Annotated in this window: 51 protein-coding genes (2 of these 51 only partly in view); 17 read left to right on the top strand and 34 right to left on the bottom strand. The window is 58.9% G+C overall.

What is annotated here, in order from left to right:
* The 7 genes from hpt to DW937_RS03480 form a co-directional block, all read right to left on the bottom strand.
* On the bottom strand, positions 1–491 hold the 5' portion of the coding sequence (hpt, locus tag DW937_RS03450) for a hypoxanthine phosphoribosyltransferase (protein WP_118528027.1). Its footprint begins 58 nt before the window's first position; 491 of the gene's 549 nt are visible here — the first part of the coding sequence; its start codon is at positions 489–491; the stop codon falls past the left edge of the window.
* Positions 488–1,945 carry a tRNA lysidine(34) synthetase TilS gene (gene tilS / locus DW937_RS03455; protein WP_120120134.1) on the bottom strand — a complete coding sequence of 486 codons (1,458 nt, stop codon included), beginning with the start codon at positions 1,943–1,945 and terminating at the stop codon, positions 488–490. The genes hpt and tilS overlap by 4 nt, the downstream gene beginning before the upstream one ends.
* Complete coding sequence (dnaB, locus tag DW937_RS03460) at positions 1,945–3,345, bottom strand: replicative DNA helicase (protein ID WP_005939997.1); 1,401 nt, start codon at positions 3,343–3,345, stop codon at positions 1,945–1,947. Before dnaB ends, tilS begins: the two co-directional genes overlap by 1 nt.
* Before the next feature lie 80 nt (positions 3,346–3,425).
* Positions 3,426–3,881 carry a 50S ribosomal protein L9 gene (rplI, locus tag DW937_RS03465; RefSeq protein WP_005939994.1) on the bottom strand — a complete coding sequence of 152 codons (456 nt, stop codon included), beginning with the start codon at positions 3,879–3,881 and terminating at the stop codon, positions 3,426–3,428.
* Between the two features lie 502 nt (positions 3,882–4,383).
* Complete coding sequence (glf, locus tag DW937_RS03470) at positions 4,384–5,487, bottom strand: UDP-galactopyranose mutase (RefSeq protein ID WP_120120135.1); 1,104 nt, start codon at positions 5,485–5,487, stop codon at positions 4,384–4,386.
* A 23-nt stretch (positions 5,488–5,510) separates the two neighbouring features.
* Positions 5,511–7,490 carry a DHH family phosphoesterase gene (locus tag DW937_RS03475; RefSeq protein WP_120120136.1) on the bottom strand — a complete coding sequence of 660 codons (1,980 nt, stop codon included), beginning with the start codon at positions 7,488–7,490 and terminating at the stop codon, positions 5,511–5,513.
* A 46-nt stretch (positions 7,491–7,536) separates the two neighbouring features.
* Positions 7,537–9,363 carry a ribonuclease J gene (locus DW937_RS03480; protein ID WP_120120137.1) on the bottom strand — a complete coding sequence of 609 codons (1,827 nt, stop codon included), beginning with the start codon at positions 9,361–9,363 and terminating at the stop codon, positions 7,537–7,539.
* Positions 9,364–9,762: 399 nt separating this feature from the next.
* Between DW937_RS03480 and rnhA the strand changes: the two genes are divergently transcribed.
* Complete coding sequence (gene rnhA, locus DW937_RS03485) at positions 9,763–10,227, top strand: ribonuclease HI (protein ID WP_120120138.1); 465 nt, start codon at positions 9,763–9,765, stop codon at positions 10,225–10,227.
* The gene (locus DW937_RS03490; protein WP_118528037.1) at positions 10,224–10,754 is read left to right on the top strand and encodes a hypothetical protein; all 531 of its coding nucleotides are present in this window, start codon (positions 10,224–10,226) and stop codon (positions 10,752–10,754) included. The genes rnhA and DW937_RS03490 overlap by 4 nt, the downstream gene beginning before the upstream one ends.
* A 275-nt stretch (positions 10,755–11,029) precedes the next feature.
* On the opposite strand, the gene mgsA is transcribed toward DW937_RS03490, so the two are convergent.
* The 9 genes from mgsA to DW937_RS03540 all read right to left on the bottom strand — a co-directional run bounded on the left by mgsA (position 11,030) and on the right by DW937_RS03540 (position 20,284).
* A complete protein-coding gene (gene mgsA / locus DW937_RS03500; RefSeq protein ID WP_005939970.1) occupies positions 11,030–11,434 on the bottom strand; it encodes a methylglyoxal synthase in 405 nt (134 codons plus the stop codon).
* A gap of 195 nt (positions 11,435–11,629) precedes the next feature.
* Entirely contained in the window at positions 11,630–13,933 is a 2,304-nt protein-coding gene (locus tag DW937_RS03505; protein ID WP_120120140.1) for a penicillin-binding transpeptidase domain-containing protein, read from the bottom strand.
* 19 nt (positions 13,934–13,952) lie between these two features.
* Complete coding sequence (gene mreD / locus DW937_RS03510; protein WP_120120141.1) at positions 13,953–14,486, bottom strand: rod shape-determining protein MreD; 534 nt, start codon at positions 14,484–14,486, stop codon at positions 13,953–13,955.
* Between the two features lie 14 nt (positions 14,487–14,500).
* Positions 14,501–15,331 (bottom strand): rod shape-determining protein MreC, encoded by an 831-nt coding sequence (mreC, locus tag DW937_RS03515; RefSeq protein ID WP_243111413.1) that lies wholly within the window; start codon positions 15,329–15,331, stop codon positions 14,501–14,503.
* A 149-nt stretch (positions 15,332–15,480) separates the two neighbouring features.
* On the bottom strand, positions 15,481–16,503 hold the full coding sequence (locus DW937_RS03520) for a rod shape-determining protein (protein WP_005939954.1): 1,023 nt from the start codon (positions 16,501–16,503) through the stop codon (positions 15,481–15,483).
* Between the two features lie 160 nt (positions 16,504–16,663).
* Positions 16,664–17,221, bottom strand: a complete 558-nt coding sequence (locus DW937_RS03525) for a Maf family protein (protein ID WP_120120143.1) — start codon at positions 17,219–17,221, stop codon at positions 16,664–16,666.
* Between the two features lie 6 nt (positions 17,222–17,227).
* Positions 17,228–17,674: a dUTP diphosphatase gene (dut, locus tag DW937_RS03530; RefSeq protein WP_005939948.1), complete on the bottom strand. Its 447-nt coding sequence runs from the start codon at positions 17,672–17,674 to the stop codon at positions 17,228–17,230.
* 77 nt (positions 17,675–17,751) lie between these two features.
* Entirely contained in the window at positions 17,752–19,827 is a 2,076-nt protein-coding gene (locus tag DW937_RS03535; protein WP_120120144.1) for a U32 family peptidase, read from the bottom strand.
* Between the two features lie 25 nt (positions 19,828–19,852).
* The gene (locus DW937_RS03540) at positions 19,853–20,284 is read right to left on the bottom strand and encodes a cell division protein ZapA (protein ID WP_120019669.1); all 432 of its coding nucleotides are present in this window, start codon (positions 20,282–20,284) and stop codon (positions 19,853–19,855) included.
* 426 nt (positions 20,285–20,710) lie between these two features.
* On the opposite strand from DW937_RS03540, the gene DW937_RS03545 reads away from it, so the two are divergent.
* The 6 genes from DW937_RS03545 (at position 20,711) to DW937_RS03570 (ending at position 27,559) form a co-directional block, all read left to right on the top strand.
* Positions 20,711–23,116, top strand: coding sequence for a glycogen/starch/alpha-glucan phosphorylase (locus DW937_RS03545; protein ID WP_120120145.1), 2,406 nt, complete (start codon positions 20,711–20,713; stop codon positions 23,114–23,116).
* A 75-nt stretch (positions 23,117–23,191) separates the two neighbouring features.
* Complete coding sequence (locus tag DW937_RS03550; RefSeq protein ID WP_120120146.1) at positions 23,192–25,048, top strand: glycoside hydrolase family 13 protein; 1,857 nt, start codon at positions 23,192–23,194, stop codon at positions 25,046–25,048.
* A gap of 190 nt (positions 25,049–25,238) precedes the next feature.
* On the top strand, positions 25,239–25,688 hold the full coding sequence (locus DW937_RS03555; protein ID WP_097778189.1) for an NfeD family protein: 450 nt from the start codon (positions 25,239–25,241) through the stop codon (positions 25,686–25,688).
* Positions 25,689–25,738: 50 nt separating this feature from the next.
* Positions 25,739–26,644: an SPFH domain-containing protein gene (locus DW937_RS03560; protein WP_005939926.1), complete on the top strand. Its 906-nt coding sequence runs from the start codon at positions 25,739–25,741 to the stop codon at positions 26,642–26,644.
* Between the two features lie 179 nt (positions 26,645–26,823).
* Positions 26,824–27,300 carry a YhcH/YjgK/YiaL family protein gene (locus tag DW937_RS03565; protein ID WP_120120147.1) on the top strand — a complete coding sequence of 159 codons (477 nt, stop codon included), beginning with the start codon at positions 26,824–26,826 and terminating at the stop codon, positions 27,298–27,300.
* Between the two features lie 19 nt (positions 27,301–27,319).
* Entirely contained in the window at positions 27,320–27,559 is a 240-nt protein-coding gene (locus DW937_RS03570) for a hypothetical protein (protein ID WP_120120148.1), read from the top strand.
* Between the two features lie 59 nt (positions 27,560–27,618).
* Here the strand turns inward: DW937_RS03570 and DW937_RS14835 are convergent, their stop codons facing one another.
* The 6 genes from DW937_RS14835 to dapF all read right to left on the bottom strand — a co-directional run bounded on the left by DW937_RS14835 (position 27,619) and on the right by dapF (position 31,863).
* Entirely contained in the window at positions 27,619–27,777 is a 159-nt protein-coding gene (locus DW937_RS14835) for a hypothetical protein (protein ID WP_165852870.1), read from the bottom strand.
* Between the two features lies 1 nt (position 27,778).
* Positions 27,779–28,420 (bottom strand): ABC-2 transporter permease, encoded by a 642-nt coding sequence (locus tag DW937_RS03575; RefSeq protein WP_120019662.1) that lies wholly within the window; start codon positions 28,418–28,420, stop codon positions 27,779–27,781.
* Positions 28,417–29,262: an ABC transporter ATP-binding protein gene (locus DW937_RS03580; protein WP_120120149.1), complete on the bottom strand. Its 846-nt coding sequence runs from the start codon at positions 29,260–29,262 to the stop codon at positions 28,417–28,419. Before DW937_RS03580 ends, DW937_RS03575 begins: the two co-directional genes overlap by 4 nt.
* A gap of 2 nt (positions 29,263–29,264) precedes the next feature.
* A complete protein-coding gene (locus tag DW937_RS03585; protein ID WP_343214684.1) occupies positions 29,265–29,684 on the bottom strand; it encodes a GntR family transcriptional regulator in 420 nt (139 codons plus the stop codon).
* An 82-nt stretch (positions 29,685–29,766) separates the two neighbouring features.
* Positions 29,767–30,954, bottom strand: coding sequence for an LL-diaminopimelate aminotransferase (locus tag DW937_RS03590; protein WP_120120150.1), 1,188 nt, complete (start codon positions 30,952–30,954; stop codon positions 29,767–29,769).
* Positions 30,955–31,023: 69 nt separating this feature from the next.
* A complete protein-coding gene (gene dapF, locus DW937_RS03595; protein WP_097778195.1) occupies positions 31,024–31,863 on the bottom strand; it encodes a diaminopimelate epimerase in 840 nt (279 codons plus the stop codon).
* 299 nt (positions 31,864–32,162) lie between these two features.
* On the opposite strand from dapF, the gene acpP reads away from it, so the two are divergent.
* Both acpP and proS read left to right on the top strand, forming a co-directional pair.
* Positions 32,163–32,399 carry an acyl carrier protein gene (gene acpP, locus DW937_RS03600; protein WP_044953468.1) on the top strand — a complete coding sequence of 79 codons (237 nt, stop codon included), beginning with the start codon at positions 32,163–32,165 and terminating at the stop codon, positions 32,397–32,399.
* A 122-nt stretch (positions 32,400–32,521) separates the two neighbouring features.
* On the top strand, positions 32,522–33,961 hold the full coding sequence (gene proS / locus DW937_RS03605) for a proline--tRNA ligase (protein ID WP_005939895.1): 1,440 nt from the start codon (positions 32,522–32,524) through the stop codon (positions 33,959–33,961).
* 186 nt (positions 33,962–34,147) lie between these two features.
* On the opposite strand, the gene DW937_RS03610 is transcribed toward proS, so the two are convergent.
* On the bottom strand, positions 34,148–35,029 hold the full coding sequence (locus DW937_RS03610) for an aldose 1-epimerase family protein (protein ID WP_120120151.1): 882 nt from the start codon (positions 35,027–35,029) through the stop codon (positions 34,148–34,150).
* Positions 35,030–35,346: 317 nt separating this feature from the next.
* On the opposite strand from DW937_RS03610, the gene DW937_RS03615 reads away from it, so the two are divergent.
* The 3 genes from DW937_RS03615 (at position 35,347) to DW937_RS03625 (ending at position 40,102) form a co-directional block, all read left to right on the top strand.
* Positions 35,347–37,950 (top strand): peptidoglycan-binding protein, encoded by a 2,604-nt coding sequence (locus tag DW937_RS03615; RefSeq protein WP_120120152.1) that lies wholly within the window; start codon positions 35,347–35,349, stop codon positions 37,948–37,950.
* A gap of 3 nt (positions 37,951–37,953) precedes the next feature.
* Positions 37,954–38,646, top strand: coding sequence for a peptidoglycan-binding domain-containing protein (locus tag DW937_RS03620; protein WP_118528088.1), 693 nt, complete (start codon positions 37,954–37,956; stop codon positions 38,644–38,646).
* A gap of 292 nt (positions 38,647–38,938) precedes the next feature.
* Entirely contained in the window at positions 38,939–40,102 is a 1,164-nt protein-coding gene (locus tag DW937_RS03625) for an aminotransferase class I/II-fold pyridoxal phosphate-dependent enzyme (RefSeq protein WP_044953423.1), read from the top strand.
* A 35-nt stretch (positions 40,103–40,137) separates the two neighbouring features.
* Here DW937_RS03625 and DW937_RS03630 read toward each other — a convergent pair whose 3' ends face one another.
* From DW937_RS03630 to DW937_RS03640, 3 genes are all read right to left on the bottom strand, one after another.
* Entirely contained in the window at positions 40,138–41,100 is a 963-nt protein-coding gene (locus DW937_RS03630) for a D-2-hydroxyacid dehydrogenase (RefSeq protein WP_120120153.1), read from the bottom strand.
* Between the two features lie 21 nt (positions 41,101–41,121).
* Complete coding sequence (locus DW937_RS03635) at positions 41,122–41,760, bottom strand: hypothetical protein (RefSeq protein ID WP_120120154.1); 639 nt, start codon at positions 41,758–41,760, stop codon at positions 41,122–41,124.
* A gap of 87 nt (positions 41,761–41,847) precedes the next feature.
* Positions 41,848–42,573 (bottom strand): NAD-dependent protein deacylase, encoded by a 726-nt coding sequence (locus tag DW937_RS03640; RefSeq protein ID WP_097778209.1) that lies wholly within the window; start codon positions 42,571–42,573, stop codon positions 41,848–41,850.
* An 87-nt stretch (positions 42,574–42,660) separates the two neighbouring features.
* On the opposite strand from DW937_RS03640, the gene DW937_RS03645 reads away from it, so the two are divergent.
* A complete protein-coding gene (locus DW937_RS03645) occupies positions 42,661–43,128 on the top strand; it encodes a methylated-DNA--[protein]-cysteine S-methyltransferase (RefSeq protein ID WP_097778210.1) in 468 nt (155 codons plus the stop codon).
* A gap of 60 nt (positions 43,129–43,188) precedes the next feature.
* On the opposite strand, the gene DW937_RS03650 is transcribed toward DW937_RS03645, so the two are convergent.
* Positions 43,189–44,196, bottom strand: a complete 1,008-nt coding sequence (locus tag DW937_RS03650; protein ID WP_120120155.1) for a GDSL-type esterase/lipase family protein — start codon at positions 44,194–44,196, stop codon at positions 43,189–43,191.
* A gap of 345 nt (positions 44,197–44,541) precedes the next feature.
* Here DW937_RS03650 and DW937_RS03655 point away from each other — a divergent pair, with 345 nt between their 5' ends.
* Together DW937_RS03655 and DW937_RS03660 are read left to right on the top strand one after the other, a co-directional pair.
* Positions 44,542–45,765: a 6-phosphofructokinase gene (locus DW937_RS03655; RefSeq protein WP_005939849.1), complete on the top strand. Its 1,224-nt coding sequence runs from the start codon at positions 44,542–44,544 to the stop codon at positions 45,763–45,765.
* A gap of 83 nt (positions 45,766–45,848) precedes the next feature.
* The gene (locus DW937_RS03660; protein ID WP_044953421.1) at positions 45,849–47,081 is read left to right on the top strand and encodes a 6-phosphofructokinase; all 1,233 of its coding nucleotides are present in this window, start codon (positions 45,849–45,851) and stop codon (positions 47,079–47,081) included.
* A 99-nt stretch (positions 47,082–47,180) separates the two neighbouring features.
* Here DW937_RS03660 and DW937_RS15390 read toward each other — a convergent pair whose 3' ends face one another.
* The 6 genes from DW937_RS15390 to DW937_RS14700 all read right to left on the bottom strand — a co-directional run bounded on the left by DW937_RS15390 (position 47,181) and on the right by DW937_RS14700 (position 54,042).
* A complete protein-coding gene (locus DW937_RS15390; protein WP_120120156.1) occupies positions 47,181–48,497 on the bottom strand; it encodes a 2-hydroxyacyl-CoA dehydratase in 1,317 nt (438 codons plus the stop codon).
* Positions 48,498–48,547: 50 nt separating this feature from the next.
* A complete protein-coding gene (locus DW937_RS03670; RefSeq protein ID WP_165852871.1) occupies positions 48,548–51,487 on the bottom strand; it encodes an acyl-CoA dehydratase activase in 2,940 nt (979 codons plus the stop codon).
* A gap of 354 nt (positions 51,488–51,841) precedes the next feature.
* A complete protein-coding gene (locus tag DW937_RS03675; RefSeq protein WP_120120158.1) occupies positions 51,842–52,687 on the bottom strand; it encodes a HAMP domain-containing sensor histidine kinase in 846 nt (281 codons plus the stop codon).
* A gap of 26 nt (positions 52,688–52,713) precedes the next feature.
* Complete coding sequence (locus DW937_RS03680; RefSeq protein WP_005939839.1) at positions 52,714–53,451, bottom strand: response regulator; 738 nt, start codon at positions 53,449–53,451, stop codon at positions 52,714–52,716.
* Positions 53,441–53,746, bottom strand: a complete 306-nt coding sequence (locus DW937_RS03685) for a hypothetical protein (protein ID WP_242959366.1) — start codon at positions 53,744–53,746, stop codon at positions 53,441–53,443. The genes DW937_RS03680 and DW937_RS03685 overlap by 11 nt, the downstream gene beginning before the upstream one ends.
* Positions 53,747–53,814: 68 nt before the next feature.
* Complete coding sequence (locus DW937_RS14700) at positions 53,815–54,042, bottom strand: hypothetical protein (protein ID WP_133300960.1); 228 nt, start codon at positions 54,040–54,042, stop codon at positions 53,815–53,817.
* Positions 54,043–54,265: 223 nt separating this feature from the next.
* Between DW937_RS14700 and DW937_RS03690 the strand changes: the two genes are divergently transcribed.
* Positions 54,266–57,568, top strand: coding sequence for an ATP-binding cassette domain-containing protein (locus DW937_RS03690; protein WP_120120159.1), 3,303 nt, complete (start codon positions 54,266–54,268; stop codon positions 57,566–57,568).
* Between the two features lie 68 nt (positions 57,569–57,636).
* On the opposite strand, the gene DW937_RS03695 is transcribed toward DW937_RS03690, so the two are convergent.
* Positions 57,637–57,671, bottom strand: partial view of a YoaK family protein gene (locus tag DW937_RS03695; protein WP_120120160.1) — the end only. It continues 766 nt past the right edge of the window; 35 of the gene's 801 nt are visible here — the last part of the coding sequence; its start codon lies off the right edge, out of view; it ends in the stop codon at positions 57,637–57,639.

Genomic DNA, 57,671 nt, shown 5'->3' on the forward strand with positions numbered 1-57,671 from the left:
TCATCGTAGTCCAGACCGTAGCCCACCACGAACTCGTCCGGCACCTGGAAGCCCTCGTAGTCGGGCTGGATATCGGCCTTGCGGCGGCTGGGCTTGTCCAGAATGGTGCAGATCTTTACCGAGTTGGGGTTGCGCATCTTGAGCATGGGCACCAGATTCGAGAGGGTGACACCGGTATCCAGAATATCCTCCACGATCAGCACATCCTTGCCGGACAGATCACCGTCCAGATCCTTGATGATCTTTACAAGGCCGCTGGTAACAGTGTTGCTGCCACCGTAGCTGGACACCACCATAAAATCGATGCTGCAGGGAATGCTCACCGCACGCATCAGGTCGGCCATAAACACCACCGAGCCCTTGAGGATGGATACCAGAACAAGGTTCTTGCCCTCGTAATCCCTGCTGATCTGAGCACCCAGCTCAGCAACCTTTGCCTTTAACTCTTCTTCACTGACCAGAACGGTCTTGATATCATCATGCATGCTCATGTTATTTCCTCCCTATATTCCATTTCCATCTGCAGCACCTGCGCAGTGTCTGCATCCGGGGCAAGGCCCTCGGCAAAGCCCGCACCGCAGACCCACAGTACTTCGCTGCCCGCCGCCAGCAGCGGCAGCTGGTCACGCAGCTGCGCGGGGATGCCCGCTTCGTTCATCCACTTGCGCAGCCGGTTGTGCACACTTCGCCCCGCCGGGCGGTAGACATCTCCCGGCTGGCGGGTGCGCAGGACAAGACCAGCATACAACGTAGTTATTCTAGCATAATCCGCCTGATTTTTTAAGTCTTTTTTATGAACGACTTGTATTTTTTCTTCAAAATCAGCCGTAAAAAGCCCTGCAGTCACCTTCCAGCCGCCCGCAAGGCAGTATTCTGCCTGTTTTTCCGGCTGAAAGGGCTGGCTTTCCGACCGTTTGTCTTCCTGCTGCCGGGGCCGTTCCGGCACAATCTCCTGCCAGAAGCATCCGTCTCCGGCACAAAAGCGCACCCGGTCAGTCAACTGTACCGCACCGCTGCCGCGCCGCACAAGGCCGCACAGCAGCTGCACATATTTTTCCTCTGCGTCACGCACGGGAGCCGTCAGCGAATGCATGGCTGCTTCCAAAACAAGCGCATCCGCATCGGAAAGCGGGCCCAGCCGCCACACTGTGCAGGCTTCCGGGCTTTTGATGGCAGCCTGTGCCGCATCCAGACGTGCAGCAGAAAGCAGCTCTTCGGCCTTCCGGGCAAAATAGGCATCCGCGCGGGCTGCCTTCTCGCAGAAGCGGGCAAGGTTTTCCACCGCTGCGCCGTTGGTGCTCTGCAGTGCAGGCAGTGCCGCACGGCGCACCCGGTTGCGGGCATAGGCATCGGTCGCGTTCGTCTCATCTGTGACCCATGCCTGCCCGGCTGCACGGCAGAAGCTTTCGGTATCCTGCCGGGTAAGGGCCAGCAATGGCCGCAGGTAGCACCCGCGCTTTGGCCGGATGCCTGCCGCACCGTGCAGCCCCGTGCCCCGGGCCAGCCGCAGCAGCAGGGTCTCAGCCTGATCATTTGCAGTATGGGCCGTTGCAACGGCATCTATCCCCTCCCCGCACAAACGCGCAAAGCAGGCATAGCGCAGGCGGCGCGCCCAGTCCTCCCCGGCATGTTCCGACGGCAGGCCCACTTCGTCGGCCATCTCTGCAGCATGGAACACCCGCAGCGGCACACCCAGCCGGGCGCATTCCGCCCGCACAAAGGCTTCGTCCCGGTCGGCGGTCTCGCCGCGCAGGCCGTGGTTCACATGGCAGGCCGAAAGCACAAACCCGAATTCCGGCTGCAGGGCCAGCAGGATGCGCAGCAGTGCCATGCTGTCCGCCCCGCCGGACACTGCCGCGGCCAAGTGCAGCGGCTCGCCCGGACAAAGCAGCTTTTCTCGCAGAACAAACATGCGCACATGCGCCAGAATTTTTTCATTGTTCATCAGCGTTTAAAGTCCACATCCATAAAGCGGGTGTGGGCACCATCCCAGCCCAGCGGCACCGTGCTGGTCTCGCCGTGACGGTTCTTCGCCACGATGCACTCTGCCGTATCGGCATCCACCTCAGCGCCGTCCGGGTTCTGGCTGGCATAGTAGGAATCGCGGTACAGGAACAGAACGCAGTCGGCATCCTGCTCGATGGAGCCGGAATCGCGCAGGTCGGAAAGCTGGGGCCGGTGGCTGGAATTGTTGCCCTGCTTTTCCACTGCACGGGACAGCTGAGAAAGTGCGATGATGGGCACATTCATTTCCTTTGCCATGATCTTAAGGTTTCGGGTGATGGAGCTGATCTCCTGCACGCGGTTCTCGCTGCGCTGGCCGGTGGTCATCAGCTGCAGATAGTCGATGACGATGAGGCCCACATTCGGGCGGGTGGGGTCCTGATTCACCCGGCGGATCTTCGCCTTCATCTCGGTGATGGTGATGCCGGAGGTATCGTCCATATAGATGGGTGCATCGTGCAGCTTTTCGGTGGCAAGGGCCAGATATTCCCAGTCCTCGGCGCGCAGGGCACCGGTGCGGAATGCCTGACTGTCGATGCCGGCCTCAGCAGAAAGGATGCGGTTCGTGAGCTGTTCCTTGGTCATTTCCAAGCTGAAGATCGCCACCGGCACCTTCTGCTGCATGGCCACGCGGGTGGCGATGTTCAGCGCAAAGCTGGTCTTGCCCATACCGGGGCGGGCCGCAAGGATGATGAGGTCGCCGCGGCCAAGGCCGGTGAGCACCGTATCCAGCAGGCGGAAGCCTGTGGGGATGCCCTTGTATTTGTCCGCATCCGGGCCGCTGATCTTCTGCAGGTTGGTCAGGGTCTCCACCATGCTGGAGGAAAGCGGTGTCAGTGCGCTGGAATCGCGGCCGGAGCGGATCTCATAAATGCGCTGCTCCGCGTTTTCCAGCAGCAGGTCGGCATCCGGCTCATCTCCGGCATCCTGCAGGATGTCCTTTGCCACCCCCATCAGCTGGCGCACCAGATACTTTTCCTGCACGATCTGGGCATAGGCCTTCACGTTGGAAATGCTGGGCACCGTCTCGGCAAGGCCGGTCAGGTACACCTTTGCTTCGTCGGCACTGGGGAACACGCCGTCCGAGATAACAGCGTCCAGCAACGTCACAAAGTCGATGGTCTGGTCGGCGGTGAACAGGCGCAGCATTTCGGAGTAGATCTGCGCATTCTGCCGGGTGTAGAACATCTCCGGCCGGATGATCTCCACCAAGTCGGTGAGCGTTTCCGGTTTGAGCAGCACCGCACCCAGCACGCTCTGCTCTGCCTGCATGTTGTAGGGCAGGTTGATGCCCACGCTTTCCAGATTCAGTTCATTGGAATAATGTCGTTCATTCGGCATGGTAGTTTATCCTTTTGCATCATTTCGCTGAAAAGCCAAAAAGCGCCCCCTGCTGTGAGGGGGCGCAGATGGCAGAAAAATCAGGCCTGTTCCACTTCCACCATGATCTTGAAAGAAGCGACCACACCAACGTGCAGACGGACCTTGCCGTTGAACACACCGGCATCCTTGATGTCCTTGGTCTCCAGCTCGATCTTCTTCTTATCGATGGGTGCGCCTGCCAGCTGAGCCAAAGCATCGGCAACTTCCTTGCCGGTGACTTTGCCGTGCAGACGGCCGGATGCACCGCCCTTGGCCTTGATGGTCACGGTCTTGCCCTCGATCTTTGCGGCCAGATCCTTGGCAGCAGCTACGGTCTCAGCCTCGTGGAAATCGGCAGCAGCTTCCTTGCTGCGGGCAACGTTCACAGCGCTGGCATCTGCCACAGCGGCCAGCTTGCGCGGGAACAGATAGTTGCGGGCGTAGCCGTCGGAGACCTCGTGGATCTCGTCCTTCTTGCCAATGCCCTTGATATCCTGCTTGAGAATCACTTTCATGATAGTATCCCTCACTTCTCACCGGAAAACCGGTGCAGTTGTTGTGTTTATAGTATAGCGCATTTGTCGCTTTTGGGCAAGAGGAAGCGCCTGACCATTTAAAATGGCCGCCGCTCCGCTCTGGCCATATTCAGCGGGAATTTTATTTTTAATTTGTAAATCAGAAAAATCTGCGGATTTTTCTGATTTACTTTTTCACGGGAGGGGTCGTAACGGCAAACGGCATATGCTGCTGTCGGCCTGCGGCCGTCGCGCAGCGACTTTAAATCGGCGTAACACAAAAAATCCTTTAGCGCAGCGACTTGGATTTTTTGTATGGAGCCCAACCGCTTTGGGATTATTAAAGGCGTGCAGCCCTTAATTCGTGCCTCCCGCGCCTCGAAAGTAGCGGGTGCTTTTCTGGTTCTCTTTTGGCACACAAAAGAGAACGTACCCGGCGGCCATGCTTCTTGCAAAAGGCAAAAAGCCTGCCCCACACGACCACATTCTGCCCGGGAAGCGGTTACGCCAGTTCCTTTGCAGCCACGTCCAGAGCTACCTCAATGACCTTGTCCATGTCGTAATATTTGTACTCGCCCAGACGGCCGCCGAAGATCACGTCCGGCTCCGCATCGGCCAGCTTCTTGTACTCGGCATACAGGGCACCGTTCTTCTCGTCGTTGACGGGGTAGTACGGCTCATCGCCCTTCTTCCACTCAGCGCTGTACTCGCGGCTGATGACTGTTTTGGGCTGGGTGCCGAACTCAAAGTGCTTGTGCTCGATGATGCGGGTGTAGGGAGTTTCCGCGTCGGTATAGTTGACCACCGCGTTGCCCTGATAGTTGTCGGTGTCCAGCACCTCGGTCTCAAACCGCACACTGCGGTACTGCAGAGCACCCAGCTTGTAGCCAAAGTAGGCATCCACCGGGCCGGTGTAGACCACCTTCTCGGCCAGAGCGTTCAGATTTTCGCGGTCGGCCAGATAGTCCACATTCAGGCGCACCTCGGTGCCGTCCAGCATCTTTTCCACCATGGCGGTGTAGCCGCCATTGGGAATGCCCTGATACAGTGCGTTGAAATAGTTGTCGTCGTAGGTGAAGCGCACCGGCAGACGCTTGATAATGAAGGCCGGCAGTTCGGTGCAGGGGCGGCCCCACTGCTTGCCAGTGTAGCCCTTGATAAGCTTTTCGTAGATATCGGTGCCCACAAGGCTGATGGCCTGCTCTTCCAGATTCTGCGGGTCGGTGATGCCTGCTTCCTTCTTCTGCTCTTCGATCTTGGCCTTGGCTTCGGCAGGGGTAACAACGCCCCACATCTTATTAAAGGTGTTCATATTGAAGGGCAGGTTGTAGATCTCGCCGTGGTAGTTTGCCACCGGGCTGTTGGTGTAGCGGTTGAACTCTGCAAACTGGTTCACATACTGCCACACAGCCTTGTTGTTGGTGTGGAAGATATGTGCACCGTAGCGGTGGACGTTGATGCCCTCCACCGGCTCCGTGTAGATATTGCCTGCAATGTGGCTGCGCTTATCGATCACAAGGCACTTCTTGCCTGCCTTTTTTGCTTCCTGTGCAAAGACCGCGCCGTAAAGGCCGGCACCAACGATCAGGTAATCGTACTGTTTCATGGGTGTGATCCTCTCTGTTCCGTTTATTTTCCTTCTACATCGCCCTTTTTCTGCGATGCATAGTATTTGTCGATGGCACCTTCGATGCGGGCGCGGGCTGCTTCCGGCGTGATATGCTTGAGCTGTGCTGCTGCCATGGTCTGGTGGCCTCCGCCGCCCAAAGATTCCATGATCACCTGCACGTTCACGGCACCCAGACTGCGGGCCGAGATGTTCACGCCTGTGCCCACCTGCACTGCCACAAAGCTGGCATCCACGCCCTGAATGGTCAGCAGATCATTTGCCGCCTGTGCAATGGCCACGCGGGCTTCCGGTGCCACCTCGCCGCTGACGGAGATCGCGCAATTTTTGTACATGCGTGCTTTTTCCACCAGATCAGCCTTGGCATTGTACTCCACCATGGTCACATCGAACAGCTGGCGCACCCGCTCCGTCTCCGCGCCATAGCGGCGCAGCGCAGCGGCAGCTTCAAAGGTACGCACACCGGTGTGCAGGGTAAAATCGCGGGTATCCAGCATGATGCCAGACAAAAGGCCCTCGGCCTCCACACGGTTGGGCTTGTCGTCGCGCTCGCCCACGTACTGCAAAAGCTCCGTGACCAGCTCACTGGCCGAGGAAGAATACGGCTCATGGCAGACCAGCGCCGGGTTCTCGATGTAGCCCACGCCCTTGCGGTGGTGGTCGATCACGGCTATCTTGCCGCATTTTTCCAGAATATCCTTGCTTTCCACAAGGCCCACCTGATATGTATCCACCACGATGCACAAGGTGCGCTTGGAGATGATGGGCAGTGCGTCCTTCGGGTCGATAAAGTCGTCCTTCTGGCCTGCACGGCACAATGCATCGATCAGGCTGCCCGCAAGGGTAGCGTCACGCCGCACCGCGATCACCGCCGGGACATCGCATATTTTGCAGATGCGCAGCACGCCCTCGGCGGAGCCGATGGCATCCAGATCGCTCATGCGGTGGCCCATAATGACTACATGATCTGCTTCCTTGATCAGCTTTACCAGCTGGTCGGCCACGATGCGGCTGCGCACCTTGCTGCGCTTTTCCACGCCGTGGCTCACGCCGCCGTAGAACGTAAAGCCGTCCGGTGTCATTTCAGCGGCCTGATCGCCGCCGCGGCCCTGCGCCATATCCAGTGCCTGTACGGCCATATCCTGAGCTTCCCGCAGGGTCTTGGCCCCGCGGCCAATGCCGATGGACAGCGAAAGGTTCACGCTGGGATCCAGCGCACGGATCTTGTCCAGCACATCGTAGCCGCGGTTTGCGAACTGCTCCATCTGGCGCTCTTCCACCACAGCAATATAGCGGCCGCTTGCCACACGGCGCAAAAAGCCGCTGCCCCGGCCGATCATATCCTCCAACGTCCGGTTGATGCCTTCCAGCAGGCGGGCGCGCTCGCTGTCCAGCATGTCACCGAACACATCGTCGTAGCCGTCCACCAGAAACACCAGATAGCCCGGACGGCTGGCTTTGTATTCCGCCTCCACCTTGCGCAGGGCGGTCTCCTCGTTCAGCACCAGCAGGGTCATGCTCTCCGCATCGCCGGGCACCGTGGAGCTGTGTACGCTCCACATGCCGTCCGCGAGGGTCAGCAGCTGGCCCTCCTGCCTGCGGCACTGCTGCAGATCAAGGCCGGGCAGCACCTTCTGCACGCGGCTCACCAGCGCATCCTGCCCGTTCAACAGGCGGGTGCGGAACTGTGCATTGTACCACAGCACCGTCTCACCGGAAAGCAGCGCGGCCGGCTGAGAGAGCGGCTCCAGACTGAACTGCAGCTTGGAGCCTTCAAAGCTGCCGCCGCACATCCACCGGGCCACCCACTTGCGCAGCTGGCAGCGGAACAGCACCACCACAACGCCCCACAGCACCACCAGTGCCAGCAGCGCCGGCCATGCCGTGGGCCGCTGGACCAGCAGCACCAGCACCAGCAGGCCGCACAGCACGGCCAGACTGGCGGTGAGCATCTCCAATGTCCATCTTGGTTTTTGTTTCATCAAATCTCCTGCCTTCCGCCGCATTGTTTGCGGCAGTGTGCCCGGATCAAACCTCCATCAGGATGGGAAGGATCATCGGGCTGCGCTTGGTGCGCCGATAGATATAGCTGCTCAGTGCCTCGCGCACGCGGGTCTTGACGCTGTTCCAGTCGCGCACATGTTCATCCACGCAGCGGTCCAGCGCATTTTCCACGATGCTCTGTGCACCGTCCATCAGGCTCTCGTTCTCGCGCACATACACAAAGCCGCGGCTCACAAGGTCGGGGCCGGCCAGCACCTTGCCGGTCTTGCTGTCCACGGTGGCCACGATGATCACCAGACCGTCCTCGGACAGGTGCTTGCGGTCGCGCAGGACCACATTGCCCACGTCGCCCACGCCAAGGCCGTCCACCATCACTGCACCGGCGGTGACAGGCTCGCCCAGCTTTATCTCGTCCTGGCTGAGAATGACATTGGAGCCGTTCTCCGCGATCAGAATGTTGCTGGTAGGGATGCCAAGGCTGGCAGCGGTGAGGGCGTGCTTTTTGAGCTGCTTGTACTCGCCGTGCACCGGCAGGAAGTACTTGGGCTTCGTCAGGGTGAGCATGAGCTTCTGTTCTTCCTGACAGGCGTGGCCGGAAACATGCACATCGTACATGCTCTCGTAAATGACCTCTGCACCCAGCAGCAGCAGACCATTGACGATCTTGGTCACGCTCTTCTCGTTGCCGGGAATGGGATTTGCCGAAATGATAATGAAGTCGCCGGGGCCCACGCGCACCTGACGGTGGCTGCAGGATGCCATACGGGAAAGGGCGCTCAAGGGTTCGCCCTGACTGCCGGTGGTAATGAGCACTACCTGCTCCGGGGGATACTGGTTCAGCTCATCCACGCTGATGAGGGTGCCCTCCGGGATGTGCATATAGCCCAGCTCCTGCGCCATGGCGGTGTTGTTCACCATGCTGCGGCCGCTGAATGCCACCTTGCGGCCATCCTCCACGGCCAGATCGATGATCTGCTGCACGCGGTAGATGTTGGAAGCAAAGGTGGCAATGATGATCCGCTTGTTGCGGGCACGGGCGAACAGATTGCGCACGCCTGCAGCCACCTTCTGTTCGGTGGCGGTAAAGCCCGGACGCTCGGAGTTGGTGGAATCGCTCAGCAAAGCCAGCACGCCGCGCTGACCGTACTCGGCCAGCGTGGACAGGTCGGTGACGCCGCAGGCCAGCGGAGTGTAGTCGATTTTAAAGTCGCCGGTCTGGATGATGGTGCCCGCCGGGCTGTCGATGGCAAAGGCCACCGAATCCGGGATGGAGTGGTTCACATGGATGGGCTCAATGGTAAAGCAGCCCAGCTTGATCTTCTGTCTGGGGGTGATCTCCACGAACTTGGTCTTGCCTGCCAGACCGAACTCCTCCAGCTTGTTGCGGATCAGGCCGCAGGTCAGGCGGGTGCCATAGATGGGCAGATCGAATTTCTGCAGCAGATACGGGATGCTGCCGATGTGGTCTTCGTGGCCGTGGGTGATGAGCAGACCCTTGATCTTATCCTTGTTCTGCACCACAAAGGTGAAGTCCGGGATGACCATGTCCACGCCGTACATGTCGCTGTCCGGGAATACCAGACCGCAGTCCACGATGATCATGTCGCCGTTGCACTCGTACACGGTCATGTTCTTGCCCACTTCGCCCAGACCACCCAGCGGGTAGATGTGGATGGGCACCGCGGCCTCTCTGGGCTGCTGCGGGCGGCGGGGCCGACGGTTATAATAAGGGCGGCGGGTGGTGCGGGGGCGCTTTTCGCCCGTCTGCGCGGCAGGTGCGCCCGCATTCTGATTCGCTGCTGCGGCCTTGCCGCGTGCGGAAACATTGGTATTTTCTTTCGACTGTGCCATTCTGACCTCCAAAATAATTACAGCGCAGGCCGTCCCCGTTTGTGGGAACAGCCGCGCTGTGCATGGGAAGCACCTTGAAAAATCGCATCGGCTTCCGTTGGATGCACCGTATAGAATTTATTTCTCAGCGTGTTTTTTGCAAACCGCTGCCTGTTCCGTAAGAGGTTTTGTGCCAGATAAGTCCATCTGCTCGATGCGACCGTGGCTTTTCTGTTGGAACGCCCGGGCACACGCCTGCGGTGCGCCCCTATACGCATTTTGTTAGGATAAGTATAGTATTTCCCGGCGTTTTTGTCAATTCCAAGGTTTGGCAGCTCCGGCACGGAATATACATTCGCACTTGACAGAAGCCGAAAAATAGCGCTAAATAGAAGCAACTCATTTTAGAAGGAGAACCGCATGAAGCAGGTCGAAGTGTACACCGACGGCGCATGCAGCGGCAATCCCGGCCCGGGCGGCTGGGGTGCCGTGCTGCGCTACCGTTTTAACGGCAAAGTTTACGAAAAAGAGCTGAGCGGCGGCGACGACAGCACCACCAACAACCGCATGGAGCTGACAGCCTTTATCGAAGCACTGCGCCAGCTCAAGGAGCCGTGCGAGGTACGGCTGTGCTCCGACAGCCAGTATGTCATCAACGGGCTTCAGAAGGGCTGGGCCAAAAACTGGCAGCTCCGGGGCTGGAAAAAAGCAGATGGCTCCCCCGCCCTGAACCCGGACCTCTGGGCACAGGCACTGGAGCAGGAAGCCCGGCACAAGATCACCTACGTCTGGGTCAAGGGCCACGCAGGCCACCCGGAGAACGAACGCTGCGACCAGCTGGCCGTGGCCCAAAGCAAAGCACATGGCGGGAGGCAGGGAACATGAGCGACACATTTTTGCCCGGCAGTGGGTTCGACACCTACGAGAGTCAGGATAAGGTTCTGGTGCAGATGGACGGCAGCAGAGAATGCGCCGTAGCTGTGCGCATTTTACAGCAGCAGGGCTTTGCCGTGGCGGGCGCTGCCGTGCGGCTGGCAGCAGAACAGACCGCCGATGCGGAAAGCGCCAAAAAGGCAGCAGAGGCCCTTGGCATCGAGTGCATCGTGCTGAACGCCGAAGCACTGGCCGGGCAGGACGCAGACGTTCTGGGCGAAGGCGGCACGCCGCTGTTTGCCGCACTGCTGACGGCTGCAGACAAGCTTGGGATGCAATATGTGGCAACCGCTCACCGTGCCCGGGTGGAGACCGGTGCAGACGGCGTGTACACCGTCTGCCCGCCCGCAGGCACCGGCAGTGATGACAGCACGATTCTTGCAGCTCTGCCGCAGGAAACGCTGGCACGGCTGATCTTGCCGCTGGGCGATTTTGCCCCGGAAGATGTGGCGGAGATGGCCGAGGATTTTAAAGTTTAGCGGAAACATTATTTTTATATTAGAATTCCGGAAAATCTGCGGATTTTCCGGAATTCTTTTTTTCACAGGCAAGGCCGCTGCGGCACACGGCATCTGCTGTTTTTGCTTCCTGCGGAAACAGCCGCACGGCGGCAGAAATGCATTCTGCGGTTCGGACCCCATTCCCGTAAAAATGAAAATCGGGAACATCCGCAGATGTTCCCGATTTTAGCATTATCAATATAATTTCCGCTGAATATGGCGCAGCGCACGCGGAGCCATTCCAAATCGTTTTGTCAGTTCTGTGGATGCACAATATCACGCCAATCCAGATCTCCGCGCTCCAAGCCGTGGATCAGCACCTCAGCGGTGGCGATGTTGGTGGCCATAGGGATATTGTGCACATCGCACAGGCGCAGCAGCGTCATTTCGTTGGGCTCGCTGGGCTTAGCGTTGATGGGGTCGCGGAAGAACAGCAGCAGGTCGATCTCATTGCAGGCGATGCGGGATGCGATCTGCTGGTCGCCGCCCTGCACACCGGCCAGAAAGCGCTGCACCTGTAAGCCGGTAGCTTCTGCGATCAGTTTACCGGTGGTGCCGGTCGCTACCAGTTTATGCTGGCTCAGGATGCGGCAGTACGCCGTACAAAACTGAACCATCAGCTCCTTTTTGGAGTCATGCGCAATGAGTGCAATCGTCATCCGTTACCCTCTCCTCTTCCTAAACGATTGGAACGCTTTTTCAAAAAAGTCCTTTGCTTGAAATGATATCACAAAATCCAATCTTTTACAACTGGTTTTTATACAAAATATTCAATTTTGTTTTCTTTTCCAGTCCCATGTGGTTCAAACCGACGCTGCAGCGCCCTTCCGTCTGTCCGTTTTGTCTCTTACCGTTCAGGCTTCCGGTTCAATGGCATCGGGGTTCTGCTCGGTGGCTGCGGCGGGCTGCTGCTCGTCCTGCACGGCAGGCTGGGCTTCCCCTTCTGCTGCCGTTTCCGGCGCAGCAGTGTCTGCGGCGGGTGCCATCTGTGCAGGCTGGGCTGCGGCATTGCCGGTGGTCTGGCCTGCAGCGGCCTGAGCTGGGTCAGTGGTCTGCGCCTGATCTTCCTGCTGGGCCTGCTCGGCTTCCTTTTCCGCTTCGGCCTGCTGGGCAAGGCTGCCATCCTTCAGGGCAAAATAGGCATTTGCAATGTCCACCACCAGATCACCGGTACGGGCACCATAGCCGCCGTACTCAATGCTAATGCCAATGGCGATCTGCGGATCATCCGCCGGGAGGTAAGCCACCATCATGGCGTTCAGATAGTGCTTACCGGGCGCATAGGTCTCGCTGCGCTGAGGTGTACCGGTCTTGCAGGCGATCGGCACCGGATAGCTGGAAATTTTGCCGCTGATGGTGCTGGGCACCTGCTTCATGCCCTGCCGCACCAGCTCAAAGGTGTTGCCGGTGCCTTCGATCACATCCATGACCTCGGGCTTGGTCTCGCTGAGCACCTCGCCGGTGTTGGTGTCCAGAATGGCCTTGACGAAATGGGTGCGGTAACGGGTGCCGTTGTTGGCCAGCGTTGCCGCGTAGGTAGCCAGCTGGATGGGCGAGACCACCGTGTTGCCCTGACCGATGGCGGCCTGCACATCCAGCGATGCCGTATAGTTGGAGTCGCTCTTGGTGGTCAGACGGCCCACGGCCTCGCTCACCTCCACACCGGTGCGCTGGCCAAGACCCAGCTTGTAGGCATAGGCATCGTACACATCGCTGGTCAGGCGGCGGCCAACATCATAGAAGAAGATGTTGCAGCTCCACTTGATGGCCGTTACCACATCGATGTTGCCGCTGTGGCCATGGCGGGTACAGCGGGGGTGGTAATCCTTGAAGTAGTTGTACACGCCGTTGCAGTAAACGGTAGAATACTGGTTGATGAGGCCGCTGTCCAGTGCAGCCACCGCCACGGCGGGCTTGAAGGTAGAACCCGGCGTATACAGGCCCTGCAATGCGCGGTTGAACAGCGGCAGGCTCGGGTCGGAGCTGTACTCGCTGTAGTTGGCGGCATACAGGTTCTGGTCATAGCTGGGATAGTTGGAAGCAGCCAGCACACTGCCGTCCTTCACGTCCAGCACCACCACCGCACCAGCGGCAGCTTTCATGGTGCCGGTATTGTACACGCGGTTGATCATATCAATGTTGTCCGCCAGTGCCTTGTCCACGGCACGCTGGAAGTTGCTGTCAATGGTCAGCTGCACGGTATGGCCCGGCTCCGGCACAGTGGTGAGCTTTGTATCCACGATCACGCCGTCCGAATTGCGGGTGATGGTCTCCACGCCGTCCTTGCCGCGCAGCTCGTCCTCATAAACGGATTCCAGACCAGAAATGCCCAGAACATCGTTCATGTTATAGCCTTTTTCCCGCAGCGGATAGGTCACCTGACCGTTGGAATCGGTCACCTTCCACTTTTCCGCCGTGATCTTGCCCACACGGCCCAGCACCGCCGGGATGATATCGCTCTGGTCGTAGCTGCGGGCGCTGGTTTCCACGATCTCCACACCCGGCAGCTGCAGGCTGTGCTCCTTGATGGTGGCCACCGCGAGGGTGCTCACGTTCTCCGCCATGACAAAATTGTTCACATTGGAGAACGCCTGCCGGTCCATCTCGTAGTGGATGCCGGCCAGCACACGCTGCCATTCCGGCGAAAAATCCTGCAGATCGTTCTTTTCCACCAGCATTTCCATTACATCGTTGGCGGTGGCGTACTGCTGCAGACCAAGCGTTTCCTTCATGTCTGCCAGCTGCTTCTGGTCGCTGGTGGACGTGTCATCGTCCGTAAAGGCGTAATTGCCTGCTGCGTCCGCCTGACCGATCAGCAGCGTATCATTCCAGCTCTCGCCATTCGCACGCAGCAGCTCCACGATCTGCTGCAGCATGGTGTCCAGATCCCGGTCGCCCATCAGCAGTTTGTTGAGGACCACATTGTAGCTGGTGGTTGTGGTGGCAATGCGCCGCCCGGCGCTGTCCACGATATCGCCGCGGGCCGCCGTGACCGTAAAGTTATAGTCGGTGGTATTAGTGGCCTTGGCCTTGAAGTCGTCGCCGTTGACCAGCTGCAGAAAGATCAGCCGCATCACGTACAGGCCCATGATAACACATGCCACTGCAATGAGCAGGATCATCCGGCGCACAACGGTTTTTCGTTCGTTTTGGTTCATCCGCGTTTCCTCCGGCGGTTCAGACTACGCCGTTGTCGATTTTGAATGCGCTGTAAATGTGCCGCACCAGACTGAACAGCACCAGCGACGGCACCAGCGTCATCATGGCCGAAGGCAGCACAAAGGTCAGCCAGCGGCTCAGCGCCCAGCGGTAGCCGGGCATGTAGTAGAAGAACAGCCAGTCCAGCGAGAGCACCACAAGGGCCGTGCCGGTGCTGATGAGCGCAAAGTTCCATGTGCTGCCCTGCAGATACACCTGAACCAGCACCGAAAGCGCAAAGCAGAGCAGCAGCAGTTCCAGCGCCAGCATACCCACGGTGCGCCCGGCGGTGTAGTCCCACAAAAGGCCGCTCACGGCACCAAACAGCGCACCTGCAAACTCGCCTTCATACACGGCCACAGCCAGACACAGCGGCAGAATGAACAGCGGCTTTGCCTGCCCCAGCTGGAGCAGGCCGGGGGTCGTCTGCAGTGCCGCGCACACAAACAGTGCCACCGCGTAGCAGACCCATTTCAGGATCTGGCTGCGGCTGCGCATGCGGCGTGATTCCATACAAATGCGCCCCCTTAATAGTCGGTAATAACGAATACGTGCTTGACCGTGCGCGGATCTGCACCCGGGCGCACCACTGCAATGGAAGATTTGCCGCTGACTTCCGGCTCCACCTTCTGCACGGTTCCCACCAGCAGATCCGGCGGGAACACTCCGCCAAGACCGGTGGTGATCACCTGATCGCCCATCTTCGTCTCAGTGGCGCGTTCCAGATTGGTCAGCACGCACAGGCCGTCACCGGCATAATCGGTGCTGCCATTGATAATGCCGTTTTCCCGCGTGCGGGATACCACGCCCGCAGCACTGAAGCTGGGGTGCAGAATGGTCATCACCTTGCAGCTGGTGGTGTCGGCTTCCACCACCATGCCGATCAGATAGCCCTTATCGCTGATCACGGCATCGTTCACGGCTGCGCCGTTCACCGTGCCGCAGTCCAGCGTAAAGCCTCCGAACTCATCCAGTGGGTCGCGGCCGATCACAAAGGCAGAAATATAGCTTGCTTCGGTGTTAGAATCCTGAATGCGGGCCAGTGCCTTGTAGGCTTCGTTCTCCGCCTTGATGCGGTCGTAGTCCACCATCTGCTGGCGAAGCTCGGCATTCTCCGCTTCCAGCTGTTCGTTCTGTTCCATGACTTCATCGATGCTGGTGTATTTTTCCCACACCGAGCCAATGCCGCCGCTCAGTGCCGATGTGACCTTCTGGAGCGGCATCAGCACCACGCCCAGCAGCTCCTGCGGGGCAGCAGTCAGCCGTCCGTTGGCACCGGCATAGGCCATAATGCCCACCAGAAACACCGCCACGGCTACCAGTATCTTAAATTTCCATGTGTCAAAAAAATCCTTCAAGGGAGTACCCTCCTGTTTCGGGTGGATGCCATGCCATAAGAAAAGCGCGGACAGCCCTGCCATCCGCGCAAGAGACATTGTTTGCAGCGGAAATCAGCGCAGACGCTGCGCAAAAGAGCCTTTTTCCGCAAGTGTGGGCCTTGCCCGTGTTACATGTGGCCGCCGTCGGTGTCCAGCACGTCATGCAGGACATCCACATGATCCAGCACCGCACCGGCACCCTTGGCCACGCAGTCCAGCGGGTCTTCCGCAATGTGTACGTCGATGCCGGTCTCGCTCTGGATCAACTGATCCAGACCGCGCAGCAGTGCGCCGCCGCCGGTCAGAGTGATGCCGCGGTCGATGATATCCGCACTCAGCTCCGGCGGGGTGCGCTCCAGCGTTTCCTTGATGGCGCTGGTGATCTTGACCAGGCATTCCAGCAGAGCTTCGCGCACATCCTCCGAGTGGACGACGATGTTCTTGGGCAGGCCGTCCACGAGGTTACGGCCCTTGATCTCCATGGTCATTTCGGGGTCCAGCGCATAGGCGGAGCCGATCTCGATCTTGATCTGCTCTGCGGTGCGCTCACCGATCAGCAGGTTGTACTTGCGCTTGATGAAGGCGATGATGGCCTGATCGAACATATCACCTGCCATGCGCACGCTGCGGGAGGCCACGATGCCGCCCAGAGAGATCACAGCGATCTCAGCCGTGCCGCCGCCGATATCCACGATCATGCTGCCGGTAGGCTCGCTGATGGGCAGGCCCGCACCGATGGCTGCCGCCATGGGTTCCTCAATGACGGACACCTGACGGGCACCGGCCTTCAGGGTAGCTTCGCGCACAGCGCGGCGCTCCACCTCGGTAACGCCGGACGGGATGCAGATGACCACGCGGGGGCGGGAGAACATGCTGTTGCCGCATGCCTTCTTGAGGAAATTTTCCAGCATGTTGGTGGTGATGTCAAAGTCAGCGATCACGCCATCCTTCAGCGGACGCACAGCCACGATGCTGCCGGGGGTACGGCCAATGACAGCCTTTGCCTCGGCACCCACACAGCGCACCTCGTCGGTCTTGGTATCCACAGCCACGACCGAAGGCTCCCGCATGATGATGCCCTTGCCCTTCATATATACCAGAGTATTTGCGGTACCCAGATCGATACCTACATCTTTGGAAAACAGGCCCATTGTAAAAATTCTCCTTATGCTTCCCATTTTATCTATAGCGCCAGAACATCCGGCAGCCCTTTTGTGCCGCCTTTGCGCAGAATAACACGGTTCTATTATAGCCGCAAGGCAATGATTTCTCAAGCGTTTGCGCAAGTTTTCTTCGTTTTTTCCAGTTTTATCACACAAAATGTGCCAGCAGCTGTACGGTGCGGCTCACCGGCAGACCCATGATGGTGTAGTAGTCGCCCTCAATACGGTCCAGCCAGAGGGCCGCCCGCCCCTGAATGGCATAGGCACCGGCTTTATCGTAGGGTTCGGCGGTGGAAGCGTAGAAGTCGATTTCCTCTTCACCCAGCGGGAAGAAGGTAACGCGGCAGCTGTCCACAAAGCTTTCAATGCGCGCACCGTCCGAGATGCACACGCCGGTGTGCACCTCGTGAGTGGCACCGGAAAGGGCGCGCAGCATCCGCTTTGCATCCTCTTCGCTGTGGGGCTTGCCGAACACCTCGCCGTTCACATCCACCACCGTATCACAGCCGATGACCACAGCGCCCGGATGCTGGGCCGAAACAGCAAGGCACTTGCCCCGGGCCAGCTGTTCCACCAGATGGGCAGGCGTAGCGGCCTGCACTGTACTTTCGTCAAAGTCGCTGACGCAGACGGTGAAATTGGTGGTATATAAGGAGAGCAGCTCCCGCCTGCGCGGGCTGCCGGAAGCTAAGATCAGGTTCATGATTCCATCTCACTTTCCGGTAGAGCCAAAGCCGCCCTCGCCGCGCTGGGTATCGCCCAGCTCTTCGGCAGGCACAAAGGCAGCGGTGTACACCGGTGCAATGCACAGCTGGGCCACACGCTCACCGGGCTGAATGGTGTAGGCTTCCCTGCCCAGATTGACCATGGGCACCTTCAGCTCGCCGCGGTAATCGCTGTCCACCACGCCCACGCCGTTGGCCATGCACAGGCCGTGCTTGATGGAAAGGCCGCTGCGTGCGTACACCAGTGCCACGCTGTGGGGGCCGGGCAGCTCGATGGCAAGGCCGGTGGGCACCAGTGCCCGCTCCATGGGGGCAAGGGTGAGCGGCGCGTCCAGTACGGCGCACAGGTCGGCGGCAGCAGAGCCGGGGGTTGCGTAAGAGGGCACCTTGGCACGGGTGTCCAATACCTTATATTTTACTGTGATGGGTTCCATAGTATACCTCGTTTTGATTTTATAGCAACTCCTTCAGGGAGGGAGCTGGCATTGCGTCAGCAATGACGGAAGGAGTTTCAGTTCGTACCTTTAAAATACAACCCACGGGTAAAATCACCTTCAAAGGGTGCATGGGTGCGGATCATCTCCAGAATTTTGGCCGCTTCCTCCCGGCTTTCCAGCGTGAAGTAAGCCACACCGTAGTCCACCGTCAAAGCGCCCGGCTTATCCCCCATATAAATAGGTACAGGGTTATAGATGGTGCGCACACCAAGGCCGCACCGCACTGGGAACTTCTTGGCCTTGCGGTCGGTCAGCACGCCGGTCTTGTCGCAGTGGGCGCAGTCGTGGATGTTCTGCAGCGGGCAGGCACGGGTGATCATCAGCGGCATATGGCCGTACACCAGCACGCCGGTGGGCACCGGCCTGCCGTTATGGGTGGGCGCAATGGTGCTGATGTCGCTGTCCTTCACCTCGGGCAGGATGAGCATGGAGCCAAGGCCGTTGTCCGCGTAGAATTGCGCGGCCAGCTGGTTCGCGATGTTCAGGCCAAAGCTGCCGCTCATGGGCAGGCCCCGGCACAGGCGCAGGTGGGCGATATTGCTCACCTCATAGCCTGCAAAACCGGCATCCTGCGTGGCCGCGATGCGGCGGGCGGTATCCTCTTCCAGCTTGCCAAACATGACCCGGGGCAGTTCCAAAAGGGTCTTTGCCCGCCATTCCCGGGGCACGCGGTCGGCCTGCGCAATGGGCAGGATGAGATACTCGATGCCGTCAAGCGCCCGCTCCGGCACCTGCTCCCAGCTCTCAAACCGGGCACGCAGGGTACGGTGGGGCGGCAGGGTGCGCAGCGGCAGGGCAGGCACATGCTCCTCGGTGGTGGGCCACGGGCGCAGCACTTCCCGCTTTTTGAGCAGGGCATCCAGCGCTTCACGGCGCAGCTCGTTCACCGCACCGCCCGGAACAAACCACGTCCCGCCGTCCATTTCCACGGTGATATCCTGATCTTCCACCGCGAAAGGCGTGCCGCCGGTCTTGGCAAGGCTGCGGTGCAGACTTTCGGTGGGATCCGTACGGGCAGGCTGCGGCTCTGCATCCCCATAGGCAAAGGCCTTGCTGCCGTCTGCATCGGTGACAGTGAGCTTTTCGCCGCCCTCTTCAATTTCCAGCTTCATCTTTACCGGCACGCGGCTGCGCTCACGGCGGTAAAGCTCCCGCAGCATGGGCAGGGTCTTTTTGGTCTGTTCTGCATCTGCTTCACTGCGCACGCCGAACATGGTGCCGTCGATCTTTCCATCCAGATAGCCGGAGGTGAAGCCGGAACGGCTGAAAGCATTCTTCAACAGGTCGCGGTCGTAGGCGCGGCCCTCGCGGCCTGCCAGACAGGCGCTGACTGCCGCCGCCACATACTCCGGCGTGCGCAGACGGCCCTCGATTTTTGCCGATGCCACGCCAAGCGCCTGCAGCTTGTCCAGCTTATCAATGACCGAATTATCCTTTAAGGACAGGTGGTGCAGGCGGCCCGGCTTGCCCTCCGGCAGGGCATTTGCCTCAAACGGCAGGCGGCACGGGCCGGCACAGGAACCTCGGTTGCCGCTGCGTCCGCCCAGAAAAGCCGACATGTAGCACTGGCCGCTGACGCACATGCACAGCGCGCCGTGCACGAAGCACTCGGTCTCGATGCCGCAGTGCTTTGTGATATGCTCCACCTCGGGCATGCTCAGCTCACGGGCCAGCACCACGCGGGTGAAGCCCAGCTCCTTGAGCTCCAGTGCACCCTGCAGGCTGTGCACGCTCATCTGGGTGGAGCCGTGGCGCGGCAGCTGCGGTGCAATTTTATCGATCAGCGTTGCCACTGCCAGATCCTGACAGATGACCGCATCGGCACCGCTGGCTGCAACGGCACGGATGGCCTGTTCCAGCGCGGGCAGTTCGCCGCCATAGACGGTGGTGTTCAGCGCCACATGCACAGCCACGCCCCGCGCATGGCAGAAGGAGACCGCATCTTTCAGCGTATCCGCGTTAAAATTGTCGGCACTGGTGCGGGCGTTGAAACCCGAAAAACCCAGATACACTGCGTCGGCACCGCTGAACACAGCGGCACGCAGCATTTCTTTGTTGCCCACCGGGGCAAGGATCTCGATCTTTGACATACTTCTCCTTTATCCTGTAAACGGCTTATTCCGCCTTGTCCGCTTCGCCCTCTGCAAGAGACTGCTGTGCCGCCTGCTGGGCGCGCTCCTCGCGCCGGACTTCCTTATTGCGCATCTTTTCCAGCTGTTCGCGCAGGGCGGCAGCTTCCCGCCGCAGCACCTCATTCTCTGCTTTGACCTTATCTTCCGCCAGCTTTGCGCGGGTGGCATCCGCAATGTAATCCTGGATCTGGCTGCGCATATTCTCAGCACTGCCGGTGCTCTTGCGGTATTCGTCCAGATAATCCATGGCGCAGAACACCGCCGCCTTCGTCACCGAAAGATTCGCATTGTCGTCCAAAAGCTTGGTGATGTCTTCATCCAGCTTTTTCGCCAGCGACAAAATATATTTTTCCGGGTCCGTCGTAGCAATGGCATACGGCGTACCTGCAATGTTCACCCGTACCTTGTTGACCATATCTGTTTCCCCTTTTTATCCTTTTCTGCCCGCAGCGGGCAGTGATCTTCTGATTTTTGCCGGGAAACGGCACCGTTCCCGGTACCGTTTTGGTGTCTTGTCACCCGCCGGGCGAGTTACCCGGCACATTTCTCCCGGAGTTTGTCCCCGAAAATGTTTCGGAACACAGCTTTCTTTCTCTATTATAATATAAATAAGCATCAAGAAAAAGTGTATTTTTTGAAATTTTGGCATATTTATCAGAAAGTTCAATAAAAAAATGTCAGTTACGGAAAAAATGCCCTGATTCCTTGCATTTGTCATTCTGCCATATTATAATATCTTTGTCATGTTGGCGGCAGAGCAAGTGAGGGAAAGTGCCTGCAGGCGCCAATTGTTTCAATTATTTTAGCAAAGCTGAAAACTTATGCGGATAGGAGTACCTTTATGACATCGAAAGAATTCGGTAAACTTCTTCAGGACAAGCTCACCAGCGAGTACGGCGTGGAGCTGAGCGTTGCTTCCAACCAGCAGATCTACCGCTCTCTGGCTCTGATCTGCCGCCAGATGATGAGTGAGAACCATAAGAAGTTCCAGTCCAAGGCCATTGGCACCGGCACCAAGCAGGTGTATTACCTGTGCATGGAGTTCCTGATGGGCCGCAGCCTGAAGACCAGCCTGCTGAACCTGGGTCTGGACGAGGTGGCAAAAAAGGCCCTGTCCGACGCTGATATCAGCATTGACAGCATCTTTGAGGAAGAGCCGGATGCAGGTCTGGGCAACGGCGGTCTGGGCCGTCTGGCTGCCTGCTATCTGGACGGCATGGCCACCACCGGCATCTGCGGCACCGGCTACTCCATCCTGTACGAGTACGGCATCTTCAAGCAGAAGATCGTGGACGGCTGGCAGCAGGAGCGTGCCGACAACTGGCTGCCCGGCGGTCAGGTCTGGCTGAAGAGCCACCCCGATCAGGCTGTGGAAGTGCGCTTTGACGGCGAGATCCACGAGAACTGGGACAACGGCTTCCACTATATCCAGCACACCAACTACAACAGCGTCATGGCTGTTCCCTCTGATATGTATGTGCAGGGCTACGACGGCAAGGGCGTTGCAAAGCTGCGCCTGTGGCAGGCAAAGGCCCCGGACTTTGATATGTCCAGCTTCTCTCTGGGCAACTACAACACTGCAATGAGCAAGAACGCCAATGCAGAGCTGATCTCCAAGGTGCTGTACCCCAACGATAACCATGTTGAGGGCAAGATCCTGCGCCTGCGCCAGCAGTACTTCCTGTCTGCCGCATCCATCGGCGATATCGTCCAGAACCACCTGTCCAGCTATGCGACCCTCGAGAATCTGCCCGACAAGGTGGCCATCCAGCTGAACGACACCCACCCCACTCTGGCCATCCCCGAGATGATGCGCATTCTGCTGGATGAGTGCGGCTTTGGCTGGGACAAAGCCTTCAACATCTGCCAGAAGGTCTTCTCCTACACCAACCACACCGTCATGGCTGAGGCTCTGGAAAAGTGGAACGTGGACATCTTCAAGATGACCCTGCCCCGCATCTACCAGATCGTGGTGGAGATGGACCGCCGCGCCCGCGCAGAGCTGGAGAAGGTCTTCCCCGGCGACAAGGGCAAGATCGACTATATGGCACTGATCGGCGACAATCAGGTGCGCATGGCAAACATCTGCGCCTACACCGCCAACAGCATCAACGGCGTGTCCAAGCTGCACAGTGAGATCATCAAGGACAGCGTCTTCCACGATTACTACCTGTTCAAGCCGCAGGCCTTCAAGAACGTGACCAACGGCATCGCTTACCGCCGCTGGCTGCTGGCCTCTAACCCCGGCCTGTGCAAGCTGCTGGACGAGACCATCGGCGACGGCTACAAGCACGATGCTTCCGATCTGTCCAAGCTGAACAAGTTCGAGAACGACAAGACCGTTCTCAAGCGCCTGAACGAGATCAAGCTGGAGAACAAGACCAGCTTTGCCAACTATCTGGCAAAGAGCACCAGTCAGGTCATCGACCCGAACTCCATTTTTGACTGTCAGGTCAAGCGTATGCACGAGTACAAGCGCCAGCACCTGAACGCGCTGAACATCGCTGCCCAGTACCTGTACCTGAAAGAGAACCCCAACGCCGACTTCATCCCCAAGACCTATATCTTCGGTGCAAAGGCCGCTCCCGGCTACTACATGGCAAAGCAGATGATCCGCATGATCTGCAAGCTGGGCGACCTCATTAACAACGACCCCGCTGTGCGCGACAAGCTGCGCGTGGTCTATCTGGAAGAGTACTGCGTCTCTCTGAGCGAGCACCTGATGCCCGCTGCCGAGGTCTCTGAGCAGATCTCTCTGGCAGGCACCGAGGCTTCCGGTACCGGCAACATGAAGTTCATGCTGAACGGCGCTATCACTCTGGGCACTCTGGACGGCGCAAACGTGGAGATCGCAGACGCTGCCGGCAAGGAGAATGAGCTGATCTTCGGTATGCTGACCCCCGAGGTGAACAACCTCAAGCAGGTGGGCTACCATCCCAACGCCTTTATCACGGGCGACGACGTGGCCAACTACACCCTGAACTTCCTGGAGCGTGGCTGGAACGGTGAGAACTTCCACGAGGTGACCGAGAACCTGCGCACCAGCGACCCGTACATGGTCATGGCCGACTTCAAGGATTACCGCCGTGCACAGGCCGACCTGCAGAAGCTGTATGGCGACCGTGAGAAGTGGGCACAGATGAGCCTGAAGAACACCGCCAACAGCGGCATCTTCAGCGCCGACCGCGCCGTGCTGGACTACGCACGCGACATCTGGTACGCTTCCCCGGTACCCATGGGCAAGTAATTTTCCCTTAAAAAATCCATCTGCCCCGGCGGCGTTTGGCCCGCCGGGGCTTTTTTGAGAAAGGACGACCCTGCTTTGTCTTGTCTGTTCAATAGCTACGACCCCTATTTCAAGCAGCCCTTTGGCGCACTGCGGGCCGGTCAGACCGTACGCCTGACCCTTTGCATCCCGGAAGAGCTGGGCTATGTCGATCCTCATCTGGTGCTCCAGAAGGAGGGAAAATATGACGTGCCGGTGCACTACCGCATGAAGTTCGACGGCCAGACCCCCCAGCAGAACCACTTTTCCGTGGAGCTGCCGCTGAACGACCCGGGCCTGTACTTCTACTACTTCGACCTCTACACCGACTTCCGCCGCATCTACCGCGGGCCGGACAACTGCGGCGTTGTCAGCTGGCAGGAAGGCGAAAAGTGGCAAATCACCGTCTACGATGCCGGTTTCCAGACCCCGGAGTGCATCAAGGGCAAGGTGTTCTATCAGATCTTCCCGGACCGGTTCTGCGAGGGCATTGAGAACAAGCCCATGCCTTTCCCGGACCGGCTGTATCAGGCCGACAAACACGCCGAACCCTTCTGGCAGCCCAACGAGACCGGCGGCCATCTGAACGAGGACTATTTCGGCGGCGACTTGGAAGGCATCCGCATCAAGCTGCCCTATCTGCGGGAGATGGGGGTGGATTACCTTTACCTCAACCCCATCTTTGAGGCGCACTCCAACCACCGCTACAACACCGCCGACTATCTCAACGTAGACCCGCTGCTGGGCACCAACGAGGAGTTCGAGGTGCTCTGCCGCGAGGCCGCCAAGTACGGCATTGGCATCGTGCTGGACGGTGTGTTCAGCCACACCGGTTCCGACAGCCGCTATTTCAACCGCGAAGGCCGCTATGGGGATGGCGGCGCTTACCGCGACCCCAACTCCCCCTACCGCAGCTGGTACGATTTTGACCCCAAGTATAAGGGCGGCTACCGCAGCTGGTGGGGCTTCGAGACCCTGCCCGAGGTGAACGAAGAGACCCCCTCCTATGTGGAGTTCATCACCGGCGAGGGCGGTGTCATTGACACATGGCTGCGGCGCGGTGCCGCAGGCTTCCGTCTGGATGTGGCCGACGAGCTGCCGGACGACTTTATTGAAAAGATCCGCGCCGCTGTCAAGCGGGTCAGCCCGGAGAAGTTCCTGCTGGGCGAGGTGTGGGAGGATGCCACCACCAAATACGGCTTTGGCCAGCGCCGCACCTACCTGCTGGGCAAGGGGCTGGACAGCGTGATGAATTACCCCTTCAAGAACGCTGTGCTGGACTTTGTAAAGGGTAAGCCCGCCGAGCAGGCCATGGGCGAAATTCTGTCCATCTGTGAGCACTACCCCGCCCCTGCCATGGACACTGCGCTGAACTTTCTCTCCACCCACGACACCGAACGCGCCCTCACCGTGATCGCGGACGAGCCCTCCAATGGCCGTGGCCGCGAGTGGCAGAGCGGCCGCTGTGTGACCGGCGAAGCCTACGAGGAAGGGATGCTGCGCCTGCGCATGGCCTATGCCATCATCTACACGCTGCCCGGCGTGCCCTGCCTGTACTACGGTGATGAGATCGGGATGCAGGGCTACCGCGACCCCTTCAACCGTGCCTTCTTCTGCTGGGACAGCCACGAAAAGCGCCTGAAGCCGGTGCTTGCCCAGCTGGCGCAGCTGCGCCACAGCTGCGAGGCCTTCCGCACCGGTGAGCTGCGGGTGCTGCGGGCGCAGGACGGCATCCTGCACTACCAGCGCGTAGGCGAAGCGGAAACAGCCGAGATCATCGTGAACCGCTCGGAGCACATCATCGTGGAGCCGCTGGCTTCCGGCAAGCACACGGAGGTGAACCCCATGGGCTTTACCATCGTGGTGGAGGAGAACGGGCATAACCCGAACCACAGCTATTACGATATCACCTGATTTGAGAAAAGCCGTTGCGCATATTTTGTGCAGCGGCTTTTTTCACTCTTTCCATCATCGCTGACGCGGCAAAGCCGTGACTGAGGGAGTTTTTGTTCTTTATTTCGTTTTCTGTGCAACGTTCCAGTAAAAAACGCTTGACCTTCCACCCGGGGGATACTCTATAATAGGGGCATAAGGAGGGAGAACCATGAACCCTGTTCCATTTCTCTGGCTGGCTGCCGTGGTGGGCTTTTTGCTGTTGGAGGCTTCCACCTTCAGCATGACCTCCGTCTGGTTCGCCGTCGGCGCAGCTGCCGCCCTGCTCACCTGCCTGTTCACGGATTCGTTCCGGGCGCAGGCCTTGGTGTTCATCGTGGTAAGCATTCTGTGCCTGCTGGCGTTCCGGCCGCTGGCTGCAAAGCTGCGCCAGAAAACCACCCCCACCAATGGCGACCGAAACCTTGGCCGGGAGGCCACCGTGCTGACCACCGTCACCGCCGACCTGCCGGGCCGTGTGCGGCTGGACGGCGTGGACTGGAATGCCCGCTGCGCCACTCCCGGCGACATTCTCACCCCCGGGCAGCGCTGCCGTGTGACCGAACTGCACAGCACCCTGCTCATCGTGGAGCCCGTATTGACCGAAAGCCGCAGAGCGTGATCTGCGTTCTGCGCTGAAACGTTGCACCCATCTGAAAAAGGAGAACCACTATGGTCATGTTTTTTCTGATCCTCGCGCTGGTCTTTGTCGTCCTGCTGGTGATCATCACCAATATCGTCATCGTGCCCCAGTCCAAGGTGTATGTCGTTGAGCGGCTGGGCAGCTACTCCGACACATGGTCGGCAGGCCTGCACATTAAGATTCCCTTCATCGAGCGCATCGCCAAAAAGGTAAGCCTGAAGGAGCAGGTGGCAGACTTTCCCCCTCAGCCGGTCATCACCCGCGATAACGTTACCATGCAGATCGATACCGTGGTGTTCTTTCAGGTGATGGATGCCAAGCTCTACACCTACGGTGTCAACCAGCCCATTGCGGCAATCGAAAGCCTGTCTGCCACCACCCTGCGCAACATCATCGGCGAAATGGAGCTGGACCACACCTTGACCAGCCGCGATGTCATCAACGGCAAAATCACCGCCATCCTGGACGAAGCCACCGACAAGTGGGGCATCAAGGTGAACCGCGTGGAGGTGAAGAACATCATCCCGCCGCGTGAAATTCAGGAAGCCATGGAGAAACAGATGAAGGCTGAGCGCGAGAAGCGCGCCGTCATCCTGAAAGCCGACGGTGAAAAGCAGGCCGCCATTACCGCCGCTGAGGGCGAAAAGGAAGCCGCTATCCTGCGCGCGGATGCTGTGAAGCAGCAGCGCATTCTGGAAGCCGAGGGCGAAGCACAGGCCATTCTGGCCGTGCAGAAGGCCAACGCCGATGCCATCCGCCTGTTGAACGAGGCCATGCCCAGCGATAAGGTTCTGGCCATCCGCAGTCTGGAAGCTCTGGCCAAGGTGGCCAACGGCAAGGCAACCAAGATCATCATTCCTTCGGAGCTTCAGAATCTGGGCGGCGTGGTGCCCAGCATCAAAGAGTTGATGACCGACCCGAAGGACGCAGAATAAAGAATTTTATAAAGGACAGCTTCCTCGCCCTCTCAGTCTCACTTCGTTCGACAGCTCCCCCAAAGTGGGAGCCCTTGGCAGAATGATAAAGTCTCCGGTTTTGCCAAAGCCTCTCCCTTTGGGAGAGGTGTCACGGAACGTGACTGAGAGGGCGAGGCCGCTTGTGGAGGAGCACCACTATGATCTACGATACCCTGAACAACCTGCCCAACTATCTGGGCGTGAGCGACAACCTCGACACCGTCATTGAGTATATCATGGCGCGGGACATCACCACCCTGCCCGCCGGACGCACCCGCATCGACGGCGAAAAGGCTGTGGTCACTGTGAGCACCGTCACACCGCTGACTTCCGATAAAGCGCTGTTCCAGCGCCACGACAACCACATCACGCTGGAGACCGATCTGGACGGCAGCGAGCTGTTTGAGGTGAGCCTTGCTGAGCTGACCCCGACAAAGCCCACCGACGAAGCCGCCGACACCACCGTAGGCACCGCCGGCACCAGCATTGCCGGTATGCTGTGTGAGGGACGGTTTGCCCTGTATCTGGCAGGCGAGCCGTATAAGTCCGGTCTGAAGGCACAGGGCTGCGGTAAGCTGAAAAAAGCCGTGTTCAGCATCGAGCTGGACCCGGACGAGGAAGAAACGGAAGAATAACCGAAAGGAGATTTTCTGTATGGGATTTTTTGCTGTCCTTGCTGCAAGCCTGTTTGCCGTGTTCCTCTTTACCGTGTTCGGCGGCTATTCGCTGCTGCTCTGGTGCCAGCAGTCCCTGTGGATGGTGGTTCCGCCTGCGGTGGTGCTGGCTGTTCTGGTGTGGACATTCATCAAAATGGACGACAAGATCACCGCCCTGCAAAAGCGGGTGGACGAGCTGGAAGCGGCGCAGAAAAACGCCGAAGAGTCCGAGAAATAAATACAGCGACGCCCCTGCAGAAAAAGCTTTTCCTGCAGGGGCGTCGCACTTTTTACACCTTACTTTTTATCCTGTGGGTCATCCAGCCCTTTGAACATCACCATACCCAGACTTGCAAAGCTGGCACCCAGCACAAAACCCACTGTTCCCAGTGTCACGCTGAACAAAACGCCCATGGCAACGCCGAACAGGATGCCCGCGATTTGACTTTTCTTCATTTTACTGCTCTGCCTTTCCGTACCATGCAACGGACAGCCGCCACGAGAGAGCATACAGCGCCAGCGCCGCCGCCAGCACGACAACCAGCACCAACAGCGAACCATGGGCAGGCAGGATGCTGTTCAACAGGATTCCACCGGAGGACACAGCAATGCCCATCAAGCAGGCCAGCACACCGATGCAAAGATAATACACATACCTTGCCTTCTCGTAGCCAAAGCGGTAGGTCAGCGGCAGCAGGATCATGTTGCCCAGCAGGGTCAGCATCGCTACCTGAAGCAGGGTCGCCACGGTGATCTGCACGGTTACCGTACCCCAGAGCAGCTGTGCTGCTGCCAGCGCTGCCATGCTCAGCAGCTCCGACAGTGCCATAGCACCCAAGCCGATCAGGTATTTGCTGCCCACCAGCTGCTCTTTTGTCACCGGCAGGGCGGCACTGTAAGCACTGAACCGGCTGTTCTGGTCGTAGGCCAGCAATGTCATGGGGAATATCCCCAGCAAAAACCCACCGTACAGCATAAAGAAATTAGAGCCTTCCTTCATGCCAAACACTCCCACCAGCATCATGACCACCGCTGCCAGAATGATCACTCTGGTATAGTACCACATCTGATAGACATCCTTTAACAGCAGACCCTTCATTGCACATCTTCCCCTTTCACCATCAGCACAAACAGCTCCTCAATGCTTACCGGGGTAAGCTCTGCCCCGGCGGGCATTGCATCCCGGCGCACAAGCGCCTCGACTCCGTAGGGGGTGACCCGCTTGCCGTACACCTGTGCATCCAACGCCGCCAGCTGCGCCGCCGTGCCATGCCACAGGGCGTATTCCTCCCGCAAGTCATCCTTTTCCTCACAGAGCAGCAGCCTGCCCTTGTGCAGGAAGGCGATGGTATCGCACAGCTTTTCCAAGTCGCTGACGATATGGGAGGAGATAAGGATGGAGTGCTCCTCGTCCCGGGCAAAGTCCAGCAGCAGGTCGGTCACCTCGTCCCGCACCACCGGGTCCAGCCCGTTGGTGGCTTCGTCCAACAGCAGCAGCTTCGGGTGGTGCGCCAGTGCCACAGCGATGCACAGCTTCATCTTCATGCCGGTGGAGTAATCCTTATATTGCTTTTTATCCGGCAGACCGAATTTTTGGCACAGCTCCGCATAGGCGGCAGCGTCCCAGTTGCGGTAGATGCCCGCCATCACCTTGCCCGCCTGCACCGCATTCAGGCACAGGGGAATGCCCTCGCTGCCCAGCACCACGCCGATTTCCTCCTTGCTGCGGACAGAAGCGGTGCGGTTATCCCTGCCCAAAATGGTCACGGTACCGCCGTCCCTCTGCAGCATGTCCAGAATCAATTTGATGGTGGTGCTTTTGCCTGCGCCGTTCTCACCGATCAGGCCGCAGATGGTGCCGCCGGGCAGTGTCAGATCCAGCGGTCCGAGGGTAAAGTCCTTATAGTGCTTTGTAAGTCCCCGCAGTTCCAGTGCGTTCATGTTCAGCCCTCCCACAGCAGTTCCAGCATCTCCCGCAGCTCTTCCCTGCTCAGCCCGCAGGATGCGGACAGCTTCACAGCCTCGGTGAGGTGCGCTTCAATTTTTTTCAGGTTCTCTTCCCGCAGCAGCTCGGTGTTTTTAGGGGCTACAAAAAAGCCCTTTGCCGGTACTGCGTAAAGGAAGCCCTCTTTTTCCAGTTCATCGTAGGCACGCTTTGTGGTAATGACGCTGATGCGCAGATCCCGTGCCAGCCCCCGGATGGAGGGCATGGCCTCGTCCGGCTGCAAAGCCCCGCTGATGATCTGCTGCTTGATCTGGTTGTAGATCTGGTCATAGATAGGCGCGCCGCTTTTGTTGTTGATAAACAGTTCCATCGGCTGCTCCTTTGGCTCTTGCGTTTTATCTGTATATGCACAGTATATACAGTAAATACGGATTTGTCAAGAGAATGCGCAAAAAAATACACCCGCCGTCCAAAACGGACAGCAGGTGCATTTTTAGGTTTTACAGTGCCTTAATGGCGGTCTTAATACGCTCGGCGGCCATCTTGGTCTTTTCGGCGTCACCGAAAGCGGTCAGGCGGAAGTAGCCCTCGCCGCACTCGCCGAAGCCCACGCCCGGGGTACCGACCACGCCGCAGTTTTCCAACAGCCAGTCGAAGAACTCCCAGCTCTTCATGTTACCGGGGCAGCGCAGCCAGATGTAGGGGCTGTTCTTGCCGCCGCAGTACCACACGCCGCACTCGTCCAGAGCGTCTGCGATGACCTTGGCATTCTTGCGGTAGTAGTCCAGATTCTGCTGGATCTCAGCCATGCCGCTCTCGGTGAACACCGCAGCGGCGGCGCGCTGCACCACGTAAGGCACACCGTTGAACTTGGTGGTCTGGCGGCGCAGCCACAGCTTATTGATGTTCATACCCTCGCGCTCCAGCTCCTTGGGCACCACGGTGTAGCCACAGCGGGTGCCGGTGAAGCCTGCGATCTTGGAGAAAGAGCATATCTCAATGGCGCATTCGCGGGCACCCTCGATCTCGAAGATGCTGCGGGCGAGGTTCTCGTCGGAGATGAAGCACTCGTAGGCAGCATCGTACAGGATGATGGCATCGTTCTTACGGGCGTAGTCCACCCATGCCTTGAGCTGGTCGCGGGTGTAGGCGGCACCGGTGGGGTTGTTGGGGCTGCAGATATAAATGATGTCAGCCTTCACATTCTCATCCGGCATCCCCAGGAAGCCGTTCTCCTGACTGGTGCGGCTGTAGATGATCTTGCGGCCATCGGTCACGTTATCGTCCACGTAGGTAGGATAAACGGGGTCCGGCACCAGCACGGTGTTGTCCACATCGAACAGGCCCAGTACGTTGGCCAGATCGCTCTTTGCACCATCAGAGATGAAAATTTCATCCTCTGCCAGCTGGGTGCCGCGGCCTGCGTAGTAGCCCTGAATGGCCTGCTTGAGGAAGGGGTAGCCCTGCTCCGGGCCATAGCCGTGGAAGCCTTCCTTGGTGCCCATCTCATCGGCTGCATCGTGCATGGCCTTGACCACGCACTTTGCCAGCGGCTGGGTCACATCGCCAATGCCAAGACGAATGATCTCCTTCTCCGGGTGTGCCTCCTGATAAGCGGCCACCTTGTGGGCAATGTCCACAAACAGGTAGCTTGCCTTCAGCTCGTTGTAATGCTTGTTCATCTTCATGGTTACTTTCCCTCGATTCATCTTTGTATCATGTTCTCCGCCGCCGGACGGCGGCAGCGAACATTCTTTTTAAACTTCTGTGATACCTTCGCACACGGTCTCGGCGGCGCCGGTCATCAGCAGCTGTCTGCCGGGCAATACCCGGATGGTCAGCACACCGCCGCGCAGCTGCACATGGATGTCCTCGCCTGCCGGGCAGATGCCAAGCTCGGTCAGGGCCGCCACGGTGGCGCAGGTGCCGGTGCCGCAGGCCCATGTCTCGCCGCTGCCGCGCTCCCACACCCGCATCTTCAGGTGGGTGGCATCCACCACCTGCACGAACTCGGTGTTGATGCGCTCCGGGAAGTTTGCGTGGTGCTCAAAGGCCGGGCCGATCTCTTCCAACTTCAGGCTGTCCACATCCTCCACCACGGTCACACAGTGGGGGTTGCCCACACTGATGCAGGTCACATGCCACGTTTTGCCGTCCACGGTCAGTTCTTTGTCCACAAGCGGTTCTTCGCCCATGTTCACAGCAGGCAGGCTGGCAGGCATGGCACTGTAAGCGCCCATCTCCACCTGCCACAGGCCCGCACCCTTGTGGGTGACGGTCTTCAGGCCGCTGAGGGTATCAATGGCAAGGGTCTCTTTGGCAATGCCGTGGGTGTACAGCCATTCAGCCACACAGCGGATGCCGTTGCCGCACATCCTGCCCTCGCTGCCGTCTGCGTTGAAGATGCGCATCATGCCGTCCGCACCCGCCGTCTGCGCAGCGCAGATGCAGATGATGCCGTCCGCACCAATGGAAAAATGCCGCCGGGACAATTTTTCGGAAAGGGCTGCAATGTTCTCCGGCACACCGCTTTTGCGGCAGTCCAGATAGATATAATCGTTAGCGCAGCCCTGCATTTTGGTAAATGAAAGCTTCATGCTCAAAACTCCTTCATGGGACTTGTGGTCAGTCCCTATAAACTCGCTACTCTATAATGATAAGAAACCGGGGCGCTCCTGTCAAGCGAAAATGCACCTTTCCGGCAATTTTTCGCAAAGGAATCTGTCAGAATGGAAAACAGGGCTTGACAATACGCATGGCATGGGATATAAAAAAAGAGAGAGTTTTGTACAGTCCGGGGCCGCGCAGCATCTGCGGGTGCATCCGTCACGGCAGCCGCACGCACGGCACCGGTGTACAGGACAGGCAAAACAACTGCAAAAAGGAGACCACAGGAATGGATACTTTTGAAAAAATCCGTGCATTGCTGGCGGAGCAGCTGGATGTTGACCCGGCAAAGATCACGATGGACAGTGACATCATGAGCGATTTTGAGGCCGACAGTCTGGATATCGTGGATATGGTGATGACGCTGGAGGATGAGTTTGGCATTGAGGTGCCGGACGATGCCATCGAGTCCCTGCGCACCGTGGGCGATGTGGTAAACTTTGTGGACAGCCACGCGCAGAACTGATTCAGTCAAAAAGCCCTGCCTTCTGGTGCGGCACCCGGCCGCACTGCATGGACGGGGCTTTTAATATGGTTCGTGCGGAACGCAAGCCGTTTGGCGCACGGCCTTAGGAGGAAAAAACAAAAATGGCAAAAGATTCAAAGAAGCTCGTACAGGCGATCACCAGCCAGGAAGAGAACTTCGCACAGTGGTACACCGATATCTGCGTGAAGGCAGAGCTGGTGGAGTACTCCAGCGTGAAGGGTTTCATCATCCTGCGCCCCTACGGTCAGGCCATCTGGGAGCTGATCCAGAAGGACATGGATGCCCGCTTCAAGGCCACCGGCCATGAGAACGTGGCAATGCCCGTTCTGATCCCGGAAAGCCTGCTGCAGAAGGAAGGCGAACTGGTCAATGGCTTCGCGCCGGAGGTGGCGTGGGTCACGATGGGCGGTTCCGACAAGCTGGAAGAGCGTCTGGCCGTGCGTCCCACCAGTGAAACCATGTTCTGCGACCACTGGTCCCGCGTGCTGCACAGCTACCGTGAGCTTCCCATGAAGTACAACCAGTGGTGCAGCGTTGTCCGCTGGGAAAAGACCACCCGCCCCTTCCTGCGCAGCCGCGAGTTCTGGTGGCAGGAAGGCCACACCATCCACGAGACTGCCGCCGAGGCTGAGGCTGAGACCCAGCAGCAGCTGAACTGCTACGCAGATGTCTGTGAGCAGGATCTGGCCATCCCCGTGGTGAAAGGCCGCAAGACCGACAAGGAAAAGTTTGCCGGTGCCGAGGCCACCTATACCATCGAGGCCATGATGAAGGACGGCAAGGCCCTGCAGAGCGGCACCAGCCACTACTTTGGCGATAAGTTCAGCAAGGCTTATGACGTGACCTTTACCGGCCGCGACAACCAGCTGCATCATCCGTTCCAGACCAGCTGGGGCGTTTCCACCCGTCTGGTGGGCGCTATCATCATGACCCACGGCGACGACGACGGCCTGATCCTGCCCCCGGCAGTGGCCCCCATTCAGGTGGTCGTAGTGCCCATCGCAGCCCACAAGCCCGGCGTTTCCGAGAAGGCTGCTGAGCTGGCCGAGAAGATCAGCAAGTATGCCCGCGTGAAGCTGGATGACAGCGACAACGCACCGGGCTGGAAGTTCTCTCAGTGGGAGATGAAGGGCGTGCCCCTGCGTCTGGAGATCGGCCCCAAGGATCTGGAAAAGAACCAGTGCGTGCTGGTGCGCCGCGATACCCGCGAAAAAGTCTTCGTCTCTCTGGACGAGCTGGAGACTGCGATTCCCGCACAGCTGGAGGCCCTGCGCAAGGACCTGTACGAGCGTGCTCTTGCCAACCGCGAGAAGCGCACCTGGGCTGCCACCACCATGGACGAGGTGAAGGAGCTGGCCAAGGCAAACACCGGCTACATCAAGACCATGTGGTGCGGCGACCTTGCCTGCGAGATGAAGATGAAGGAAGAAGTCGGCCTGTCCAGCCGCTGCATGCCGTTTGAGCAGGAACACCTGAGCGATGTATGCCCCTGCTGCGGCAAGCCCGCCAAGACCATGGTCTACTGGGGCGTGGCGTACTAAGCTTTCCTTTTGATAACAGCATAAAAGCTCCCGGAGCATTTCGATGTTCCGGGAGCTTTTTCTTGTTTGCAGAACTCCTTCCGTCATCGCCGGCGCGATGCCATCTTCCTCAACGAGGAAGGCTTGACCGCGCAGACAGGCTCCCTCTCTGAGGGAGCTGGCGAGCGAAACGAGACTGAGGGAGTTTTACCGGTCAAATGTGGTGCTCAGGGTGGTCTCCCAGCTTTCACCCGGGGCAAGGCAGGCGGCAGCGGCACGCTGGCTCCACTGCTGCGGGTCAGTCTCGGCGGCGGGCAGACTGTGCCACGGCTCAATGCACACAAACCGCACCGGCTTTGCAGGGGCCGACCAGATGAGCGCGTAGGGGTAGCCTTCCACATTGCAGGTGATCTTGCGGCCGGTGCCCTTCTCATAGATGCCAATGGTCTTGGTGCGCAGGCCCGCCATGCAGAAGCTGTCGTTTGCGAACAGATCATCCGTCAGCTGGATGGCCTGCTGGTTCTTCCACTGGTAATAGCACTTGCCAGACAGCAGGCCGTTCGGACTGGCATCCAGAATGACCGGGCTTTCCGGCTGGTCGAACCGGAACTCGTAATCCGTGGTGGTGTGCTGTCCATCAAAGGGGATGTTGAACGCCGGGTGATAGCCGATGCCAAAGCGCAGCTCTTCGGTGCCGGGGTTGCGCACCGTCAGCGTATGGTGCACGGTCTTGCCGTCCAGACGGAAGATGCTGGTGAGCACAAAGTCGAAGGGGAAGCGTTCGGCTTTGATGGCATCATCCGAGCGCAGCTCCAACTGGATGGTGTCGCCCTCGGCCTTGAGCAGGGTGTGCTCCACATCGCGGGCAAAGCCGTGCTGACCACCCTTGTACGTTTTGCCGTCCACCTCAAAGGTACCGCCGGGCAGCTTGCCCGTCCACGGGAACAGAATGGGTGCGTGGCGCTTCCACACAGCCGGGTCGGCCTGCCAGAGCAGTTCTTCCCCCGCCGCATTTTTCAGGCTGACTGCTTCGGCACCGTGGGTATCCACAGTCAAGGTCAAAAATTCGTTGTGAATGGTTGCCTGCATTGCTGTATTCTCCTTTATGCTTCTTATCATAGACTGCCCGAACGGCAGGTGCGCCCACTCCGTCCTGCTTCCGCTCGCCAGTCCATCCAGCGTGAGAAGCCCTCGCACTTCCCGTAGTGGTGCATCGTCGATTCTAATTGCAGCCTGCACTTTAGACCATGGCTTCGCGTCATCCTGCCGGAGTGGGCGCACCCGCCTAACTGCTTCCAGTATACACTCCTCTGCTGCAAAAGAAAAGCCCCATTCACGCGCGGCGGCGCAGCGGAATACGCTGTGAGAGAAGCGATACCACTTTTACAGCAAAGGAGCATCCGCCTATGAAAAACACCGGCATTCTACGCATTCAGGCTTTCGGTGCCCGTCAGTCCTCGCCCATCGAGGGTGTTCTCGTCACCGTGTCCGGCAACGGCTTTACCGCTCAGCGTATCACCGACGAGACCGGCACCGCTGCCGACCTCTCCATTGAAGCCCCCTCCTGTGCGCTGTCCCTGCAGGAGGACAACACCATCCGGCCCTATGCCGTTGTGGATCTGACTGCCGCAAAAGCAGGCTACCGCACCGTGCGCATTCAGGGCGTGCAGATCTTTGCCGGGCAGGTCACCCTTGCCCAGCCGGAGATGATCCCCGATACCGAGGAAGGCCGCGATATCCCGAATGTGCCGGTGGTCATCCCGGAGCATTCGCTTTTCACCGGAGACGGCGGCAGCGGCCCGGAGCCGGTGCAAAACTGCGTGCCCCGGGTGCTGGACAGAGTTATCATTCCCAAAAACATCACGGTGCATCTGGGCAGGCCTGCGGCATCCGCCCGCAATGTGACTGTCTCCTTCCGGGACTATATCGCCAATGTTGCATCCAGCGAAGTCTACCCTACCTGGCCGGAGCAGGCCCTGCGGGCCAACATCCACTGCCAGATCTCGCTGGCACTCAACCGCATCTACACCGAGTGGTACCCCAGCAAAGGCTACACCTTCAACATTACCAACTCCACCAGCTACGACCAGTATTACGTTCACGGACGCACGGTGTTCGATGTGATGGTGCGCATCACCGACGACATCTTCAACACCTATATCCGCAAGACCGGCACCGTAAACCCCTACTACTCTGAATACTGCGACGGTAAATCGGTCACCTGCCCGGGTCTCAAGCAGTGGGGCACCGTGACGCTGGCCAATCAGGGCCGTAACGCCTTGCAGATCCTGAAGTATTACTACGGCAACGACATCGAGATCATCCGCACCTCGAACATCCAGTCCATCCCCCAGAGCTACCCCGGTTCGCCCATCCGGCAGGGCGACAGCGGCACAGCGGTGTTCACCCTGCAGCGCCAGCTGAACCGCATCACCAAGGACTATCCCTTCCTCGGCCTGCTGACTGTGGACGGCGTGTTCGGGGCCAAGATGGCCGCCACGGTCAGGGCGTTCCAGAAGCAGTTCAACCTGACCGCCGACGGTGCAGTTGGACGGCAGACATGGTACAAGATCAGCTATATCTATGTGTCGGTCAAGGATCTTGCGGAGCTGACCAGCGAGGGCGAGGTATCCAGCGGCACTCTCTCGGACGGCACATGGGGCGGCACCGTGCTGCGCACCGGCTCTACCGGCAGTGCTGTGGAACAGCTGCAGTTCTGGCTGAATACGCTGGCGCAGTACACTTCCTCCATCCCATCGGTCACGGTGGACGGCGTATTCGGCAGCGGCACAGCCGCAGCGGTGCGGGCCTTCCAGCGCAAATACGGCCTGACCGTGGACGGCGTGGTGGGCCGTGACACATGGACCGGGCTGTACGACCAGTTCCGCAGCATCCAGTCCGACAACGGCACCCCCAATGCCTACCCCGGCACCGCCCTGCGGGAGGGTGCAAGCGGACAGAATGTGCGGCTGGTGCAGTTCTGGCTCAAGATCGCGCGCACGGTGTACTCGAACCTGAACAACATCACGGTGGACGGCAAGTTCGGCAGTGCCACCACAGCGGCAGTCAAGCGGTTCCAGACCTACTTTGGCCTGACCAGCGACGGTGTAGTGGGCCGCACGACATGGAACAAGCTATACGAGGTGTACAACGACATCGCCAACAAGCTGCTGTCGTCCAGCCTGCGCCCCGGCGAGTACCCGGGCGTGCTGCGCAAAGGCTCTTCCGGCACAGCGGTGCGGGAGCTGCAGTTCTACCTCTACCTCATGAGCGCCTACGAGAGCAGCATCCCGGCCATTGGCATCGACGGACAGTTCGGTGCTTCCACCGAAGCTGCCGTGCGGGCCTACCAGCGCTTTGCAGGGCTGACTGTAGATGGCATCGTGGGACGTACCACATGGAACAGCCTGTACGACAAGGCGTCCACTCTGCGGGAATCCGGGCCGGTGGTCACCCTGAAGCGCCTGCCCTACCCCGGTACCCCGCTCACAGTGGGGTCTTCCGGCAGTGCAGTGCTCTACTACAGCCTGCTTTTGCAGCGCATTGCCTACTACTTTACCAGTGTGGAGAACCCGCCCCTCTCCGACCAGTACACCGACGAGACTGCCGCCGCCACCCGCAGCGCACAGGAGCTGCTGGGCCTGCCCGAGACCGGCATTGCGGATGCCGACACATGGACAGCTGTGGAAGCGCTGAGCCTGCAGCTCGCCGCCGAAATGCCCAACCCCGACCGCAGCATCGGGCATGGCCCGGTCTACCCGGGCCGGGCCATCGGCGCGGGCAGCGTGGGGCCAGACGTGGCGCAGGTGGAGACATGGCTGAACGGGCGTTCCTGCCTGTACTGCACCGAGGGCTATGTGACCGAGAACCGCTGCTTCGGCCCGGAAGAGACTGCCGCTGTCCGGCTGGCACAGCAGCGGGCCGGGCTGCTGGTGACCGGCACCGTGGACCGCAGAACATGGGCCGCGCTGCAGGCCCAGAGCTGCCCACACTGCAGCAAGGAGGAATGAGCGATGGCACGACTTCTGATCTATGATGCCTACGAGAATAAGGTATACACCTATGCAAACCTGAATGAGAACGACCCCATGCCCTACAGCACCGGCACCACCCTGCGGGTGCGGGAATTCCGGGGTAAATCTGCCAGCCCCACCCTGTGGACCACCATTGCAGCCATGGAAGCATGGAACCTGACCCGCCGCAAGTACGGCAAGGGTATCCCGGTGGGGTATGCCTTCCGCCGCATCTGGGAGGGCGGGCACGGCACCCGCAGCCAGCACTACGCGGGCGTATCCTTCGACGTGGGCCAGAGCCTGACCCAGACCGCCCGCACGGCCATCTACAACGCAGCCCGGGGCACCGGGGCATGGGGCTATGTGGAGCCGCTGAGCCAGACCCCCACATGGGTGCACATGGACCGCCGCTACGGCACGCCCGCCTGCAGCGGCACCACCGCCGGGTATCCTACCCTGAGGCGGGGAAGCCGCGGCTGCTATGTGATGATCCTGCAGGACGCGCTTTCCACGCTGGGCTACCAGACCGGGAGCCGCATCGACGGCATCTTTGGTGCCCGGACGGAGGAAGCGCTGAAAGGCTTCCAGCGGCGCACGAGCCTGCGTGTGGACGGTGTGTGCGGCTGCAACAGCTGGAAAAAGATCAGCACCGCCGTCATCGGCGTGGGACGGACAAAAACGACGATCGATTAGCAGAAACTCCCCCAGTCACCTTCGGTGCCAACCCCCTCGGAGATGGGGCCTTTGGCAAAACCGCAAGCTTTTCCTCTTCGCCAGAGGCTCCCTCATTGAGGGAGCTGGCAAACCCAAAGGATTTGACTGAAAGAGTTCCCCCGTGAAACATCCTTCGCTTCCCATCACCGAAAGTTGAAACTTTCTCCCGCATCTGCCCTTTTCGTTGCGCGGTTTGGAAAAACGTGCTAAAATGGCTCTATTATTAAAATGGTTCATGTTGAAAACAAGAGGATTTGAGGGGTATTGTATCATGGAATTTTCCAAACGACTGGACTTGTTCGGCGACGAGATCTTCGCCGCACTGAACGAACGCAAGGTAGCTCTGGAAGCACAGGGCCGCACCATTTATAATCTGAGCGTCGGCACGCCGGACTTTGCGCCCGCCGAGCACATCCGCAAGGCCATGATGGATGCCGCTGCCGACCCGCAGAACTGGAAGTACAGCCTGCGCGATCTGCCTGAGCTGCTGGATGCCGTGTGCGGCTACTACAAACGCCGCTTTCATGTGGAGATCACCCCGGATCAGGTGGCCAGCTGTGCGGGCAGTCAGGAGGGCGTGGGCCACATTGGTATGGTGCTGTGCGACGAGGGCGACACCGTGCTGCTGCCCACTCCCTGCTACCCGGTGTTCATTGCGGGCAGTCTGCTGGGCGGCGCAAAGCCGTGGTATTACCCGCTGACCAAGGAGCACGGCTTCCTGCCTTATGTGAAGGACATCCCGGAGGATGTGGCCCGCAAGGCAAAGTATATGATCGTCTCCCTGCCCGCAAACCCGGTGGGCAGCGTCGGCTCCCCGGAGCTGTACGCCGAGCTGGTGGCCTTTGCCAAAAAGTATGACATTCTCATCATCCACGACAACGCCTACAGCGACATTATCTTTGACGGGGCCGTGGGCAACAGCTTCTTCAATACGCCGGGTGCCATGGATGTGGGCGTGGAGTTCTTCAGCCTTTCCAAAAGCTTCAATGTCACCGGTGCCCGCATCAGCTTTCTTGTGGGCCGGAGGGACGTGGTAGCTGCCTTCAAGAAACTGCGCGGCCAGATCGATTTTGGCATGTTCCTGCCGGTGCAGAAAGCGGCCATCGCCGCCCTGACCGGCCCGCTGGACATGGTAAAAACGCAGTGCGGCCTGTACCAGCAGCGCCGCGACGCTCTGTGCGGCGGCCTGCGTTCCATTGGCTGGAATGTGCCGGACAGTCACGGCAGCATGTTCGTGTGGGCACCCATCCCGGCAAAGTACGCAAAGAGCATGGACTTCTGTCTTGACCTTGTGGAAAAGAGCGGTGTGCTGTGCACGCCGGGTTCCAGCTTTGGCCCGCTGGGCGAAGGCTACGTGCGCTTTGCCCTCACCCTGCCGCCGGAGCGCATTGCCGAGGCGGTGCAGTCCATCAAGGCAAGCGGTATCCTGAACTAAAAAAACGGGAACGTCCATGCGGCGTTCCCGTTTTTTTATGCGTTCACAATATTCTCTCCCGCGCCATCCAGCCATGTGCGCAGGTTGTTGGCAGTAATATCCATCAGCCGCTGCAGGGCTTCGTTGGTGGCCCACGCGATGTGCGGTGTCAGCAGGGCATTCGGCAGGCCGCGCAAAGGGCTTGCCTGCGGCAGCGGTTCAGTGCCAAAGGCATCGGCACCGTAAAAGCCAAGCTTCCCGTTTTTCAGCGCATCGGCCACGGCCTGCTCGTCCACCAGTGCACCGCGCGCAGTATTCAGCAAGATCATGCCGGGCTTTGCCTTTGCAAGGGTGGCCGCGTTGATCAGCCCCTGTGTTGCAGGTGTTGCCGGGCAGTGCAGGCTGAGCACATCGCTGCGGGCAAGCAGGGTGTCAAGATCCACGAACTCCACACCGTCGGCTTCGTACTCCGGCCGAACGGTGCGGGTGCACACCAACACCTCCATGCCAAAGGCCTTGGCAATGCGGGCGGTCTGCCGGCCAATGCTGCCGTAGCCATAGATGCCAAAGGTCTTGCCCAGCAGTTCCACCTGCGGCAGCAGACCGTAGGCCGCAGGCTCCTCGGTGCGCCAATGGCCGTCCTGCACAAGGCGATGGTAACGGTCGGCGCACTGGCAGATGGCCAGCAGCAGGCTGAAGGTCATCTGTGCCACACTGTAAGTAGAATAGCCAGGCACGTTGGCTACCGGCACGCCATGGCGGCGGCAGGCCTTCAGATCAAGGTTATCCGTTCCGGTGGCAATGATGCCCACCCACCTGAGCTTCGGGCACTGGGCCAGAACGGCTTCGTCGATGCGGCACTTATTCAGGAACACGATCTCCGCATCCCCGATGCGCGGCACCACCTCTTCCTGCGCGGTGCGCCCATAGCGGGTGATGTCCGGCACAAGCGCCTTCACACCCGACCAGTTCAGATCTCCCTGCTGTATGGCATAATCTTCCAGAACAACTGCTTTCATTTCAACTTTCTCACTTTCACATCATACGGGATACAGTGCCAGCACCGTGCCCTGCGGGCTTTCGCGGCTTTCCAGCGCGGCATAGCCCCGAGCCAGCAGGATGGCAATGTGCACCCGGTCGGCCAGCGGGAGCCATACCGGCGGCACATTCTGCGCAAGGCACCCGGCCTGCAGCAGAAAACACGGTGCCAAACTGTCCAGCGGGCGGATAGCCCGCAAAGCAAACCCCTGACGCAGATACAGCGGGATCAGCTCTTCTGCCGCACATTCCACCACGGCCCACCGTGCCCGCTGCCGGGCAAGAAACTCCTGCCGGGCAGCAGCCGCAGCCAGCAGCGGTGCAAGGGTCTCGGCGGCATGGCCGTCCGGCCCGGCTGCCGGGGTCAAAAAATATCCGCCTGACGTGCGGTTCCAGCCCAGAAAGCGGCGCAGCGCAGCCGCCGCTGCCACATCGGCATCCATGGGCAGCAGGATGCACCCGGCTCCCGGCACACCGCGTGTACTGTACATGCCCCACACCTCGCCTACCGTCAGCATCCGCAGCACCTCGCTGCGCGGACGGTACACACTGCTCACTTCGCTCTGCGCCAGCCGGCAGAATTCCTCCGCCGAAAGCCGCCTTACCTGCCGCGTGCGCGGCGGCTCACAAACCTGGATCATTTGGTTTCCCCCATTCTTTTTCAGTATGCACCCAGCATACCGGACCGGGGGCGAGAATCGGCGCGAAACAGGGCTGCTCTTTTTGTTTTACAGATCCAGCGTTACATCCTCGCTCAGCACCTGACCAATGGGCTTTGCAATGCACAGGTCGGCTTCCGCATCTGCCCCGGTGGGCTGCATATTGATGACCACCAGATGATCGCCCCGGAAGTACCGGATCAGTCCTGCCGCCGGGTACACCACAAGGCTTGTGCCGCCGATGATCAGGGTATCCGCACGGCGGATGGCGTTCACCGCGCCGGACAGCACCTCCTCGTCCAGCCCTTCTTCATATAGCACCACATCCGGCTTGACGATGCCGCCGCACTCGGTGCAGCGGGGCACACCGGTGCTGTTGGCAATGAAATCCACATCGTAGAACTTACCGCAGCGGGTGCAGTAGTTGCGCAGGGTGCTGCCGTGCAGCTCGTACACCGTGCGGCTGCCCGCCGCCTGATGCAGGCCGTCGATGTTCTGGGTGACGACCGCTTTCAGCCTGCCCTCCCGTTCCAGCTTTGCCAGCCGCAGGTGAGCCGCGTTGGGCTTTGCCCCCTTCACGATGAGCTTATCGCGGTAAAAACGGTAAAACTCCTCCGGGTTCTCCTCCCAGAAGGTATGGCTCAGGATCGTTTCCGGCGGGTAGGCGTACTTCTGATGATAAAGTCCGTCCACACTGCGGAAGTCCGGGATGCCGCTCTCGGTGGAAACGCCCGCCCCGCCAAAGAACACGATGCTGCTGCTTTTGGCAATGATCTCTTCCAATGCCTGTACCATAACAAAAAACGCCCCTTTCGCCGGATGTACATTTGTGTTAAGATAGCTTCAGTATAACACAAACTCACAGGAAAGGAAGCGCAACTTTTGAACGTCTGGTATGTGAACAGCATTCTGGGAACCTTCCGGCTGGAAGAGGAAAACGATGCCATCTGCGGGCTGACCCTCTGCCCGGACGGGGTGCCGGAACTGGAACCGCTGCCCCGCAAGGTGTGCGAAACACCGCTTTTACAGGAAGCCGAGGAGCAGCTGAACGAATATTTTGCCGGGGCGCGCAGGGAGTTCGATCTGCCCCTCGCTCCAAAGGGCACAGCTTTCCAGAAAGCCGTCTGGGCCGAGATGAACAAGATCCCCTACGGTGAGACCCGCACCTACGGCCAGCTGGCCGCCGCTGTTGGCAAGCCCAAGGCCAGCCGTGCTGTGGGCGGTGCCTGCCACTGCAACCCCATCGCCATCCTTCAGCCCTGCCACCGGGTGGTGGGCAGCACCGGCAAGCTCACCGGCTACGCCTATGGCGTGGAGATGAAGCAGTATCTTCTGGAATTGGAAAAATAGGAATAAGCAAAGGGAAAGGCTCTGCAGAAATTTTGCAGAGCCTTTCCCTTTTACCATAAGTTACTGTGCACTGTAAATGCTGCCCATCGTCCAGGAATTATCCGCGCTGTACTTGGCGTGGTTGCGCAGGTAGGTGACCCATGCGCCGTAGCCGTTGCCGGCAGAGAGATGCACGCCATCCGGCGCTGCAAGCATCTCCTTCAGGTTGCCCTCGCCGTCGGCAAGGGTCTCCCACAGGTCAAGGTAAACGCATCCCTTGCTGGCGGCCAGCTGAGCCAGCTGCTCGTTCACACCGCGCAGCACATCCGATGCAAGGCCGGGCTTTTCGGCAGCTGCCGAGGGTCGCACCGGCGGGATAGACTGCACGTAGATCACGCAGTCCTCGCCCAAAGCCTCGCGCAGCATATCCAGCATCTGGCTATAGTAGGCAAGGAAGCGATCCGAAGCGCCCAGCGTGGTGAGGGTGTTAGTGCCCAGCAGGATATACAGTTTCTTGGGCCGGGCAGCGGCCAGCACATCCAGCGCTACCTCCTGCCCGCGGATGGGGCTTTTGACTGCGCTGCGGTTCACAATGGCATCCGGGCCAACGCCGGTATAGCCGCAGATGAGTGCCCCGCCCAGATTGATCTGGTAATCCGAGAAGCCCACCGTCAGACTGTCGCCCAGAAAGGCTGCGTCCGCAAAGTAGCTCAGGTCCACCTGCCCGCAGCTGGGCTGGCGGATGACGCTGGCATCATAGGCTTTGACGGTGTAGGCCCCAGCGCTCTGCTTTGCAGGGCCAAAGTTCTCCAGTGTGACGGCCTGCCCACCGGTGCTGCCATCCTGTGCAGCACTGCTGCTGTCCGCTTCGCCCTGCATGGGCAGCGGTGCCAGAATGTTCTCGGCAATGCCGCTGGCGTTGGTAAACGGGGTATCGTCCGCGCCCTCTGCGCCCTTTTCCAGAATGGCCGTGATGGCGTAGGATACCAGCAAAATGGCGACTACTGCGCCCAGAAAGCGCAGCTTGCCGCTGACTGTACCGCGCCGTGCCCGGCGCGGCGCAGAATGATACTCGTGTGAAATGCCCATGGTTTTTCCAGCTTTCTCCATTTTTCCCGCACAGAAGGGGGTGTTACCCGCCCGGGGCTGTGCGTTTTTTATTTTATCATAATTTTTTTGCCTGTGCAACCAATTAGGTCTTGCATACAACAGGCAAAACAGGTACAATAAGGATGTGGTAATTTTGCACATTTTACAAAAAGGGTGTGCACATGCCGCAAACTTTTTTGTATCACTTGCAGCATCCGGTTTGTTTGCCGCACGGTCTGCGGGCAGTGCAGGGCCTTTAGACCAAACCCCACTCTGGCGGCGCGGAAGCCGGAACCTGCAGCGATGTACAAATGATAAGAATGAAATTTGCAAAAGGAGGTACTCATGGCCAAGAATGTGATCATTGGTCAGAGCGGCGGCCCTACCGCCGTGATCAACTCCAGTCTGGCAGGCGTGTACAAAGCCGCCTGCAGCCTGGGTGCAGACAAGGTGTACGGCATGAAATACGGCATCGAAGGTCTGCTCAAGGAAGAAATGCTGGAGCTGAACGTCCTGCTGGACGACCGCATGAGCATTGAACTGCTCAAGCGCACGCCTTCCAGCTACCTTGGCAGCTGCCGTTACAAGCTGCCGGACCCGGATGTGGACTCCACACCCTTCATCAAACTGTTCACCCTGTTTGACAAGTACGACATCTGCGCGGTGTTCTACATTGGCGGTAACGACTCCATGGACACCATCGCAAAGCTTTCCCGCTACGGTGAGCGCGTGGGCAGCAGCGTGCGGTTCATCGGTGTGCCCAAAACCATCGACAACGACCTGTGCCTGACCGACCACACCCCCGGCTACGGCTCTGCCGCCAAGTACATTGCCACTATTTTAAAGGAAGTCATCCGGGATTCCTCCGTGTATGACATCCGCAGCGTGACCGTGGCCGAGATCATGGGCCGACATGCGGGCTGGCTTGCCGGTGCGGCCTGCCTTGCGGGCGGCGACGACTGCGAAGGCCCGGATCTGATCCTGCTGCCGGAGGTGCCCTTCGATCAGGACAAGTTCCTTGCCAAGGTGGACGAGCTGCAGCGCCGCAAGTCCAATGTGATCATTGCGGCCAGCGAGGGCGTAAAGACCGCCGACGGCACCTATCTGTGCGATCTGGTGTCCACCGCAGGCCAGCTGGATGCCTTTGGCCACAAGGCCGTGCTCAGCGGCACCAGCCGTTATCTCTCCGACCTCATCCACGACAAGCTGAACTGCAAGAGCCGTGCCATCGAGTTTTCCACCCTGCAGCGCTGCGCCAGCCATCTGGCCAGCCGCACGGATGTGAACGAAGCCTACGCTGTGGGCGGTGCCGCAGCAGCCGCCGCCTTTGCGGGCGAGACCGGCCGCATGATCGCGCTCAAGCGCATTTCCGCTTATCCCTACCAGTGCATCACCGAGTCGGTGGATGTGCAGCAGGTGGCAAACCTTGAAAAGAAGGTGCCGCTGGACTGGATCAGCCCCGACGGGATGCAGGTGACTGCTGCCTTTGAGGAGTACGCCCGCCCGCTGATCCTGGACGAGGTAACGCCCGTCTATGTCAACGGCACCCCGCGCCACATCCGCCTGTAATCCCTTTTCCCGCGTCTGTTTTCGTGCATCCTGCACGTAATATTATATTGCCGAAACAGAAAAACAAAAAAGGAGAAATCATCATGGGTAAAAATGCAATCGTTGGTCAGTCTGGCGGTCCTACTTCCGTCATCAATGCAAGCCTTGCAGGCGTATTTGAAAGCTGCAAGAGCCGCGGCGCAGAGATCGTTTACGGTATGTGCAATGGCGTTGCCGGTCTGCTGGAGGAGCGGGTGGTGGATCTTTCCACCGTGCTGACGGACGATCTGGACATCGAGCTGCTCAAGCGCACCCCGTCTAGCTTCCTCGGCAGCTGCCGCTACAAGCTGCCGGACTGGCATGAGGACGAGACCGTCTACAAAAAGCTGTTCGCCATTCTGGAAAAGCTGAACATCGGCTACTTCTTCTACATCGGCGGCAACGACTCCATGGACACCATCGGCAAGCTGGCTGAGTACGGCGAGCGCATCCAGAGCGACATCCGCTTTATGGGCGTGCCCAAGACCATCGACAACGACCTGATGGTCACCGACCACACCCCCGGCTACGGCTCTGCTGCCAAGTACATCGGCGTGGTGATGAAGGAGATCATCCGCGATGCCACCGTGTACGGCACCAAGTACGTCACCGTGGTGGAGATCATGGGCCGCAACGCCGGCTGGCTGACCGCTGCCGCCGCTCTGGCAAAGAGTGACGACTGCGAGGGTGTGGACATGATCTGCCTGCCCGAAGTGCCCTTCAATGTGGAACACTTCATTGAGAAGGTGCGCGTGATGCAGGAGAAGAAGCCCAGCATCGTGATCGCCGTTTCCGAAGGCGTGAAGCTGGAGGATGGCCGCTACGTCTGTGAGCTGGCCGACGATGTGCACGCAGTGGATGCCTTTGGCCACAAGGCCCTGACCGGTACCGCACGGTATCTGGCAAATGTGGTGGCCCGCAATCTGGACACAAAGACCCGCTGCATCGAGCTTTCCACCCTGCAGCGCTGCGCAGGCCATCTGACCAGCCGCACCGACATCACCGAAGCCTATCAGGTGGGCGGTGCTGCCGCCAAGGCGGCCTTTGAGGGCGTTACCGGCCAGATGGTGGCCCTGAAGCGCATCTCCAACAGCCCGTACCAGTGCACCACCGAGCTGCACCCCATCAGCGAGGTTGCAAACCTCGAAAAGAAGGTGCCGCTGAGCTGGATGAACGCCAACCACACCCAGATGACCGATGAGTTCCTGGCTTATGCCCGCCCGCTGATCCAGGCCGAGCTGACCCCGCTGTACATTGCCGGTCTGCCCCACCACATCTACATGAAGAATCAGAAGTGATCTCTCCTGCATTGATTTTTCTCAAGGCATGATGAAAGCCCGTCCGAGTTTTACGCCCGGACGGGCTTTTTGCATTTCGGTATTCTCCGCTTTAGAACATCAGACCGCTGCGCCGACTTTGGGCGCGCCGCCTGCGATCTCCTCTGCCGTCAGAGGCTTTGCCTCCACCGGGGCATTCAGGCGCTCTTTGGCCACTGCCAGCATCAGCTTGATGCGGTTTTCCTGATTGACCTTGGTGGCGCTGGGGTCGTAATCGATGGGGGTAATGTTGGCACTGGGGTACAGGGCGCGGATCTTGTTCACCATACCCTTGCCCACGATGTGGTTGGGCAGGCAGCCGAAGGGCTGGGCACACACGATGTTGCCGTAGCCGCCCTGCACCAGCTCGATCATCTCGGCAGTCAGCAGCCAGCCCTCGCCCATCTTGGCACCCAGCGAAATGATGCCCTTGGGCTTTTCCACCAGCTCCTTGAAGGGGCCGGGGGCGTAGAAGCCTGCGTCGGCCTCAGCCTTGAGCATGGCGCGCTCGATGCTGTCCAGCCAGTTCAGGAACTGGTCAATGCCGATCTTCACAGCCAGCTTGCCGCCGTACAGGACGTGGTCCTCGCCCATGTTGAAGGCACAGTACTGCACAAAGCCCATCAGGCCCGGGAAGTTCACCTCACATTCCTGACTTTCGAGGAACTTCTGCAGGTCGTTGTTGCCCAGCGGGCTGTACTTGACGTAAATTTCGCCAACCACGCCCACCTTGACCTTGGGCACCCGGGTAACGGGGATGGCAGCAAAGTCCTTTGCGATGAGGGGGAAGGTGTGCTTCATCTCCTTGGAGGTGTAGCCCTTGCCTGCCAACAGCACGCGGCCCAAGCGTTCCACCCACAGGTCTACCATCTTATCGGCAGCCCCCTTCTCGTTCTCGTAAGGTGCCACCTGATTGCGCAAAGCGCACAGCATATCGCCGTAGAAGATGCAGGCCAGCGCACGGCGGGCCAGCGGCAGGGTCATCTGGAAGCCGCTGTCCTTTTCCAGACCCGAGAAGTTCAGGCTGGCCACCGGGATCTGCGGATATCCGGCCTTCACCAGTGCCTTGCGCAGCAGATGAATGTAGTTGGAGGCACGGCAGCCACCGCCGGTCTGGGTGATGAGCAGGGCGGTGTGGTCCAGATCATACTTGCCGCTGTTCAGCGCATCCAGAAACTGACCGATGACCAGCAGAGCCGGGTAGCAGGTGTCGTTGTGGACGTATTTCAGGCCCAGCTGTGCCACGGCACTGCCGCAGTTGCCCAGAATTTCGCACTTGTAGCCGTCGTAACGCAGAGCGTACTCCAGCAGGCGGAACTGGGTAATGGCCATGTTGGGGATGAGGATGGTGTGGGTCTTCTTCATCTCCGGAGTAAATTTGGGATAATTGTATTCCATAGGTTCCTCCTATGTTGCTTTCTTAAAAAGCTTTTTGCTCTATCTCTATTTTATTCTGCCTTTTCTGCGGCCACCTCGTCGCGCTCGTCCAGAGCAGCAAACAGACTGCGCAGGCGGATATTCACGGCACCCAGATTGGTGATCTCGTCGATCTTGAGCTGGGTGTAGAGCTTGCCGCCCTCCTGCAGGATCTCGCGGGTCTCGTCGGTGGTGATGGCATCCACGCCGCAGCCGAAGGACACCAGCTGCACCAGATCCATATCCTTCTGAGTGGTGCAGTACTTGGCGGCGGCATACAGGCGGCTGTGGTAGGTCCACTGGTTCAGCACACTGGTGGGGAACTTCTGCACCCGGTTGGAAATGCTGTCCTCGGTAACAACGGCAGCACCGTGGCGGGTGATGAGGCGGTCGATGCCGTGGTTCACCTCGGGGTCCACATGGTAGGGGCGGCCTGCCAGCACGATGATGCGCTTGCCCTGACGGCGGGCTTCATCGATGATCTCGCTGCCCTTCACGCGGATCTTTGCCATGTGGGACTCGTATTCCGCATAGGCGGCATCTGCTGCGGCCTGCACCTCTTTTTCAGAGATGCCGCCGAAGTACTTGGGCAGGATGTTCTTTGCCATCTTGTGCACAAAGTCCTTAGGGCGGTGGATGCCCACATAGTCATAGATGAACTTGGTGCCCTCCAGCTCCGGGCAGTTGCCTGCCAGGACCTCGGGGTAGTAGGCCACCACCGGGCAGTTATAGTGGTTGTCGCCCAGTCCCTCGTCCACATTGTAGGTCAGGCAGGGGTAGAAAATAGCGTCCAGCTGCATCTGGCTCAGGGCCTTGATGTGGCCGTGGCTCAGCTTTGCCGGGAAGCAGGCGGTATCGCTGGGGATGGTAGCCTGACCGGCGAGGTACAGGCCGCGGCTGGACACCGGGCTGGTGTGCACGGCAAAGCCAAGCTTTGTCCAGAAGGCCCACCAGAAGGGCAGCAGCTCGTAGAAGCCCAGACACAGCGGGATGCCGATGGAGCCGCGCTTGCCGGCCACCGGCTTGTACTCGGCCAGAAGCTGCTGCTTGTAGGCGTAGAGGTTCAGGCTGTCGTCGGCACTCTTGCCGGTCACAGGCTTGTCGCAGCGGTTGCCGGAGATGTACTTGCGGCCATCCGCAAAGGTGTTGACGGTGAGCTGGCAGTGGTTGCCGCAGCCGCCGCACTTGACGCTGACCACCTTCTGTGCAAAGGCTTCCAGCTCCTGCTCGTTCATCATGGCAGAAGCAGTCTTGTGGGCCTTCTGGCTCTGGCGCAGGCCGAACAGAGCCGCACCGTAAGCGCCCATCAAGCCGGCAATGTCCGGGCGGATGACCTCCACGCCCATCTCCTTTTCAAAGGCGCGCAGCACGGCTTCATTATAGAAGGTACCGCCCTGCACCACGATCTTGCGGCCCAGCTCTTCCGGGCTGGAAGCGCGGATGACCTTGTACAGTGCGTTCTTGACCACGCTGATGGACAGACCAGCCGAGATGTTCTCGATGCTGGCGCCGTCCTTCTGGGCCTGCTTGACCGAGCTGTTCATGAACACGGTGCAGCGGCTGCCCAGATCCACCGGACGGTCTGCGAACAGGCCCAAGCTTGCAAATTTCTTCACGTCATAGCCCAGTGCCTGTGCAAAGGTCTGCAGAAAGCTGCCGCAGCCGGAGGAACATGCTTCGTTCAGGAAGATGTTGCTGATGGCACCATCTTCGATCTTGAAGCACTTCATATCCTGACCGCCGATGTCGATGATGAAATCCACATCCGGCATAAAGTATTTTGCAGCGGTAAAGTGCGCCACCGTTTCCACCAGACCGTAATCGCAGCGGAATGCGTTCTTCACCAGCTCTTCGCCGTAGCCGGTGGTGGTCACGCTGACCACCTGCAGGCCCGGGTGCTCCTTGTAAATTTTGAGCAGCTGTTCCCGGATGAGGGGCAGCGGGTTGCCGAGGTTCGGTTGATAGTTGGTGTAAAGGATCTGGCTCTTCTCGTCCACCACCACCAGCTTGACGGTGGTGGAGCCGGAGTCGATGCCGATATGCACCGGGCCGCACTGCGCGCTGAACGGCACACGCGGCACACTGTGGGACATGTGGCGGGCGTGGAACGCCTCATACTCCTCCTTGCTGGCGAACAGCGGCGGCTCGCTGGCGTAGGTGGCAGTGGCAGCATACTGATCCAGCGCATCGGCCACCTCAGACAGAACAAAAGCCTTGTCGGCATAGAGGGCAGCGCCCAGTGCCACATACAGCAGGCTGTTCTCCGGGCAGATGCCGGTCACGTTCAGCGCCTCGTCAAAGCTCTTGCGCAGCACGCTGCTGAAGGTGAGCGGGCCGCCCAGATACAGGATATTGCCCTTGATGGGACGGCCCTGTGCAAGGCCTGCAATGGTCTGGTTGACCACAGCCTTATAAATGCTGGCAGCAATGTCCTCGGTGCGGGCACCCTGATTGATCAGGGGCTGCACGTCGCTCTTGGCAAACACGCCGCAGCGGGACGCAATGGTGTAGGTGCGCTGTGCGTTCTCTGCTGCCTTGTTCATCTCGTCGGCACCCATTTTCAGCAGGGTGGCCATCTGGTCGATAAAGGCACCGGTGCCGCCGGCACAGCTGCCGTTCATGCGCACCTCGGTACCGTTGGTCAGAAACAGGATCTTGGCATCCTCACCGCCCAGCTCGATCACGCAGTCGGTGGCAGGCACAAAGCGCTTGACCGCTACGCGGGTGGAGAACACCTCCTGCACAAAGGGCACGCCGCAGCTGTCGGCCAGACCCATGCCCGCCGAACCGGAAATGCTCAGCAACGCCTTCTGACCGTGCAGCTGCTCGGCATCGATGCGGCGCAGTAGCTCCTGCGCCTTTTCCAGAATATGGCTGTAATGCCGTTCGTATGTAGAATACAGCAGCGCATCATGTTCATCCAGCACCACACACTTGATGGTGGTACTGCCGATGTCAAGACCTACTCTCACGTTGTTTTTCCTCCTAAGGACAAATGCCGGAGGCAAAGCCCCCGGTGGACGGCAAAATCAATTTCTTTGCCAAAAATTAGTTTGTTAACGAATCATTTTGTCAATTCGCATACAAATGTATTATAATCCAATTTTGCGGCACAATCAATCAGCGTCCTTTATTTTACACAGAAAAAATAGTATTTTCCGCTCAAAAAGTTAAACATTTTGTGAACTTGTCGCTTTTTATGCGGCTGCACCGGTGTCTCGGCAAAGTTTTTTTAACCTTTGCCAACAAAAAAGGACTGCCGCACAGGAGCATCTCCCCCCGCAGCAGTCCTTATTCATTATTATAATGCAATCATGCAGCATGCATCACAGCTCGTCCGGGTCGCCGCGCTCCGGCATGGTACGCAGCTCCCGCACCAGCATATTGCGCAGCTGGTACTGATGCTGCTGTGCCTGTGCCGTATCGCCGCCCGTATGCAGCTCTACCGTCGGCTCCATTATGCGGTCGGTGCACAGCGGAATGGTCACCACTGCCTGTGTGCCCTTTTCCGGTGCGCGCTCCACCCGCAGGCCCCAGCCCATACGGCGGCAGCACTCGCGGCAGAGCAGCAGGCCCAGCTTTGCGCCGCCCAGAAAGCAGCGCCGGTTCTCCAGCCATGCATCCTCGCCTGCTTCCGGCAGGCCGCAGCCATTATCCATCACCGTCAACTGCCAGAAGCTTTCGCTGCGGCGCAGCATCAGCCGCACTTTGCCGCCCGCACTGCAGGCCCGCAAGGCATTCGAGAGCAGATGCAGGCACAGCAGTTCTGCATCATTGCGGTCCGCCATGACCCGGCAGGCTGTCCAGCCGCCATAGTCCAGCGTCAGTTCCACCCCAAGCTGCGCCTGCACCATATCGGCCTGTGCGGCGACCTGCTGCAGCAGCTGGCACAGGTCCAGCGGATAGAGCCGCGGGTCTTCCTCAGTGCGCAGAAAATCCAGCAGCGACATCACTTCGTTCACAGTGCGGTCCAGCCTTGCCGCTGCAGCGCTGATATCGTTCACCGCCTGCCGGGTCTGCTGGTCGGCACCCACATGCGCAAGGTGCTGGTCCAGATATTCGCAATTGCGTCCGATCAGGCCCAGTGCATGGAAGCATGCCTGTTCCACATCCTTCTGCGGGATCGCCTGCGCGGTCAGTGCACCCGCCTCGTTCTGCCGCATCTGCTCCATACCCTTGCGCCTCCTGTGTTTTATGCTCAGTCGTCCTTCTGACGCTGAAGATAATTCTTGACAGTGTAGATCAGTTTACCAGTGGTAGGTTTCTCGTCCGCAAATCCGCTTTCGTCCTTGAAGCGCAGCCACTTGGCCGAGGGCTTTGCTTCCAGCTGGTCGATCATACGCCGGATGCCGCTGTCCACAGCAGAGACCGACACATCGTACTGCTCGCTCACCGCCTGCAGGATCTCCTTGCGGATGGCCAGCTTCTGGCTGGTGCCGTACACCACGCCCACCGCACAGGAAAGATAGTTGCAGTTCACGTCCGGCAGCTGGATGCCCCAGCCCTCATACAGTTCCTGACACTTGCGTTCCATGCGCTGGCTCTGCCGTCCCGGCAGGCGGTACAGCTCCCACAGCAGGTTCTTCAGTTCGGCATGGCCCACATAGCAGAATCCATCGCCCGATTCCAGACATATGGCACTCGTATTCTGCCGCCTGCCCTCATCAAACAGAACAACATTCGGTTTGGGATCCATGCTGCGGATATTCATTAAAAACTCCAGCCCGCTCATATCTTCCAGCTGGCTGCAGAGGATCACAACATCAAACTGACGGCCCTGACGCAGCTGTTCCAGCAGACGGCCGCCGTTCTGGAAGCAGGTGCACTCCAACGCAGGGCTTTGCTCCTGCAGGTAGTTCTTTTCCACCCGCAGTTCCTTGCGGTCGTAGCTTCCAAGGGCGATCTGCAGCGTTTTTGCTGTGTGCTCACTCTCCACGCAACGCGCCGCCTTTCTGCCTGAGCTGTTCTGTATCGGTCAGTTCTTCTACCACATCCTGCCAGATCTCCGGCTGGACACCATTCTCACACAGATAGCGCAGGATCCGGTAGCAGAACTCTGGTGCAGCTGCAATGTAGCAGCTTTGCATGTACTGCCGGTTCCCGGTACGGCAAAGCGTCAGGCAGCAGCCGTCTTCGTTGCCTGTATCCATTGAGTATACCAGCGTATATGCTTTCTGCAACCCGTCGATTGCCGAAAACTGACGGATCATAGGTGAAAATGTACGTTCCATAATTTTTCCTCCCTTGCTACAAGGTCCTGCGACATTTTTAAGGCATTCCTTGTTTTTCTTATCTTATTTTAAAGAGCAAGGAGGGCTGGTTCAATCCTGAAAAAGCGTCTAAAAACATCAAAATCACATTCGTTGCATTTTTTTGTCGTGTTTTTCTGTTCCGCGGCACATTTTATTTTGTACTTGCGTTTGATCGCAGATTTTTTGCGTCGTATTGGCAGTGTAATTCTGCTTTCGTGATGTTTTTCCGTTTTATCAGGATCTTCCGCTATTAAAATAGCACGACGGCGACGCAAATTCAACCTCCACGTCAATTTTTCCTTTATTTTCCTGTTTTTCTGCCTCAAAAGCCAAAAATACCGGTCTGGTCAAAATTTACGTTGAAATATACACAGTTTTTTCATATTGTTCCGGTAAAATAGAAGTGTATAACGCCTTGCTGCGGGTCCTGTATCCGGGCAGTTTATTATAATGTATAGCGGCAGCGTTCCTGCGAGGATGCGCCGGAAAGGCTCACACATGCTCCAACTCAACCACATCAAGAAAGAATACAAGACCGGCGATCTGGTGCAGAAAGCACTGGATGATGTCAGCCTGAACCTGCGGGACAACGAATTCGTCGCCATTCTCGGCCCCAGCGGTTCCGGTAAGACCACCCTGCTGAACGTCATTGGCGGTCTGGACCGCTACGACAGCGGTGATCTGATCATCAACGGCATCTCCACCAAAAAATATACCGACCGCGACTGGGACTCTTACCGCAACCACACCATTGGCTTTGTGTTCCAGAGCTATAACCTCATCCCGCACCAGACAGTGCTTTCCAATGTGGAGCTGGCGCTGACCATCTCCGGCATTTCCGGTGCCGAGCGCCGCAGCCGGGCCACCAAGGCGCTGGAGCAGGTAGGTCTGGGCGACCAGCTGCACAAGCACCCCAGCGAAATGTCCGGCGGCCAGATGCAGCGTGTGGCCATTGCCCGCGCACTGGTCAACAACCCCGACATCCTTCTGGCCGACGAGCCGACCGGCGCACTGGACAGCGACACCAGCATTCAGGTGATGGAGTTGCTGAAGGAGGTGGCCAAAGACCGCCTTGTGGTCATGGTCACCCATAACCCGGAGCTTGCAGAGCAGTATGCTACCCGCATCGTCCGCCTGCGGGACGGCGTGATCCAATCGGACACCGCACCGTTTACGCCGGATGATTCCGCTCAGGTGCCGCCGGTGCACAAAAATCTGGGCCGTTCTTCCATGTCGCCGCTCACCGCTCTCGCGCTGAGCTTCAACAACCTGCTCACCAAAAAGACCCGCACCCTGCTCACCGCGTTTGCCGGTTCCATCGGCATCATCGGCATTGCGCTCATCCTTTCGCTCTCGGCCGGTGTGAGCAATTATATCCAGGAGATGGAACGCTCCACCCTTTCGGAATATCCGCTGCAGCTCTCGACCACCGGCGTGGACCTTGCCGCCCTGCTGGATCCGGAAAGCTACACCAGCGCCGTTGCCGACAACACCAATGTGGGCACCACCAGCGCTTCTTCCACCCCGGAGGGCATGGTCACGGTGCGTGAATTGCTGAGCCAGCTGACCGAGGATAATTCCTCTGTCAATGACCTTGCTTCCCTGAAAAAATATCTGGACAGCAGCGAGTGCACCATCTCGGAGGATGCTGCTTCCATCGAGTATACCTACGGCACCGTACCGCTGATCTACCGCCAGAACAAGGACGGCACCGTGCGCCAGATCTTCCCGGACAGCAGCCTTTCTGCGCTGAACAACACCACCTCTGCCGCCGGCATCGTCTCTTCCATGACCAACCAGAGCGTGTTTACCGAGATGGCCGAAGAGCCTTCGCTGTACGAAGATCAGTACGATGTCAAGGCAGGCCGCTGGCCGGAAAGCTACAACGAGGCCGTTCTTGTGCTGAATTCGGATGGCAGCATCAGCGACTACGCTCTTTATATTCTGGGCATTGAGGACGACAGCGTGATGATGCGTTTTCTGCAGGAGTACGCAAAAAACAAGAACACACAGGCTCCCACCGGCTACGGCACCTACCCCTACGATACCTTTGTGGGCCTGAAATATAAGATCGTTACCAACTCAGACTATTACGTTTATGACGAAGAACGCCAGATCTGGCGCAACCGCTCCGACGATGAAGCGTATGTGGAACAGCTTGTGGAAAACAGTCCGGATCTGACCATCGTGGGCGTGGTGCAGCCCCGCGCAGATGCCAGCTCCACCATTCTGCCCATAGGCGTTGCCTATACCCATGCACTCACCAACTACGCCATCGACCATGCAGCCGAAAGTGAAGTGGTAAAGCAGCAGCTTGCCGACCCGGAAGTGAACGTGCTGACCGGCGAGCGCTTTGATGCCGACCAGCGCAAAACCGATCTTGACATTTCTTCCCTGTTCTCGGTGGATACCGATATGCTGAAGGATTCCTTCCAGTTCGATGCAAGCAAGCTGCAGTTCGACCTGAGCGGTGCATTTGATCTGCAGGATGGCAGCTTTGACGTTTCCTCCATCCTTGATTCGTCCGCATTCCAGCTGGATCTGAGCGATCTGGACCTGAGCGACATCGACATGAGCGATGTGGAGCTGCCGGACATGGACGCGCTGGATCTGAGCCAGTTGTTTGCCGATATGGACCTGTCCGTCTCGGAGGATGCGCTGCAGAGCCTGATGAAGAAGATCATGAATGGCTATAAGCGCTATATCATCGGCAACGGCATCTTGAATCTGGATAAGATCGGTTTCTCTTCCTATATGGAGAGCGACCAGTTCAAACAGCTTCTGTCCGAATCCATGGGCGACCTGCTGGACACCACCGGCCTGCAGGAGCAGTTCACCGCTTCACTTCAGCAGAACCTGCAGGGCATCATGACGAGCTATCTGCAAAGCTACTCGGAACAGCTGAGTCAGAAGCTGGGCGAAGCTCTGCAGACCAAACTTACCGCTGCCATTCAGACCCAGATGAGCACCGTGATGCAGCAGCTGATGACTCAGCTGACCACTCAGTTCAGCCAGCAGATCCAGTCCGCCATCCAGAACAACATCGCTCAGCTCAGCAGTCAGGTGGAAGATGCCCTGAAGATCGACCCCACTGTGTTCCAGAGTGCCGTGCAGGTGAACATGAGCACCGACGACCTTGTGGATCTGGTCAAAATGAACCTGCAGTCCAGCACCACCTCCTACGGCAGTGTTCTTGGTGCACTGGGCTATTCGGATTATGCCAAGCCCGGCAGCATCTGGATCTACCCCAAGAGCTTTGAGGCCAAGAACCGCATCGTGGACAGCCTGAACGCCTACAACGCCGCCATGCGTGCGCAGGGAGAAGAGGACAAGGTGATCGTATTCTCGGATACGGTCGGCACCCTGATGAGCGCCGTGACCAGGATCGTGGATATGGTCAGCAATGTGCTGGTGGCCTTTGTTGCCATCTCGCTGGTGGTTTCTTCCATCATGATCGGTGTCATCACCTATATCAGCGTGTTGGAACGCCGCAAGGAGATCGGTATTCTGCGTGCCATCGGTGCATCCAAGCACAATGTCTCCGAGGTGTTCAATGCCGAAACCTTCATTATCGGAATGTGCTCCGGCGTGATCGGCGTGGGCCTGTGCCTGCTGCTGCTGATCCCCGGCAACATGCTCATCCACTCCATTGCCGGAACCACCAGCGTCACCGCTGTGCTGCCGCCCAAGGCTGCACTGATCCTGATCGTTCTGGCTACCCTGCTCACGATCCTTGGCGGTCTGATTCCCGCCCGCAGCGCAGCCAAGTGCAACCCCGTCACCGCTCTGCGTTCTGAGTAATTTCCTTTCTCTGCAAGCAAAAGGAGTCGCTGCATCACGCAGCGGCTCCTTTTTTGATGTCCGGTGCTTTATCTCAATTTCTCGTGTAATTCCTCATGCAGTT

Source organism: Faecalibacterium sp. AM43-5AT (genome assembly GCF_003603345.1).
Classification (GTDB): Bacteria; Bacillota; Clostridia; order Oscillospirales; family Ruminococcaceae; genus Faecalibacterium; species Faecalibacterium taiwanense.

Excerpts from the sequence above, each read along its gene's own strand:
- DW937_RS03610 (WP_120120151.1), bottom strand. The coding sequence starts at position 35,029 with ATGCAGGCAACCATTCACAACGAATTTTTGACCTTGACTGTGGATACC.
- DW937_RS03690 (WP_120120159.1), top strand. The coding sequence starts at position 54,266 with ATGCTCCAACTCAACCACATCAAGAAAGAATACAAGACCGGCGATCTG.
- DW937_RS03505 (WP_120120140.1), bottom strand. The coding sequence starts at position 13,933 with ATGAACCAAAACGAACGAAAAACCGTTGTGCGCCGGATGATCCTGCTC.
- proS (WP_005939895.1), top strand. The coding sequence starts at position 32,522 with ATGGCAAAAGATTCAAAGAAGCTCGTACAGGCGATCACCAGCCAGGAA.
- DW937_RS03630 (WP_120120153.1), bottom strand. The coding sequence starts at position 41,100 with ATGAAAGCAGTTGTTCTGGAAGATTATGCCATACAGCAGGGAGATCTG.
- DW937_RS03660 (WP_044953421.1), top strand. The coding sequence starts at position 45,849 with ATGGGTAAAAATGCAATCGTTGGTCAGTCTGGCGGTCCTACTTCCGTC.
- glf (WP_120120135.1), bottom strand. The coding sequence starts at position 5,487 with ATGAAACAGTACGATTACCTGATCGTTGGTGCCGGCCTTTACGGCGCG.
- dapF (WP_097778195.1), bottom strand. The coding sequence starts at position 31,863 with ATGAAGCTTTCATTTACCAAAATGCAGGGCTGCGCTAACGATTATATC.
- DW937_RS14835 (WP_165852870.1), bottom strand. The coding sequence starts at position 27,777 with ATGAAGAAAAGTCAAATCGCGGGCATCCTGTTCGGCGTTGCCATGGGC.
- DW937_RS03520 (WP_005939954.1), bottom strand. The coding sequence starts at position 16,503 with ATGGGCCTGTTTTCCAAAGATGTAGGTATCGATCTGGGTACCGCAAAT.
- DW937_RS03480 (WP_120120137.1), bottom strand. The coding sequence starts at position 9,363 with ATGGCACAGTCGAAAGAAAATACCAATGTTTCCGCACGCGGCAAGGCC.
- DW937_RS03625 (WP_044953423.1), top strand. The coding sequence starts at position 38,939 with ATGGAATTTTCCAAACGACTGGACTTGTTCGGCGACGAGATCTTCGCC.
- DW937_RS03560 (WP_005939926.1), top strand. The coding sequence starts at position 25,739 with ATGGTCATGTTTTTTCTGATCCTCGCGCTGGTCTTTGTCGTCCTGCTG.
- mgsA (WP_005939970.1), bottom strand. The coding sequence starts at position 11,434 with ATGACGATTGCACTCATTGCGCATGACTCCAAAAAGGAGCTGATGGTT.
- DW937_RS03650 (WP_120120155.1), bottom strand. The coding sequence starts at position 44,196 with ATGGGCATTTCACACGAGTATCATTCTGCGCCGCGCCGGGCACGGCGC.
- tilS (WP_120120134.1), bottom strand. The coding sequence starts at position 1,945 with ATGAACAATGAAAAAATTCTGGCGCATGTGCGCATGTTTGTTCTGCGA.
- rnhA (WP_120120138.1), top strand. The coding sequence starts at position 9,763 with ATGAAGCAGGTCGAAGTGTACACCGACGGCGCATGCAGCGGCAATCCC.
- rplI (WP_005939994.1), bottom strand. The coding sequence starts at position 3,881 with ATGAAAGTGATTCTCAAGCAGGATATCAAGGGCATTGGCAAGAAGGAC.
- DW937_RS15390 (WP_120120156.1), bottom strand. The coding sequence starts at position 48,497 with ATGGAATACAATTATCCCAAATTTACTCCGGAGATGAAGAAGACCCAC.
- DW937_RS03615 (WP_120120152.1), top strand. The coding sequence starts at position 35,347 with ATGAAAAACACCGGCATTCTACGCATTCAGGCTTTCGGTGCCCGTCAG.
- DW937_RS03535 (WP_120120144.1), bottom strand. The coding sequence starts at position 19,827 with ATGTCAAAGATCGAGATCCTTGCCCCGGTGGGCAACAAAGAAATGCTG.
- mreD (WP_120120141.1), bottom strand. The coding sequence starts at position 14,486 with ATGGAATCACGCCGCATGCGCAGCCGCAGCCAGATCCTGAAATGGGTC.
- DW937_RS03620 (WP_118528088.1), top strand. The coding sequence starts at position 37,954 with ATGGCACGACTTCTGATCTATGATGCCTACGAGAATAAGGTATACACC.
- DW937_RS03655 (WP_005939849.1), top strand. The coding sequence starts at position 44,542 with ATGGCCAAGAATGTGATCATTGGTCAGAGCGGCGGCCCTACCGCCGTG.
- DW937_RS03490 (WP_118528037.1), top strand. The coding sequence starts at position 10,224 with ATGAGCGACACATTTTTGCCCGGCAGTGGGTTCGACACCTACGAGAGT.
- DW937_RS03545 (WP_120120145.1), top strand. The coding sequence starts at position 20,711 with ATGACATCGAAAGAATTCGGTAAACTTCTTCAGGACAAGCTCACCAGC.
- DW937_RS03575 (WP_120019662.1), bottom strand. The coding sequence starts at position 28,420 with ATGAAGGGTCTGCTGTTAAAGGATGTCTATCAGATGTGGTACTATACC.
- DW937_RS03475 (WP_120120136.1), bottom strand. The coding sequence starts at position 7,490 with ATGAAACAAAAACCAAGATGGACATTGGAGATGCTCACCGCCAGTCTG.
- acpP (WP_044953468.1), top strand. The coding sequence starts at position 32,163 with ATGGATACTTTTGAAAAAATCCGTGCATTGCTGGCGGAGCAGCTGGAT.
- DW937_RS03555 (WP_097778189.1), top strand. The coding sequence starts at position 25,239 with ATGAACCCTGTTCCATTTCTCTGGCTGGCTGCCGTGGTGGGCTTTTTG.
- DW937_RS03565 (WP_120120147.1), top strand. The coding sequence starts at position 26,824 with ATGATCTACGATACCCTGAACAACCTGCCCAACTATCTGGGCGTGAGC.
- dut (WP_005939948.1), bottom strand. The coding sequence starts at position 17,674 with ATGGAACCCATCACAGTAAAATATAAGGTATTGGACACCCGTGCCAAG.
- DW937_RS03640 (WP_097778209.1), bottom strand. The coding sequence starts at position 42,573 with ATGGTACAGGCATTGGAAGAGATCATTGCCAAAAGCAGCAGCATCGTG.
- DW937_RS03590 (WP_120120150.1), bottom strand. The coding sequence starts at position 30,954 with ATGAAGATGAACAAGCATTACAACGAGCTGAAGGCAAGCTACCTGTTT.
- dnaB (WP_005939997.1), bottom strand. The coding sequence starts at position 3,345 with ATGCCGAATGAACGACATTATTCCAATGAACTGAATCTGGAAAGCGTG.
- DW937_RS03570 (WP_120120148.1), top strand. The coding sequence starts at position 27,320 with ATGGGATTTTTTGCTGTCCTTGCTGCAAGCCTGTTTGCCGTGTTCCTC.
- DW937_RS03540 (WP_120019669.1), bottom strand. The coding sequence starts at position 20,284 with ATGGTCAACAAGGTACGGGTGAACATTGCAGGTACGCCGTATGCCATT.
- DW937_RS03580 (WP_120120149.1), bottom strand. The coding sequence starts at position 29,262 with ATGAACGCACTGGAACTGCGGGGACTTACAAAGCACTATAAGGACTTT.
- DW937_RS03675 (WP_120120158.1), bottom strand. The coding sequence starts at position 52,687 with ATGGAGCAGATGCGGCAGAACGAGGCGGGTGCACTGACCGCGCAGGCG.
- DW937_RS03635 (WP_120120154.1), bottom strand. The coding sequence starts at position 41,760 with ATGATCCAGGTTTGTGAGCCGCCGCGCACGCGGCAGGTAAGGCGGCTT.
- DW937_RS03685 (WP_242959366.1), bottom strand. The coding sequence starts at position 53,746 with ATGGAACGTACATTTTCACCTATGATCCGTCAGTTTTCGGCAATCGAC.